Origin of the sequence: Streptomyces sp. NPDC059582, assembly GCF_042735715.1 — a bacterium.
In the GTDB taxonomy this organism is placed as follows: Bacteria; Actinomycetota; Actinomycetes; order Streptomycetales; family Streptomycetaceae; genus Streptomyces.
The window spans coordinates 53,862-97,935 of the sequence record NZ_JBHWCC010000038.1 but is presented as its reverse complement, the minus strand read 5'-3'; the positions used below and the strand labels follow the sequence as shown (position 1 = coordinate 97,935).

Below are 44,074 nucleotides of genomic sequence, written 5' to 3'. Positions count from 1 at the left end.
CTGCAGCGGCAAGCCGCTGCAGAGCGAACGGTGGGGGCTGTGCCCCCACCGAATTCCCGCGCAAGCGCGGGAATTGAATTCCGTAAACGGAATTCCAAAACGCGGCAATTCGCGCAAGCGCGAATTAGGATATTCGCTGCGCGAATATCGGGGCGTCCGCTGCGCTCCCGCCCTTCCGGCTTCGCCGGAGCGGCGAGGTATGAGGGTGCATCACTCGTGGGCCTGTGTACGCTCTGGGGTTCCTGAGCATCACCCCTCGTGGGATGGTGACGGATCGTCATGGCGGACCGGTGCCGGCCTCCATCGCAGTGACGGGCTCCGCTGCGCTCCACCCGAACCCCGAGTCGCACCAGATGTGTGCGAGGATCTCGTGCAGTCAAACACGACAACGCGTCGGCATCGGACGGATTTGATCGCCTGCCAATCCCAGGGCGAGTAACGGATCGAAGCGTGATGCATCACTAGTGTGTAGTGTGTAGAGTCTGGTATTAGACGGCACCACACCAGCCGGGTCGGACTCCCCCACCAATATTGCGTGTCACATTCCGCGAAAAGGAGAGCACCGGGAATGGCCGTGAAGCTGCGTGACCATCAGGTTGAGGCTGTTGCTGCCATTGTGCGCGGTCTCGATGTCCCGCCGGGTGGTATTCCTGTGAGTGGCTTGCGCGGGCAGGTGCACGCTGCGTGCGGCACGGGGAAGACCGTTATGGCGGCTGCGGCGGCGAAGCGGCTCGCGCCGAGGGGGCGTGTGCTTGTTCTGGTGCCGACGCTGGATCTGCTGAGCCAGACCGTGCAGGCGTGGCACGAGGTCGGGCACACCGGGCCGGCTGTCGCGGTGTGTTCGCTGCAGGATGATCCGGAGTTGTGGAACCTGCGGGTGCGCTCCACCACGAACCCGATCCAGCTGGCGCTGTGGCACGGCTCAGGACCGGTGACCATCTACGCCACGTACGCGAGCCTGGGGGTCCTCGCGCAGGCCTTCGAGGGTGCCTACGGGCAGCAGCTCGCGCCGTTGGACCTGGTGGTGGTGGATGAGGCGCACCGCACGTCGGGGTCGATGGGTAAGGCGTGGGCCGCCGTGCACAACCAGGACGTCATCCCGGCAGCGCGGCGGTTGTATCTGACGGCGACGCCGCGGATCTGGCAGGAGCGGCCGGCACAGTGGGAAGTCGCGGAGGGTGTGCGGGATGCGTTGCCGCGGGAGATGGCCGCGTCCATGGACGACGAGACGGTGTTCGGGCCGGTGCTGTACAAGCTGAGCTTGGCTTCTGCTGTCTCCCGGGGTCTGCTCGCCCGCTACCAGATCATCGTCCTGGAGCTCCAGGACCCCCTCGTCACCCCCGAACGGCTGATGAGCGAGGAGCGCCAGGGCGAGGAGGTACGGGGGCAGCGGCTGGGAGCGTTGCAGGCTGCGTTGCTGCACACGATGGCGCAGCACGGTCTGCAGACGTGCATCACGTTCCATCACCGGACGATGGAGGCGCAGGCGTACGCGGAGGGGTTGGAGCGGGTGGCGGCGAAGCTGCACGCGGACCAGCCCGAGAGGTATCCGCGGGCGGTGTGGGCGGACTGGCTGTGCGGGGAGCATGTCCCGCAGCGGCGGCGGGAAGTCCTTGGTTCCTTCGGGTCCACGGCGCAGCGGGCTGTGCTGTCCAACTGTCGTGTCCTGGGTGAAGGCGTCGACATCAGGAGCGTGGACAGTGTCGCTCTGCTCGATCCGAAGGGTGCGCCGCACGACATCGTCCAGGCTATTGGGCGTGCTCTGCGGCAGAAGCCCGGGCAGGGGAAACTGGCGTCGCTGATCGTGCCGGTATTTCTTCAGCCCGGTGAGCAGCCGGAAGACATGTTCACCTCGGGGTCGTATCGGCCTTTGGTGAAAGTATTGGAAGGCCTGCGGGCTCACGATGAAGAGGCCGTCGAGCTGCTCGCTATCCCGCAGGAACCGCAGAAAGACGTTGCGCAGCCGTCCGTCTCCATCGGTGCGGCGCCTGAGGAAGGCGAGGCAGAATCCCGGCTATTGCTGCGGTTTGCGGCACCGCGGGATCCGGTGATGGTCGCGGAGTGGGTGTCGTTCAACGTGATCGACACCGAACGCCAGGACTGGGCCCGCGGCTGGGCCGCCCTACGCCGCTACACCGAACGCGAGGGGCACGCGAGGGTGCCGTACGAGCACAAGGAGGGGGCGACTCCGCTCGGGCAGTGGGTGGCGGAGCAGCGGCGGGCGTACGGGGCGGGGCAGATGAACGGTCAGCGCGCGCTCCGGCTGGAGAAACTCGGCATGGTGTGGAACGCGGCGGACGAACGGTTCCAGGAGAACCTTGCCGCCGCACGCGTGTACTTCGCAGAGCACTGGACGTTGTGCGCGCCGCGGACCGCGACCGCACTGGACCGGCCGCTGGGGCAGTGGCTGTCCAACCTGCGCCGCCCCGGAGCGCTGAACGGACACCCGGACTGGGCTGCCGCGCTCGAGGCGATCGACCCGGACTGGAACCCGGACTGGCCGGCCGACTGGCAACGCCACTACGCCGCCGTACACGAACTGCTGGGCGAGGAGGCCGGGGCGACCAAGCTTCAGCCGGGGGTCACGGTGCATGGGATGGACGTCGGGAAGTGGGTACAGAAAAACCGGCAGCCGGGTGTCTGGCAGGGGCTGGCGGACGGCCAGCGCGAACGCCTGCAGACGCTCGGCATCGTCCCCCTGCCGCTGCAGAAGGCACCCTCGAAGGCGTTCAAAGACGCTTCAGGGGCCTTCGAGCGCGGTATGGCGGCACTGGCCCAGTACGAGGCCCGTACCGGCACCGTGACCGTCCCCAGAACGCACGTAGAACGGCTCAGCGACGGCACCGAAGTCAAACTCGGAATCTGGCTGTCGAACACCAAAAGCAGGCGCGCCAAGCTGACCGCTGCCAGGCTCTCCGCGCTCGCCGCGCTCGGGCTGGAGTGGGCGGCGTAAGTCAAAAGTGCAGGAGCCCCTGGCACCAACAGGCAACATAGAAGATTCGCTGGGGCGCTAGGCGGATTTGTTGCTCGGTGTAGAGCTTGACTTCCTTTTCTGCCTGCGTCGGCTCACTAGGACGGCAGCCACGGCGATGAGCAAGGCAATTGTCGCCGATAGCACGATCCTGAAGATTACGTGAGACCAACTCCTCTCATGGTTCAGACCCTCGAGCACTCGAAGGAAAGTATGAGCCAGGAACAGTGCCACCAAGAGCGGGAGAAGATCCTTCAGGGGCTTCTTCATTCTGACATCCTTGATCGGATTTTCGGATTGCTGACGAAGGATCGGCGGGGCCATGAAGCGCCCACCGATCCTCTTGCGGAGGCTCTCTACATCACAGGAGTGACGATGTGATCTCCGGTGGCGTTTCCTCAGCTTGTGAGGGATTCCAAGTTGGCGGCCATATGTGTCAGGACCACGACGACCATCCGCCTCTGCCGCGCATTCTCCTTGCGCCTGCCTCCGGAGTGCGCCGGAAGGCCCGGCGCACAGCGTGGCGGCAGCCGCCGACACGCAACGAAGACCGGGACGCCCCATCCCCCGGCGGCGCGCCCACCCCACCCCGCCCGTCCCCTTCACCTTCTCTCTCTTCCTGGTCCTGGGGCGCGGGGGGGAGAGGGGGATGTCCGGCCTCCCGACCACACGGTTTCGGGCCGGTGACCTGGGCTGACGTGGCGGCCAGCCTCAGGGGGCGCAACCGTTGGCGCAACCCCTAGGCGCAAGGCTTGTCGCAACGCCGGGCCGGTCTGGACCTCCTGCGCAAGCGCCTCCTCCTGGCCGCGTGACCTCGGACCGCCGCCGACACAACAGTGACCCTCCGTCAAGCCAGCACCAAAAGTGGGCCAGATCCAAATGCAGCCGTTGCCGACATCCCCGCCAGGTGACTACTCACCCCAGGTCACACCCCCGCTCTGTGTGCCCTTGTAGTTCGTGTTCCACAGGGAGGGCGTTTGGGGAGTGCCAGGCTCCACGACCATCGATGCGATCCATTTTCCTGGCTGGGGTGGCGTGATGCCGCTCTTCTTACAGGGCGTTGTCTGGTGCTGGCCCACGTGTGTGAAGGTGACTGGACAGCGGGTGTAGATGCTGGTCACAGGGTCGGCGTTGGCGGCGTCCGCCAGCCAGATGAACACGGTGAATGTTCCGGTCTCCTCCGCCGTGTAGTCGCTCCAGATGATCACCTGGTTGTTGCTGTCAATCGAGATACAAGGGTTGATCTTGGCGTGCTGCGTACCGCTCTTGTCTACCGGGATCTGCTGACGGCAGTGCGGAGCCCCGGCGAAGTAGGACGCGGAGGCACTGACTGCGGCCGAAGCCCCTCCGTTTGCAGGTTGACCTGCGGCCGGGGACTGTCGAGTGGGCGCACTCGGGGATCCTCCGCTCGTCGATTGGTGGGCGGCAGGAGACGAGGGAATCGTGCTTGGGGTCGTTGCAACAGCCGACGGCGTGGATGAAGACGTGGTGGATCCGGCGGAGGCACCCGGAGTGCCGTGGTCGTCCTCACGCTGGGTCCACCACCAGCCTGCGGAGGCCAGCAGTGTGAGGGCAAGGGCGGCGGGGAGACCGGGAAGGAGCCAGCGGCGGTGCGTGCGCTTCGTCCGGTGCCCGCGAGGGGATACGGAGGGTGAGGAAGCAGCGGGTGCGGTGTCGGCTTGGTGGACGGCGGGGTTGGCGCCGTCACCATTCATTGAGGCTCCGGCCCGGCCCAGTTCGGGGGTGTCGTCCCGAACAGTGGCGACGGCGGTTGGCGCGAGGGCGGGCGTGACCTGCTCGATGGCCGGTGCGGTGGCATGCCGAGTGGTGGCCCGTGGGGTGGCACTGGTGTGTTCGGCGCCGCGCAGGGCGGCCAACTCGGCCACTGGGCCCGGCAGCCAGGCATCGGTGCCGAGCACAGTGACCATGTCGTCGGTCGGATCGACCAGTCGCTGCAGCAGTGCGGCCGGGGTCGGCCTGGCGGCCGGGTCCTTTGCCAGGCAGGGCGCAATGACGGCGTGAAGGTCGGCCAGCAGGCCGTCGAGGGTCGGCGGCTCGTGCATGGTGCGATAAAAGATGACGCTGGGGTCGGTGGTGTGCCGGCCGAAGGGGTTGTGCCCAGTGGCAGTGTGGGCGAGCAGCACTCCGAGCGAGAAGATGTCGGAGGCGGGCCCGATGGGCTGGTCCTGAATCTGCTCCGGTGACGCGAAGCCCGGGGTGCCGACGAATGCGCCGGGGGCGGTCATCGTGGTGGCGCCGGCCACTGCGGAGATGCCGAAGTCGATGACGCGCGGGCCGTTCGAGGTCAGGATGACGTTCGACGGCTTGAGGTCGCGGTGGACGACACCGGCCGCGTGGATTGCGGAGAGTGCCTCCACCAGTCCGGCGCCGAGGGCTCGTACCGACGACGCGGGCCACGGCCCATGCTGCCTCAGGGCCTGGTCGAGGGAGACTCCGGCCACATGGACGGTGGCAAGCCACGGCTCGTCGGCCTCGGCGTCGGCGTTCACGACGGCTGCGGTGTAGGCGCTGTTGACCTGGCGGGCGGCCTGCACCTCGCGGGCGAAACGGCGGCGGAACTCGGCATCGTCGGCGCGCTGCGGCCGGATCACCTTCACTGCGACCTTCATGCCGCCGGGGCTGCGGGCGATGTAGACCTCGCCCATGCCGCCCCGGCCGAGCCGTCCGACAATGCGGTACGGGCCTATCCGATGCGGCAACGGGGTGTTGTCCCAGTTCACGGCTGATCCTTCGTCAGTTTTGGCGGCCTGCACGCCAATTGAGCGCGGCGCGGAGTCGGGAGTCTGCCAACAGGGGGAATAGCCTGTCCATTCCGCTTCTGAAACCGTTCCGTTCCAGGTCTGCCGCGGTCCAGGAATCACGGCGAGACGCTCCGTGGGTCCTCGATGAAGCCGTCCCGGAGACTCTGACTGTGCGGACCCCGAGCGGCGGGTTGCGCGTGTACTTCGGGGTGGCTGATATACGCACCAAAGGGACAATCGGTGGATCTTGAAACTGGAAACTCCCTGGTCACAGCCGTGACCCTTGTGCCGATTTCCGGGCCGGGAACGGAGCCAGAACCACGTTGTTCCTACTCAACGCGCCCTCCGCAATCAAGTGTGGGCATGTGACCGAGATACGGGAGATCGGGGCCATGGCCCCGATGACACCGCCGAACGCGCCGTCATCCATCTGTCCGCCCTGCCCGACCGAGTCCAGCGTGTCGTCGTCGCCATCAACATGGACGTCGACACCGGCTTGACCTGCGGATCACTCACCCACGCCGCCCTGGCCATGGAATGCGTGACCGGCACCGGCTGGACCTTCAGCCCACCCGCAAACCCGGACATCCGCGCCGTGGTCATCGCGAGCTGTATCGGCACAATGTCAGCGGTGAACTCGTGTGGAAACTCCGCGCCTTCGGCCAGGGCTGGGCAGACGGACTCGACGGACTCGCCCGAGCCCACGGCGTAAACGTCGAATAGCGGGTACGGCGGGTGGGGCACCGCGTGCGGTGCCCCACCCTTCTCCTGTGCGCACTTAGTAGCCGGCGTCGTCCGGAGGGGCGAGCTTGGCCGCACCAGGGGCCGCCAGCAGAGTGGCCGCGACTACGGGCGTGGTGCTGGAAACAACGACGGCGACAGCGGACCCCCGGATTACGATGGTGCGTCAACGTGATCGGAGGGCGCCGAACCGGTATTCGCCTGGGTTCAACCGGGCGGCTGACCACAGCGGCAGTCATCGTCCGGGAGCCCGGCCTCCGGGCTCCCGGAACTGCGGCCAAAGCCGGTGTCAGAACCCCGTTAGCACATTGAATCGTCACTTTCGCGTACAGGGCCTGTCATGCACTGCCAAAGTGTTGCGATGCAAATGAGCGAGACATACGCCGAATCCATCGCCGTAGTGCTGCCTGTGATCCTGCTGGCGGCTGTCGTGGAGATGCGGGCCTTCGAGCAGCAGACGCGCACATGGTGGGCGGAAGTCCTTGCGCCCTTCATTGCCGCCGCGAGAACTGTTCCTGGCGGCGGCCACGAATGGACCGATGACGCCCGCAAGGAAGCCAGAAGCCACATCGAACGCTTAGCCAGGGACGACGTGCGCTTCGCCAATGCCCGAGTGCTGTCCGGCTTCATGGGCAGCAAGTTCATCGCGACGATGCTGGTCGCAGGCTGGTGGTGCATAACCACGGGGCTAATGGTCGTCACCGAGATCCGCATGCTGTGGTGGCTCGGTCAGCAAGAACCGACAGCCGATCCCGATCTTGCTGTCTTCGGTATGGCAGCCACGGGCGCGGGGCTAGCAATGCTGGTCGTAGCCCCCGTCGTCAGGGTCTTGGTCCTTCAAGTGGTGCCGCTTCGGGTGTCCACAATGTGGCAGCTGTGGCAAGAGTCCCGCAGGCTGGTGGCTGAGATTGACAAGGCCGACCGTGAAGCCGCCTCCCCCGCCACCACCCCCCATCCCATTGAAGGCAAGGACGACGCCATGCCCCAGAAGACCCTTCCCGCAGACTGAGGGTCCCGTTCGGCTATTTCCGGGCATCTGGGGGCATTCATGAATGGCGGTGAACCGGCCGAACGGATCGGCGCCAGCGCACCGCCCTGTACGGGACGGGTAACACCCTGCGGTGACCACCATCCAGGCTCGCCACGGCAGGACGCACCGCCGAAGTCCGCCGCCAGGACGGAGCAAAACGGTACTGACAGGCACTAACGGTAGCCGGCTTCGCGACATGAGCGGCGCATCCCTCAGAAGTCCAGGTCGAGGTAGTCGATGTCGGTGAGGGCGACGTCGGAGAGGCCCATGGCGCGGGTGCCGCCGTCCTGGAAGTACACGTCCTTCAGCCCTTCGGCGACGATCTCGCGCAGCTGCTGGTCGCCGGCTCCGGCGTCGCGTGCGTCGAAGAGGCGTTGTGCGTAGGCCGGGGGGAGGTGGACGGTGAGGCGGCGGAAGCGGCCGTCGTCGGTCGTGCCGACCGGTGCGGTGTAGCCGAAGCGGGCCCGGGTCTCCACCGTGATCCCGCCCGTCGTGGCCGCTTGCCGGCGGCGGCGCTTGCGGACCTGGGGCTGCCAGCGGGCCCGTACTGCGTTCTCGATTTTGGCGGCGACGTCGGGGCGTGCGTGTTTGCGGGCGCCGCGGCGGTAGCGGTTGACGGAGTCGGCGGTGACTCCGATTTCCTGGGCGACGGCTTTCGCGCTGCCCAGCTGTTTGATCAGGTAGCCGATGCGGCCCTTGAGGGTCTTGGGTGGCTCGCGGGTGAACGCCTCGCGGTCGGCGCGTTCGATCGCGTCGTCGATCTCCCCCACCGGTTACTCCCCTTCGTCCAGGACGGCGTCGCCGCCCTTGATGTGCCGGGCCGGGTTGAAGCCCTGCTCCATCAGGTCGACCGCCCACAGCATCGACTGCACACCCTCCAGCTTCGCCAGCCCCGGCGTCGCCCCGAGACGGAACCCGCCCGGCTGTGCCTTGCCCGACGCCGCGTACGGCAGGAAGTCGAGGGGGCTGTCGCCGGGGCTCGGGTAGACCACGCAGTCGGACAGCACGGCCAGCGGGAACAGGCCGGTCAGCTTCGCCATGTTGGTGAGTTTGCGGTGCATGTTGACCCGGGCTTTGGAGATGACGGCGGCGCGGATGTCGGGGCGCCAGGTCGGCCGCTCCAGGGCCGGCCACCGCTCCCCCTGCCGGTAGTTCTTGCCCTGCGGGCGCTCACGCAGCTTGCCCACGCCGCCCTTCACCGTGGCTTTGATGGCGACCAGGACGGCGGCCAGGGCCGGGTCGGCCTGCTTGTGCTGTTCCATCGCCGCCAGGAACTCCGTGTCGTCCAGGTCTTTGGTGACGCCGAGGTCGGCGAGGGTGTCGACGTAGGCGGTCCTGAGCCGGTCGTGCCACGGATCCAGATACGCGCCGGTCTCGCGGCGCAGGTACGCCTCCAACGGGGCGACGTTGTGGCCGAGTTCCTGGGCGTAGGCGACGGTGTGTGTCTGATACCAGGCCGGGCCCGTCGGACGCTCGCCCGTCGGGGTGAACGGGCTGGGCAGGCGCGGGTCCAGGTCGATGTGGGAGAGGTCGACCAGCCACGAGCCGGGGATCTTCGGGTTGAACTGCGGGGCGCGGAAGTAGTCCGGGGCGGAGAGGCCGACGGTCAGGCGGGATGCGGCCGCGAGGAACGCCGTGTTCAGGTCCAATCCCACCGCGAAGGGCAGCGTGCACTCCTCATCCGTGAGCGTCTCTACCGACCGCACCCACTGATACGCCTCCTCGTTCAGGAAACCGCCGCTCCAGCCGCTGTTCACGACCACGGGGTGCTCGAGGGTGGCCTCCGGCGGCGCCGGGTCCATCGGCTGCGTCCCCAGCGAGCCCGGATTGTGGCCGGAGATCCAGTTGCCGCTCGCCCGGTCCTGCACGGCCTTCGTGGGCGGGCGCAGCGCCGTCATCAGCTCCAGGCCCGACACGGCCGTGGAGCCGCGCGGGGTGATGACCCGGGTCGCGTAGACGCCCAGGACGCGGGCAATGTCGGCCGGCTCCATCTCCGCAACGCCCGGCCAGGACCGTTCATCGAGGGCGTCCCAGGACAAAAGCGCGAGCTGTACGCACTGGCGTTGGCTGCCCTCGGCCTTGCGGTAGATGCGTGCCCACGGGCCGAAACCGCGCTGGGTGAGCTGCCACTTCGCCTTCTTCACCTGCCGGACCACCGGATGATCCTCCGGCAGACGCAGGGAACGGCGCTGCTCGTGGCCCTCCAGCCGCTCCGGCAGCCCCAGCTTCACCGCGGCCGCCGCGGTGAGCACGATCAGCGGGTCACCGTCCTTGCCGTTACGGTGCAGCCGCGCCGCGCCCAGACCCGACTCGGCCAGCGTCCACTCCACCAACTCCGGCACCGAGGTGGCCGGGCAGTCCAGCACGATGCCACCGGTGGCGTAGGCGGAACCATCGCCGTCCAACACCGCCAGCGGACCGTGCGGGAACCGCGAGTCCAGCACGGGCTTCGCCGCCGTAGCTGACGCCGGACGGCGCGACGTCACGACCGGACGGGCCACGCGCACCTGAGCGACCGGGGCCTCGACCGGCACGGCGCTCTCCGCCTCGGCGGACTTGGGGGCGGCCGGACTCGGGGCGGCGGGACCGAGGAACGTCTCCGGCACCTGCGGGTGGGGAGCGACGGCCGGAGCGGGCGTGGCAACGGGCGTGCCGTGTGCGGGGTACTTGGCCGCCCAGCCGTTCAACAGCCGCTGGTACGCCTCCAGACGCGGCGTCCTCGGCTCGGACCGGCCGTTCTCCCAGTTCTTCACCGTCTGCGTGGTGGTCCGCAACGCACTCGCCAGACGCGCCTGGGTGATACCGGCAGCCTCACGCAGCCGGGCACGCTCCGCCGGAGACGGCAGCTGCGGCTCCTCCTCCAGCAGCGCGTCCACCGACGCGAACAACTCTTCCTCGCTGGCTGGCATAGGTGACTACCTCCACCCGAACACTAGCAGTACTTACCCTGTTATTTAGCCCGATTCTTTACCCTGATCGGATTCTGTTTCGGGGTGGCGTGTGGACGTTGTCAGGCGGCAGCAGCCGGGCCTCGATCGGCGCCGGCGTGTCGTTCGGGACGCTGCTGTTGAACGTGAGCAGAGCCGGACAAGAGCCGACGGGCAAGAGGCTCTCCAGGCGCCTGCGCGATGAGCTAGCCCCCTGGTCGGGGCAACACCCCCGGCCCACGGCTCCCCGGCCGCCCACGATCTGTGTGACAGGGCCGAACGAACCGCCCACCAGGCGGCAGTTCAGGTGCAGCGCGGTTTGCGAGCCGCCGTCGGCTTCGCCGGCGGGGCCGCGACCGTCTTCTTCGTCCCGGCTTTCTTGCCCGGCTGCTTCTCGCTGCGGTCTTCAAGGCGGGCGGCCACCGACAACGCACGGGTGCTGCCGCGCGGGTCGCGCAGGGGCTTCCGCGTCCCCGATCTAGGATCCCGCCGTGGACATCCCCGATGAGCTGATCAGACTGGAACGCACCGCCGAAGAGGAACGGGCCCGGATGGCCGGTCTGGCCGGCCCTGAGTACGAGGAGCAGTGGCAGGTGTGGCGGGCAGCCTCCGTCGCGGTCCAGGCCGCGATCACTGAGCACGCGGCCGAAACCAAGGCCGACCGCAACGAGTTGGAGCAGGCGGTCAAGAAGGCGGTACGGGATGCGGACGAGGACCCGGCCGAGTAGGCGTTGGCGGGAGCCTCCGCGCTCGGCGCTGGCGCGCGTGGCTTGTGGACCTCCGAAGTCGCCAGGACGACGGCTGTCCGCGCCGGGCACGGTCCTGGTAGACGGCCGGGCGTCCGCGTCGATGGACGTCTGCAGGCTTCACTGTGCGCTCTTCCTGGCTTTGTCGGTATCGGCCGGCAGACGTAGCTGGACACGGAGGCGTTCCTTGGCTCTGCGCACGTGGTGGTCAACGGTGCGTACGTCCAATCCCGTGTGGTGGGCGATCTGCTGGGTCGTGTAGCTGAGCAGGTAACGCATGACAATGACGGTGAACTGCCGCTCGGGCAGCTCCAGGATTGCGTCGTACAGTCCGTGGTCGCTGCTGCTGATCTCCAGCTGGCTGCGGATCGCCTGGAGATCCCGGGTGAGTGCCCTGCCGTTGACGCAGCGTCGAAGGACCTCCAGGGCTTGCTGCTCGATGCCGTCCTGTGTCAGCAGCTGGTCCCATGCTCCAAGGATTTCCAGGAAGGCGTGGTGAACCACTTGTGCGGCGAGTTGGCGGCTTCCGAGCTGGATTTCGGCGAAGTCGTGGAAGAACTCCTGGTGTCCCAGGTAGAAGATCTCGAAGGAGAGCGGGAGCTTGGGAGGTGGCTGGACGGCCTCCCGATCACCGTCAGGGTGCAGGTGATGACGCAGCTCGATGATTTTTCCGACGGAGCGGGCCTGGCTGGGCGGTGTCCTCTCGCGTAGCTGTCGGGCGCCTGATCCGCCCAGGGACGACTTTGCAAGGAGCGCGTCGAAGTCATCGTCGTCATGGCCGGCCATGCGGGTCACCTGCTTCCCTGTCGCGCTTCTGTCTTTTCCGCCACCGGTAGAGCACGGCCTCGACGGCTCGGACCGACTCCGTTCCCAGGAGCTCGTAGATCTCTTCTTGGGAGTGTCCGTCGATGGTCAGGGCCACGACCGCCTGTGTGCGCGGGTCGCCGATCTCGTTGAGGTGCTCGAGTACCTCCAATTTGCTCAGCACTTCGCCGGCCACGCTCAGCTGGGTGACGGGGTCTTCGTACATCTGCTTCTGCTGCCTGAGGGCTTGGTGCTCTCGTTCCTCGGCGGTGCGACAGCGGCGGAATTCGTTGGGAAAGTCGTACAGGCAGGCGCCCATGAAGTAGGTGGTGATGCTCGCGCCCCCCTCGTAGGTCCAGCCGCCCTCGACAAGTGCGCGCTGCGTGAATCGGGGCAGGGCAAGGGCCACGACCATGATCGCCAGCTGTTCACGCAGGTCGCTGTCCGAGGCCAGTCTCTCCAGGTCGCGCTCGTGGGGGTTGAGGCCGAAGCCGCGCTCGGCGACCAGGTGGAAGATGAACCCGGAGTGCATCCATCCCCGCAGCACCGAGATCCCGTAGCGGACCAGCTCGTTCACGAACTGGTCGTACCGCGGCCCCCGAAAGCCGTCCCGGGCCAGCACCTCCAGGACCTGCTGATCACTCATCCTGCGGTCGATGCTCTCCTGCAGCCGTCGGGCCTCGCGACTGTGACGGCCGCGCAGCCGGTGCAAGTCCTCTTCGGACACGGGCGCGCCCGGATCCTGTGTTGAGCGCCGGCCGGAAGGTTGTAGGTCCCGGGCGCGCGCGGCTGCGGACTGCCTGCCCGCACCGTCGCCCTGCATCCCCTTCTCCCTTTCGGTCGTCGTCCGGTCTACCCTCACCTTCGTCGAGTGGGGGTCGCCTACGCCGCCCCCTTGTAAGTCGCTCTCCGCGGGGTACCCCACGGACTTCTCCAAGAATTTTTTGAGTGCGGCCGGGACGCGGGCAAGCCGTGGGGTATTGACCGCGACGTGACGTAAGAGCGGGCGTCCCACGCGTCAACATCCCTGGAGCAGTAAGTGAGTTCCGCACCCGCGCCTACGCCGCCGGATCCGCCCGAGCCGAGGCAGCAGCCTCGTACGTTCGTGACACAGCACACCGCCATCGTCCTCTTGGCGGGGTTCGTCATCGGCCTGGTCGTCGGCTGCCTCACGTTCCTGAGCGGGGCGTCAGCCGCCGGTGCGGCTCTCGCCGGGGTGCTCAGCACCGGGAGCAGTGTGCCCGTCCTGCGCACCCTCATCGACTGAAGTCCGGACCGTGGACGGCACCGGGCAGGGCACGTCACCGGCCGGCACGCCCGCGTGGCGTCATACGGCATCGACGTGCAGAAGGGGGTCGAAGGTGAGACCCTGGCCGGGCCGACACGCCGCAGTTGTGTGAGCGGACGTCAGGCGCTCATCTCCCCTCGTCCGGTGCCGACTTCACACAGAGCGCCGGTTTCGGAGCGCGCTCCGGGCTCCGTCGAGATCCCCAGGTCGATTTCACCGACGATTGTCCCGTCCACGCAGGCGACGAAGAGCGCGGGCTCCGAGTCGCCGTCCGGCGTAACGCTGATCCGTCCCAGGAGAGCGGTTGGGGGATTGTGCGGGTTTCCTGATATGCCGTCATCTGGTGCGACGGTTGGCAACTCGACTGCAAGACGGTCTCGTTGACGGAGGCCGGCGTCTGCATCTGGCACGGCTGTGGGGTGTGTCGGATCGCAGCGGGCTACATGCCGGCCTTCTGATCCGTAGGGTCGGGCAGGCTGCTGTGGGCGATGCTGACAGCTTTTACCACGCAACCGATTAGGTGGGCGCACCACGGTCGTTCGCTTCTGGCACCTGACTGCGGCCGCCATGGGCAGCGATCTGCAATGGATGATAATCTTGCAGTGCCGCTTCATCAGGGATCAGGGGGCCAACTCTGCTCAGACAGAGAGTCCCGGGGAGAGGCAGCGGTCCGCGCAGTGCGGAAAGAGACGGGCTGGCGGCCTGGAATGAACAGGGAAGTTCCCACCGCGGCTCATGACGGTTTCGAGACCGTCCAGCATGCATATTCCAAACCGCAACCCCCGAACCGCTCTTCTCTCGAATTCACCTACTCATCAAGCGGTTTTCTGACCAGAGGATGCCACAGAGCATTCTGAGGTCTCCATGCCATCGTCACGCGGGGGTAATGGGCTCCGTGCGACGGTGCAGAACCAGGGCTGCAGAGCAGAGTTCAGCCCGCTCATACGAGGGTGGATCAATGAACCGCAGACGTCGTCTCGCTCTCCTGGCAACACCACTCGTACTGCCGCTCGCGCTCGCCTCGGCTGTAGGTGCGCAAGCGATGAGCGACAAGGCACCCGCGAGTAGCAGCGCCGCCGCCCCTTCGAAAGCGGTTTGCGCTGTCGTGCGTAACACCGATGCCCAAGGCGAGGCCACCTTCGCGCTCAGGGGTGAGGGATTCACGGAGGGGTCGAGGGTGGGATTCATCGGACCGAGTCACATCGGGAACTTCACCGTGGACGCCGACGGCGCCTTCGCCGTGGACGCCGCGAAGAACGGTCAATACCACGTCCTGGTAGATGGCGGCGAGGACACCATCAAGTGCGCCAAGGCGAAGGGCGAACAGTCGCAGAAGGACGAGGAGCGCGCAGCAGGATTCACCGCTGGCTTCAAAGCGGTCAAGGCGAACTGTCAGGCCAAGGAACCGCAAGGCATCGCCCCCCACACCGCAACCTGGGAGAAGGGCTGGAACGCGGGAGCCGCGGAAGCGGCTGACAAGTTCTGCTGAGGAACCGACCAGCCCCTGTGGGCCTGGGGCGATGCCAGGGAAGTGGACCATGCTGTCCCCCTGTCCACCGAGCGCGTCGAACTCTCAACGACCGCTCGCCCCGTCGCCGCCCCTGCGGTCCGGCCGCCCGAGGAGGGAGTGCGCTCCTGCGGGCGGCCGTGGTGTGCATGCGGCGACCCAGCACCCGTCACGTGTGTCAGCTGTCTGACGTCGGCGGACAACAGGAAGCGAGCGCCCCGACGCCTGGTCAGGCGGTGGCGAAAGCCTCCTCGGGGACATCGTCGAGGACGAATCCGTTGTCGAGCCGGACACGGACCGTGACGCGGAGCATCCGTCGCTGGTAGGCGACCCACTGCTCTTCCAAGGCCCCTACCTGTTCACCTAGTTGCTTTCTGCTCGCCGACGGCATCTGGTGGCCGAAGTCGTCGAGGAGCGACTTGAGGCGCAGGTACTCACGGACCTCGTGGCTCTGCTGCCGGTGATGCTCGTCCACACGCTCCACGGTGCCCGCGATGCCTGCTGCCAGGGCCAGAGAGGCGGCGAAGGCACCCGTCTCCTCAGGAGGCTCCCCGGCCGGGGTCACCGACCCGGCCAACCGGAGATCCGCCGCCAGCCGCACCCGTTGGCCCACGTTCAGCGTCATCGATCCTTCGTCTTCCTCGTCGGTCACCGGCGATCCGGTACACGTGGCGTCGCCAGGTGTACCGGAGGGGACAGGATCATCCCATCCTCACCCGGGTCCCGACACGATCGAAGCCCTCGCCGGCCTTCGCCTGTGCAACAGCCCCACGACCGGCGAGTCCCCTGTAGACGAGTTCCTGGCCGTGGTTGACCGGCAGTTCGATCAGCAGACCGGTTCACCACCGGTCATGTCCATCGCCCAGGTCGCCTGGTCGCCGTCGGCGGTCTCCAGGACGTCGGCGATCAGCCGGAGGAGTTCCGGCTCGTCGTGGGCGACCGCCGCGACAGCAGCGTGTCGCCTTCGGCATCCAGGATCAGCGTGTGGTGGTGGGTCTTCCCGCAGGTCGGTCCCCGCCCGTATCCGGCTCATCGCGCTCCAGTCGTTCGTACGTGCCTCGCGTACCACGGACGACCTCGCCGGCATTGCCCTACTCGGCGACAGGTTCACACTTCCCCGTCGGCGGCCGGGTCGTCGTGGGGAACCGGGCGGTCAAGCCTTGGAAGCCATGGACGGCAGCGGTATGAAAGCCACATCCGGTTCCCCTGGGTGCCACAACCCTGCGAATGGCTGGGGCGAGCCCAGAAGGAAGGCAGGGCGGCATGATCCCGCAGTGTCACGCCGCCCTGCGCCCGGCCTCCAGGCTGCGCCTCTCCGTGACGAGCCTGGCGGGGTGGCCCGTAGTACGGTGAACGAAGGTGTTGTGAAGCACTGGGGCGAGTGACATGCGGACTCCGGCATCCTCTTCTCGGTCGTGGCCCCGCGCCGGCAACACGACGGACGCGGAGGGCCTCGACAGCATCTGCGTGTCAGCGGCTCGCCGCTGTATGCGCGACCTGCGCGCGTCAGCCGTCGCGGTCTATCTGGCCGTACCCGGTGAACCGATGCTGGCGGCTGTGGCCGTCGCCACCTCACCCTTGGGCTTGGTCGTACCCGAGCGTCTGCCGACCGAGGACCTGGCCCTTCCCTCCGTCCGGGCCTACCGAACGCGGCGGGTCTGCACGGCCCACTCCTACGACGTAGCGGCACGGCATCTCGATTTCGGGGTTTACGCGGCTGCTCCGCACATCGTGACCGCCGCACCGCTGGCAGCCGGAGAGCAGAGGTTCGGCGCTTTGATGGCGTTCTTGCCGCACCACGTCCAAGAGGTGCGCGCGGACGATACGGATTACCTGCGTGAAGCGGCGGAGCATCTCTCGGTCGAGTTGGACCGCCTTTCCGGCCGCGGTGTCTCTCTGTCTCCTCCGAAGCTTCCGCTGGTGGTCTCCCTGGAGACCGGTGCCGCTGCGGAGACCGGCGGGGCCTCCTCCCGGGAAGGGGACGGATCGCCGATCGAATGGAGCGCACCCTTCATTTTTCACCTGCACAAACTGGCCGTCTCCCTGATGCCTGTCGTGCATACGAGGGACGCGATCGCGCTGACGATCGAGCGACTGGTCTTCGGATTCGGGGCCCAGGCGGTGGCCATCAGCCTGATCGAGGGCGACCGGCTCCATGTGGTGGGCGCATCGGGCTGCTCGAAGGAGTACCTGAAATCCGTCAACGGAAGCTCCGTCAACCCGAAGTCCCCTGAGACCGAAGCCATCACGCACCGGAAGCAGCTCATCTACGAGGCAGGAGAGCAAGGCCAGTTGCCCGGGCAAGGCCACATGACAGCGGACGGCCGTGACGAGTACGTGTGGGTTGTTCTCCCGCTGCTTGCGGGAGACCACGTACTGGGCACATGCTCGGTCGGACTCGCACCCAAGCACCGCCTGATCACCACGCGACTGTCGCCCCTGTCCACCCTGTCGACGTTGCTCGGCCAGACACTCGAACGCACCCAGCTCTACGACGCCAGCCACGCGTTGGCACAGAAGCTGCAGGAAGCCCTGCTGCCCCGGATGCTTCCCCAGCTCGCGGGTGTGCTGACCACGAGCCGGTACGAGCCGCCCACCGGCGCGATCGAGCTCGGAGGCGACTGGTACGACATGTTCACGCTCCCCAGCGGCGAAGTGGCCGCGGTGATCGGCGACGTCGAGGGCCACAACACGGCAGCAGCCGTGGTGATGGGGCAGCTCGGCAGTGCGGTGCGCAGCTATGCGATGGAAGGCCACGACCCGAGCACGGTGCTGTACCGCGCGAATCGCCTGATGATCGACTTGGAGACAGATCACTTCGCGACCTGCTGCTGCGTCTGGCTCGACCCCGAGACAGGCACGGCCCAGGTCGTCAGCGCCGGTCATCCGCGCCCGCTGATACGAACCGCTGGCGGTGCTTACCTGGCGGCAGCGACCGATGTAGGTGTCCCGCTGGGAGTCGAGCCGAGTCCGTCGTATCAGGCCGACATCCTCACCATGGAACCGGGAACGCTGCTGGTTCTCTACACGGATGGCGTGTCCGGCAGGGGTGGCGAGCTGGCCCGGGAAACGCTGGAAGCCGCCGTCGCGGACTCCGGTGATGAACTGGAACGGCTCGGCGACGGACTGATGGGCTCAGGTGTCGGACAGGCCCGGCGGGTGGACGACGCCGCTCTTCTGCTGCTGCGGTACGAAGGACCCGCGAGGGAGGTCCAGGAATCCATCAGACGACTCCACCTGCACCGCCACGACTACCAGGGCGTGCGGAGCGCCCGGCGTTTCCTCACCACGTCCCTGGACAGCTGGCATCTGGCTTCGCTGTCCGATTCCGCCGAGGTGCTCGCATCGGAGGTCGTCACCAACGCGATCGTCCACGGGGACAGCGACGTCGACGTATGTCTGCGCAAGTACCCCGACCACCTCCGGATGGAAGTACGGGACAGTGACTCCCACCCTGCCATGCTCGTGGACCTCGGTCCGGACGAGGACAAGGCCGAAGGGGGTCGGGGGCTGGTGATCGTGTCTGCCCTGGCTTCCTCCTGGGGGAACTCACCCAGCGGCAGGGGGAAGACCGTGTGGTTCGAGATGGATACCCAAGAGGAGTCGTAGCCGGATCCGTCTCATGGCCATCGGGGAGGATCAGCGCCCGAACGACCTACCAAGCGGCAAGGCAGCAGGCCATCCGTACATCGTCCATGCGGATGCCCCGGGGTTTCCGCTGCGAGGGAGCAGTCCGGGGTGGCGGGAGCGCCACGCTGATCACCAGGAGCAGGTCACAGGACGCCTGCCAGCGGTTCGATCGTCTCGCGGTGCCGCAGGTACTCGGTCGCGGCGTGCGGATCGGTATTGGAGTTCTTCACCAGCACGGTGGGCTCCAGTACGTCGTCCGTCTCGGGGAGGAGGTTCCTCAGTTTGAGGGTGGACACGACGAAGTCGTCGCGGTCGGCGACGTTCACCCAGCGTTTCACCTGGGCCGGGCTGTGCATCGGCAGGGGGCGCAGGCGTTTGTGGACGATCGAGCGCATCCCCAGCGGTGAGCCGAACGTAAGGAGCAGCGGCAGCGGCTGGTCGAGCCGGTGGAGGGCTTCGTAGGCGACGACCGTGCCCAGCGAGTGGGCGACCACGGCTCTGGTGTGGGGTGTCACCTGGGACAGGACGGACTCGATCGCCCGTTCGCGTACCGTCTCGTCGTCGAGGTAGGCGGCCACCTGGCCGAGGTGGAAGATGCCGTACCGGCTGAGGGTGGCGAAGCCGGAGCGGGCGACCGGGCCGAGCCGGCCCAGCATGGAGACGACGAGGCGCACCGGTTCGAACGGGCCCTGTTCGGGGCCGACTTCCGCGCGCAGCCAGTCCAGTTCGCGCGCGGCCTCGTCGCGCTCGGCCGGATCGGAGGCGTTGCGGCGGATGTTGTCCATGATGTCCTCGCCCGTCATCTCGGCGGCGAGGGCCATGTCCTCGGGGAAGGGGACGTCCAGGTCGTCTTTGGGTGCGTAGCGTGAGAAGAGATCGCGGTAGTACGCCATCGCCACGGATGTGGCGCCGGTGTCCATGCGGTCGGCGTGCCGGGCATAGCCGTGCTCGCGCAGGGTGTGGGCGAGCGTGGTGGTCCAGGCGGTTGTCAGTTCCTCTTCGGTCTGTCCCTCGGGGCCGATTCCGTGCACCAGTACGACCTCGGCCACCGTGATGTCTCCTCCGTGTTGTGGGTGTTCGTCAAATTGTCCGTGCGCTGCCCGAGTTGGGGAAGTCGGGTTGTTGATAATGAGACGCATGGGTGACGAGCGCAGGGCGTTGGTGGTGGCATCGCACTGGGATGCCAGGGAGGAGACGGCCCGGCAGCGGCTGGATCTGCTGGGGCCCTGTGCCGTGGAGCTGAGGGATCTGCTCCTGGATCCCCGCCGGGGCAGCTGCGCCCCGGCCTGCGGGGACGGGCTGCTCGACGGGCCCCGGGCGCCCGGCGATGTGGCCGCCGCCCTCGCCGAGGCGTTCGCCGGGGCGTCGGCCGCGGGGGCGTCGCTCCTGATCGGCTTTGTCGGCCATGGGTATGCCGCGCGGGAGGGCGAGTTCCTCTTTCCGGTGACCTCCACTCCGGCCGTCCCGGATCCCGGTACGGCGCTGGCGGTGCCCGAGGTGCTGCGTGAACTGCTGCTGCGGCACGGAGGTATCAGGGAGCTGACCGTTGTGATCGACGCCTGTATGGCGGGTTACGGTGCTCTGGCGGCGGCGCGGGAGTGGTTCCCGTACGCGATGCAGACGGGCCGGAATATCGACGTCCTGGCCTCTTCGGACGGGCGTCCGGCTTATGGGCTGCAGTTCTCGCTCGCGCTGAACAAGGTGATGCGGCAGGGGCACGTGCGGCTGCTGGACAAGCTGCACACCGTGCCGTTGCGCCGGCTGATCGGCCCCGCTCTGGTGCGTCAGGACCCGCAGTCCGTCTCGTACGACGGAGGCCGCAGCGACTCCGGCGACGTGTACGGGCCGTGGCTGGCGAAGAACGTGGCGCGGGACGCCTCTTTGAGTGTGCTCGCCGCCAGCGAGGACAATCAGCAGTTGCTGGGCCGGCTGCGGCTCTTCCAGGCGCCGGGCGGGCTGGACGAGCTGGCCGCGTCGGTCGGCCGGCACCGTTTCGTGGCCGTGGTCGGCGCGATGGGGACCGGGAAGACGACGCTGGCGGCCGCGCTGTGCCGGCCGGAGCTGCTGCCGCGGGAGGGGGATGCGGCACCCGTACGCGCGCTCGTCAGGCTGACCGACCGGAGCACGAACGGCCGTGGTGTGATGCGGAAGGTGGCCCGGCAGCTCGCGCTGTATCTGCCCGGCTTCGCCGATGCGGCGCAGACGTACGGGGCACGGCTGACGCGCGAGGACAAGGCGAAGCCGAGCGCGGAGATCGATGTGGCGGGGCCTCTGGGCCTGGTGGAGGCGCCGGGTCCGGTACGGGTCGTCATCGACGGTCTCGACCAGCTCGACACTGTGGGCCGCTTGGACGTCTCGGCGGCCCTGGGGATCCTGGACGATCTGGCACCGGCCTGGTTCGGTGTGGTGGTCACGACCCGGGAGGGGGTGCCGCTGCCGCGGGGGTGGCACCGGGCGCAGGTCGCTGCGAAGGCGCAGGAGAGTCTGCTGAGCGGATATCTGGAGGAGCGCGGCCACACCGCGCTGCAGGGGCGGATCCTGGCGCAGGCGGCGGGGAACTGGGAGATCGTGCGGCTGCTGGCGGACTACGGACCGCTGGAGGGCGACCGGCCCGTCCGGTACGACGAGGTGTACGAGAACGTGCTCGAGCGGGCCCGTTCCTTCGTGCCGGGCGGCGACGGCGCGTGGATCGACAGTGTCGTCGTCGTGCTGGCCGCGTCCGGCCTGGGTGCCGGTCTGCCGCGTGCGCTGCTCGCCGAGGCGGCCGGTCGGCTGGGCGGTCCGGGCGGTGAGGCGGAGCTGGACCAGGCGCTCGAGCAGTTGCCCGGTCTGCTGGAGCGGGCGGAGCATGCCACGGCCGGTGAGCTCTTGGGTGTGCATCATCAGACGCTTGTGGAGTACGTCCGGGAGGAGCTCGACCTGCCGTCGGGCCATGAGGCGCTGGCGGGGGCGCTGGCCACAATGGCTCCTATGGACCAGCACGCGGCGGACGACCCCCTGCACGCCTACGCCGAGGAGGCGGAGCCGTTCCACCTGTGGCACGCGGCGCAGGCGGCGGACGGTGAGGAGGCCGCGCAGGTGTTCTACGGGCGGCTGCTGCAGAGTCTGGACAGCCGTGCCTCCGCCGTGGCCGCCGTCAACCGGGACCGGTGGGCGGCCTGGTCGGGGCGGCTGGCAGAGCACCCGGGGGCGCAGACCCCCGCCGGGCTGAGGGCGCGTGAGCGGGCGGCGTACTGGACGGGCAAGGCCGGTGCGTACGGGGCTTCGCGGGATCTGTACGAGCAGTTGCTGGAGGTGCAGCGGCGGGTGCTTCCCGAGGACCACCCGGACCTTCTGCAGAGCAGGCACCGCATCGCCTACGCCACCGGCGAGCTGGCCGAGTTCCACAGCGCGGTCGCGTTGCACCGGGCCGTGCTGGCGGACCAGCTGCGGCTGCTGGGCCCGCAGGACCGGCGCACTCTCGCCACCCGTCACCACATCGCCTACTGGACCGGCCGGGGCGGTGACATGGCCGAGGGCCTGCGTCTGCACAGGGAGCTGCTGGAGGACCAGCGGCGCGCGCTGGGTGAACGGGACCGCGACGTGCTGGAGAGCCGCCACTACATTGCGTACTGGTACGGCCGTCTCGGCCGGCCGCTGGAGGCGCTCGCGATGCACGACGAGCTGCTGCGCGACCGGATCGCGGTGTTCGGGCAGGACGATGTGCAGGTCGTCTTCAGCAGAATGAACATCTGCCGCTTCCTGGGCGATGCCGGGCGGCTGAGGGAGTCCCTCGACCGCTATCGGGAACTGCTGCCGGACGTGGAGCGCCACCGGGGTCCCGACCACCCGAACACGCTGATCGTGAGGCTGAACATCGCCCGTCTCAGCTGGGAGCTCGGCGATGCCGAGGCGTCGCTCGCGTTGCACGATGAGCTGATCCGCGACCAGCGGCGGATCAACGGCACGGACCATCCCACGGTGCTGATCTCGCGCTACAACATGGCCATGCTGAAGGCCGAGCTCGGTGACACGAAGACCGCTCTGGCCGAGTTGGACGCACTGTACGAGGAGCGGCTGGCCGGCTACGGGACCGCTGACCATCCCGAGGTCATCACCACCCGCTACGGCCGTGCCTGGGTCCTGGGGCAGGAGGGCGCGTACGCGAAGGCCGTGGAGCTGATGCGCGGTGTGCGGGACGACAGGGGGCGGCTGCTCGGTGAGCGGCATCCGGACACCTTCGCCGCGGCCTCCGCGCTGGGCGAGCTGCTGGCACAGTCCGGCGGTGGGGGCGAGCGGGACGAGGCGGAGGCCCTGCTGCGCGGGATCCTGGCGGCGGGTGAGGAGGCGGGGCTCGGCGAGCGGCATCCGCAGACGATGACCACGCGGGCGCGGCTCGCGGACCTGCTGCGGCGTTCCGGACGGATGGCGCAGGCCGAGGAGCTGCTGCGTGCGCTGCTGCCGTTGCAGGCTGATGTGCTGGGCGCGGAGCATCCGTTGACCGGGCGGACCCGTCGGGCCCTGGGTGATCTGCGGGGCTGAGGGCGGGGGCCTGGCGATGCCGGCCTGGATGCCGCTGGAAGCGAGCTGCGCCGGTTTTCCCGTTCTGCCGTCGCCGGGTCGGCCGAAGGGGCATTCATGTGCCCTCCGTCGTCCGTCGGCCCGGGTGGTCCGGTGCCGGTGTCCTTTCGTCGGGTGGGGTGATGCGGGTGCGCCGCCCCGGCCGCCGTACGGCGTTCACTCCGCCCCCGTCCGCCGGCCGTGGGCCAGGCGGATCGCGGTGTCCCGGGGAACGATGGAATCATGGATATTTCGTCTGGAAACGCTCCGGAAGCCGCTGTTCGGGACACCGCGGAGGACACCTATGACGTGATCGTGCTCGGGGCGGGCCCGGTCGGCCAGAACGTCGCCGACCACGCGCGTGCGGCCGGGCTGAGCGTCGCCGTGATCGAGCGGGAACTGGTCGGCGGGGAGTGCTCGTACTGGGCCTGTGTTCCCAGCAAGGCGCTGCTGCGGCCGGTCATCGCGGTCTCGGACGCGCGCCGGGTCGACGGTGCCCGCCAGGCGGTCACCGGACGGCTCGACACGGCCAGGGTCTTCGCCCGGCGCGATCACTACGTCACTGACTGGGACGACTCCGGGCAGGCCGATTGGGTCAAGTCGATCGGCGCCGATCTGTTGCGCGGTGAGGGCCGGATCGACGGTCCGCGCCGGGTGAGCGTCGCCTCGCCCGACGGCCGGCGCCGGACCCTCACCGCCCGGCACGCGGTCGCCATCGCCACCGGCAGCCGGCCCGTGCTGCCCGATGTGGCGGGTATCGAGGAGGCCCGTCCCTGGACCAACCGCGAGGGCACCGACTCCAGCCAGGTGCCGGGCCGGCTCGTCATCGTCGGCGGCGGCGGGGTGGGCGTCGAGATGGCCACTCTGTGGCAGGGGCTCGGTGCCCAGGTCACCTTGCTGGCCCGCCGCCCCGGATGGAGCCCTTCATCGGCGACATGGTCGCCCAGGGGCTCACCGAGGCGGGCGCGGACGTACGCATCGGCGTCTCGGTGTCCGCGCTGCGCCGCCCGGCCCCCGCGGGCCCGGTCACCGTGACCCTCGATGACGGAACACGCCTGGAAGCCGACGAGGTCATGTTCGCCACCGGGCGGGCGCCGCGCACCGACGACATCGGGCTGGAGTCCGTGGGTCTGGCTCCCGGATCCTGGCTCGATGTCGATGAGACCTGTCTGGTCCGAGGAGTGGAGGGCACCTGGCTGTACGCCCTCGGCGACGTCAACCACCGGGCGCTGCTCACGCACCAGGGCAAGTACCAGGCGCGGACCGCGGGTGACGCGATCGGTGCCCGGGCCAGGGGGCTGCCGCTCGACAACGGCCCCTGGGGCGCGCACGCCACCACCGCCGACCAGCACGCCGTGCCGCAGGTCTTCTTCACCGACCCCGAAGCCGCTTCGGTGGGCCTGTCCGCCGACGAGGCCACCAGGGCCGGCCATCGCATCACCGTGGTCGACGTGGACTTCGCCCAGGCCCAGGGGGCGAACCTGTACGCCGACGGCTACCGGGGCCAGGCCCGCATGGTCGTCGACGGCGAGCGCGGCATCCTCCTCGGGGTGAGCTTCGTCGGCCCCGGCGTCAGTGAACTGCTGCACTCCGCGACCGTCGCCGTCGCGGGTGAGGTCCCTCTCAAGCGGCTGCGGCACGCCGTCGCCTGTTTCCCCACCGTCAGCGAGATCTGGCTGTTCATGCTCAAGGCGTACAAGGGGTAGCACGCGTCCGCACGGCGGCGGTACCGGGTGAGGTGCTGGTCGGCCGAGCGGGTTGGTGGTGTCGCGGAGGAGGCAGGGCCGGGGCGTACCTGAGGTTCGATCTGAGCCGAGCCGGGCTCTTTTACGGCAGGAGTCTGCGCAGCCGTCCCGCGCCCAGGCCCACCACCGCGCCTGTTCCCAGTGCCGTGCCTCCCAGGAGCAGGAAGTAGAGCGGCAGTGGCAGCACCGCGGTGAGCCGGAACAGCTGACCGCCGATCACGATGCCGGCCGCGCCGAAGAGGCCGTTCACGGCGAGGAAGCGGCTGGTGTGGCCGGGCGGCGCGACGGAAGCGGCCAGGGCGAGGCCGGCGGGGGCGAGGGAGATCTCACCGCAGGCGTAGAGGAGATGGACCGGCAGCAGCCAGCCCGGGCCGACCGGGCCGCGCTCCGCGAGCAGCGCGGCGGCGGCCATGAGCAGGAAGCTGAGCCCTGCGGCGACCAGTGCGCCGGAGAACTTGACGGGCGCGTCGGCCCGTTGTCCGGCGCGTCTGCACAGGCGGGTGAAGAGCGGGGCGGCCGGCAGGACGAACAGGGGGTGCAGGGACTGGAACCAGCCGGCAGGGATCTCGAAGCCGAACACGTGCCGGTCCGTGTGGCGTTGGGCGAAGAGGCCGAGCACCGAACCGCTCTGGGCGAAGATCATCCAGAAGACCGAGGAGGCCGCCATCAGTGCGGTGAACCCGGCGAGCCCGCTGTGCCGCCCGGCGCCCTCCCCCGTGTCCTGGTCCCGGGGCCGCAAGGGCCGCAGGGATCGCAGATACGCGAACGGGAGCACGACCGTGCCCAGGCCGAGGCAGGCCAGCACCCCGTTGACACCGAGCACCCCGGCAGCGGCGGCGAGGCCCAGCAGCACGGCCGCCGCCGTGACGATGAGACCGGCGCGCCGCAGGACCCGTACGGCCTCGTCGTGGGTGAGGGGGCACACGGGGCGCCGTCCCACCTGCCCGAACCGGCGCAGCCCGAGGGCGAACACGACGAGCCCAACCGTCATGCCGGCCGCCGCGGCGGCGAAGCCCAGATGCCACGCGATCTTCTCCGCGAGCAGGCCGGTGACGACGGGTGCGACCAGCGCGCTGACCTGGATGCACAGGTAGAAGAGGGAGAACGCCGCCTCGCGCCTGCCCTCGCCTTCGCCGCTGAGCGCGGCCACCATGGCCGCCATGGCCGGTTTGACCAGGCCGGTGCCGGCGACGATCAGCAGCAGCCCGCCGTACAGGGCGGTAGGCGAGCGGGCCGCCAGCGCGGCGTGGCCGCAGGCGATGAGCGTGCCGCCGAGGAGCACGGCGCGGTGTGCCCCCAGCACCCGGTCGGCCAGCCAGCCTCCGGGCATCCCGGCCAGGAAGCTCAGCGCCATGTAGCCGGCGAAGAGCGCGGTGGCGGTCTGCGGGGCCATGCCCATGCCGCCGCGGGCCTCGGAGGCGGTCAGGTACAGCACGAGGATCGCGGCCATCCCGTAGAAACTGAACCGCTCCCACAGGTCGACCGCGAGCAGAGTGGCGAACCCTCGGCGCCGGCCGTCCCCGATGCGTACGGGCTCGGAGGCGGCCGGTGCCGTGAGTTGTCCGCTCATGACGGGTGGACCGGCAGTTCTTGCAGTCCGCGCATCATCAGGCTGCTGCGCCAGCGCAGTTCACCGGGTGGCACCGCGAGTCGCAGCCCCGGGAACCGCTCGAAGAGCCGGCCGATCACGATCCGGCCCTCGAGCCGGGCGAGCGGGGCGCCCAGGCAGTGGTGGATGCCGTGGCCGAAGGCCAGGCCCGCGGTGTTGGCGCGGGTGATGTCCAGCCGGTCGGGCTCCTCGTAGCGCTGCGGGTCGCGGCCCGCCGCACCCAGCGAGATGGTCACGAACTCGCCCTCGGGGATGAGTACCGGGCCGACCTGTACCGGTTCGGTGGTGAAGCGCCAGGTGGCGTTGGTGACCGGGCCGTCGTAGCGCAGGAACTCCTCGACGGCGGCGGGCCACAGCGAGTCGTCGGCGGCGAGTTGCTGTCGTACCCGGGGGTGGTCGAGCAGCGCGAGGGTGCCGTTGCCGATGAGGTTGACCGTGGTCTCGTGGCCTGCGACCAGCAGCAGGAACGCCATGGAGATCAGCTCGGCCGGTGTCAGCTGGTCGCCGCCGTCAAAGGCATGGACCAGGTCGGTGAGCATGTCGTCGTCCGGGTCGGCGCGCTTGGTGTCGATCAGCGCCCGCAGGTAGGTGATCATGCTGGCGCTGGCGTCCCGTACCTCCTCGGTGCCGGCGCCGGAGACGAGCAGGTTGGACCAGCGGCGGAACTCGGTGCGGTCGTGCGGGGGGACGCCGAGCAGCCAGCAGATCACTGTGAACGGCACCGGGAAGGCGAGTGCCTCCATGAGGTCGCTCTTGTCGTGGCGGGCCATGGCGTCGAGCAGTTCGTCGGTGAGTCGCGTGATCCTGGGCCGCAGCGATTCCACGCGGCGGGCGGTGAACGCCTTGCCGACCAGTTTGCGCAGCCGGGTGTGGTCGGGCGGGTCGCTGTCCAGCATGTGCACGCTCAGTTCGTGCGCGAACTGGCTGTGCTCGCCTGCCTCTTCGAGGAACTCTGCCTGCTTCACCGGGTCGGCGAAGTTGCGCGGGATGAGGTCCTTGCCGACCCGCATGTCCTTGCTGAGGCGCGGGTCGGCGAGCAGTGCCCGGGCGTCCTCGTAGCGGGTGACCAGCCAGGTGCGCAGTCCGTTCGGGGTGATCACGGGCAGGGCGGGCGCGGTCTGGCGCAACTCGGCCAGCGTGGCGTGCGGCTGCTGGTGGAAGCCGGGTGTGAACAGGTCGATCGGTGGGGGCGAGGTGTCGGTGTCCGGCATGGTCATGCTCCTCTCGTGAGCGGCTCGGCGTGGCCGGCGGTGTAGCCGGCGAGTTCCCGGTAGATCTCGAAGGGCCGCTCACGCCCGGTGTCGCGGAAGGGCCGCAGCGGGGCTGTCTGCTCCTTGTGCCCGGCGCCTGCCTCCCATGCCGCGAAGGCCTCCCAGTGCGACCAGCGGCTGACGACGACGAAGCTCTGCGGTTCGCCGACGCCTGTCATGAGCTGGTTGGCGAGCAGCCCGGGGGTGCCCGCCATCCGCCGGCTGGCCTCGTGGTATGCCGCCAGCACCGCATCCGGGTCGTCGCTGAGGTGGTAGAGCACCACTTCGATGGCGCCCGCGGTCACGGCGTGCTGCCGAGGGCTCCGGACAGGGCGGCGACCACGTGCATGGTGGTCATGGAGCCGCCGCTGCGGTACGGGTGCAGTTTCTGGCGGTGTTCCAGGTGCCGGTCGCTGGTCTCGAATTCACGAAAGAGCGGCTCGTTGGCCCAGTCGCTGACGATGTAGTAGATGCCGTGCTCCTCGGCGCTGCGGGACAGCCACTGGCCGAGGTTGGCGGGGTGGGAGGTGACCGAGTCGCCGACCTCCTGCCACACCCGCTCGAAGTCGCCTTCCATACCGGGTTTGATCTGCATCCGCAGCATCACCCGGAACACCTGGCCGGCCATGTCAGATCCCTCCGTCGACGTTGACGGTCTCGCCGGTGACATAGCCGGACAGGTCGCTGAGCAGGAAGAGGACGGGGCCGGCCAGTTCGTCGACGGTGCCCAGCCGGGCGAGTGCGGTCTTCTGCGCGTAGGTGGCCCGCAGTCCCTCGGCGCGCTGTGCGGGCATGGCGTCGAACGCCTCGGTCTCGATGACGCCGGGGGCGACGACGTTGACCCGGATGCCGCGCGGTCCGAGCTCCTTGGCGAGCGAGCGGGTCAGTCCGATCATGGCTGCCTTGGCGGCGGTGTAGTGGGCGCGCAGCGGGATGCCGGCGGCGGCGCCGCGCGAACCGATGTTGATCACCGAGGAGCCGTTGCCGAGCAGCGGCAGGGCCTGCTGGATGATGCGGTAGGAGGCGGTGAGGTTGGTGTCGATGATCCTCGACCACTCCTCGGCGGGCAGGTCCGCGAACGGGATGTGGCTGATGACACCGGCGTTGTTGACGACGCCGTCCAGGTGGCCGAAGCGTTCCCTGGCCTCGCCGACGAGCCCGTCGATCTCACTGATCCTGCCGACGTCGGCCCGTATCACGTGGTGGTCGCCGCCGGTCTCCTTGAGGGCGTGGACCAGGCTGTCGACCGCCTCGCCGTCCTGCCGGTAGCAGGTGAGCACGTGGGCGCCGGCCTGCGCCGCGGCGAGCACGATGCCGCGGCCGATGCCGCGGGTGCCGCCGGTGACCAGGATCTTCTTGCCGTGCAGTGCGATGTCCACGGGGTGTTTCCCTCCTGTGGGACGGCGGTGGTTCACACGCAGCCGTCGACGTGGATGTTCTGGCCGGTGATGTAGGCGGCGTGGTCGCTGGTGAGGAAGAGCACGACCTGCGCGATCTCGTCCACGGACCCGAGCCGGCCGAGCGCGGTGAACGAGGAGAAGGTCCGGCGCTGCTGCTCGGCCGCCTCCTGGGGCAGTGCGTCGAGGGCCTCGGTCGCGATCCGGCCGGGCGAGACGGTGTTGACGCGGATGGCCCGCGGGCCGAGTTCGCGGGCCAGTGAGCGGGTCATGCCGACGAGTGCCGATTTGACGGCCGTGTAGTGGACGCCGCCGTCCATGCCGATGAAGGCCACGGTGGAGCCGATGTTGACGATGGAGGCACCGGGGCCGAGCAGCGGCAGGGTGCGCCGGGTCACCAGGTGGGCGGCGGTGAGGTTGCCCTGCAGGGTGGCCGCCCAGTCGGCCGGGTCCAGTTCCTGGTACGGCTTCGGCCGGAAGGCGCCCGCGTTGTTGATGACCGCGTCGAGGCCGCCGAGGCTCGTGTCGCAGGCTGCGGCCAGCAGCTCGACATCGTTCTCGTCGGCCACGTCGGCGCGCAGCACCTGGTGCTTGCCGGCGGTCTGGGCGAGCTCGTGCTCCAGTGTGGCGACGGCGTCGCCCGGTGTGCGGTAGCAGGTGACGACGTCGGCACCGGCCCGGGCGGCGGCGAGCGCGATGCCGCGGCCGATGCCCCGGGTGCCGCCGGTCACCAGGATGCGGCGGCCCGCCAGTTGCCGGTCGGCGCGGGCGGCGGTCTCCACCTTGTCCTTGATCAGCTGCATCTGGACCGCGGTGTTGCGGTTGAGCCGGTCGGTCATGCCGGCGTCGTCCAGCGGGGCGTCCGGCTTCATCTCGAAGTCCTGGATCCAGCGCATCCGTACGCCGCCGGGGTGCTGTGTGTACTCCCAGCGGATGTTCATGTGGGCGAAGGGGCCGGTCTCCACGCGGTGTGCGGTGACCGTCCGGGTGGTGGCGTCGGCGGTGCGCCGGGAGACCCAGCTCCACACGGTGCCCGAGGTGTCGGGGTGCAGGGCGAGCCGGAAGGTGACGGTGTTCCCGTCGCGTTCGAGGATCTCGGCGTGGGAGTACTCGCTGAACAGCCGCGGCCAGGAGGCCACGTCGTTGGTCATCGACCAGACCAGGTCCATGGGTGCGTCGATGACGATCGCGTTGTCGGTGCGTCCCGCCATCAGACCTGGACCTCCGCGAGCCGTGAGGTGACGTAGGCGACGGCCTCGCGCAGGGTCTTGGTGTGCTCCAGGTCGCCGTCGGGGATCTGTATCGCGTACTCCCGCTCGATCCTGTTGACGAGTTCGAGCAGCGCGAGCGAGTCGTAGCCCAGGTCGGCGAACCGCCGGTCGACGATGTCCTCGCCGTCCATGTCGATCTGTTCGTCGGCCCCTGCGCCCGCGCGTAGGATCCGTTTCAGGTCGTCCACGGTGAAGTCGGCCATGGCCAGCAGCCTTTCGTCGGTTTCGGTCACTTCTTGAGGTCCTTGCGGTTGCCCGCGCCCACCACCAGCGCGGACGTGAATCCGCCGTGGCCGCGGGCGAGGACGAGGGCGGTTTGCGGGTCGGTCTGCCGCGGCCGGTCCAGGACCAGGTCGATCTCGCAGCCGGTGGCGGTCCGGCCGGGGCCGGCGGTGTGCGGCACCACTCCGGCGCTCAGGGCGAGCAGGGCGGTCGCGGTGTCCAGGGCGGCGCCGCCGCCGTAGAGCCGGCCGGTGAGGGTCTTGGGCGCGGTCACCGGGACGCCGCCGGGGCCGAACACGTCGGTGATCGCGTGGGCTTCGGCGAGGTCGCGCTCCGGTACGCCGGAGGCGTCGGCGAAGACCACGTCCACGTCGTGCGGCGCGATCAGGGCGTCGGCGAGGGCGCGGCGGATGACGGAGGTGAGCACCGGGGGCCGCTGCGAGCCCGGTGGGGGGTCGAACCCGGCGGCGTAGCCGAGCAGTTCGCCGTAGTGGTCGGCGTTTCGCTGGTGCGCCGACTCGGCGCTCTCCACCACGAGGATCGCGCCGCCCTCGCCGGGGACGGATCCGGACGCGGCGGCGTCGAAGGGAAGGTACGCGCGGGCCGGGTCGTCCTCGCGGGACAGCCCGCCGGCCGATATCTGCGCCACGAGGCCGTAGGGGCACAGGGAGGCGTCGGTGCCGCCGCTGAGCACCAGCCGGGAGCCGGTGTTCAGCAGGCGGCGGGACTGGCCGAGCGCGTCCAGGCCGCCGGCCTGCTCGCAGCACAGCACCCCGCAGGGGCCGCGCATGCCGTGCCGGATGGAGACCTGTCCGGTGCTCGCCGCATAGAACCAGGCGATCGACTGGTAGGCGCCGACCCAGGACGGGCCCTGCTGGTAGAGCTGTTCCATCTCGTGCTGGCCGAACTCGGTGCCGCCGGAGGAACTGGCGGTGACCACCGCCATCTCGTACTCGGGCAGCGTGTCCGGATGCGCGGCCGCGTCGGCGAGGGCCGCTTCGGAGGCCGCCAGCGCGAAGTGCGTGTACCGGTCGGTCTGCGGGACGAGCCGGTTCGGCACCTGTTTTTCGGCCTCGAAGCCCGGTACTTCGCCCGCCACTTGAACCGGGTAGCCGGCCGGGTCGAACCGGGTGATGCGGCCGAGACCGCTTTTCCCGGCGAGCACCGACTCCCAGTGCTGGCGCGCTCCGATCCCGGTCGGGGCGATGACGCCGAGCCCGGTGACCACGGCCCGGGAGCGGTGTGCTGTGCGGATTCCCGAGGCGCTCATGCGGCCTGCCTTCCGTCTACGTCCGGGCGGCCGAGCACCATCGCGCTCTGGAAGCCGCCGAATCCGCTGCCGACGCTGAGGACGTGGTCCATCGGGTGCTCGCGTGCGGTGAGGGGGACGTAGTCCAGGTCGCACTCGGGGTCGGGGGTGCAGAGGTTGGCGGTCGGCGGGACGATCTGGTGGCGCAGGGCGAGGGCGCAGGCGGCGATCTCCAGCGAGCCGATGGCGCCGAGCGAGTGCCCGATCATCGACTTGATGGAGCTGACCGGGATCTCGTACGCGCGCGGGCCGAGGCTGCGTTTGAACGCGGCGGTCTCGTGCCGGTCGTTCTGTCGGGTGCCGGAGCCGTGGGCGTTGATGTAGTCGATGTCGTCCGCGTCGAGCCGGGCCCGGTCCATGGCGACGCGGATGGCCTCGGCCATTTCCCGGCCGTCCGGCTTGAGTCCGGTCATGTGGAAGGCGTTGCTGCGGCCGGCGAAGCCGAGGATCTCGGCGTAGGTCACGGCGCCGCGGCGCCTGGCCGCCTGCGCCTCCTCGATGACGAGCACCGCCGAGCCCTCGCCGAGCACGAAGCCGTCGCGGTGTCCGTCGAAGGGCCGGGAGGCGTGCCAGGGGTCGTCGTTGTTGGGGGTGGTGGCCTTGATCGCGTCGAAGCAGGCGGAGGTGATGGGAGACAGCGGGGCGTCTGTCGCCCCGGCGAGGACGATGTCGGCGGTGCCTTCCTCGATCAGCTGGACGCCGTGCCCGATCGCGTCGAGCCCGGAGGTGCAGCCGGTGGAGATCAGCGCGACCGGGCCTTCGGCTGCGGCCTGCCAGGCCACCTCGGCGGCGAGCGTGCTGGGCACCATGTAGCCGTACAGGTGCGGGACTCCGTAGCTGTGGTCGACCAGCCAGTTGCGGCCGCCGTCGGAGAGCACGGCGTACTCCTCCTCCAGGCCCATCGTGCAGCCGACCGCGCTGCCGATGCTGACCGCGACCCGGCCGGGGTCGGCGGCCGGCAGTTCGATGCCGCTGTCCTCGATCGCCTCGCGGGCCGCGGCGACGGCGAACTGCGCGGCGCGGTCCATGCGCCGCACCTCCTGGGGGGAGAGCCCGGCGGTGTTCGGGTCGAAGTCGCACTCGGCCGCGACCCGGGAGCGGAAACCGGTCGCGTCGAAGAGGCTGATCGGGCGGGTGGCGGTGCGCCCGGCGGACAGCAGGTCCCAGAAGGCGTCGCGGCCGTTCGCGCCCGGGGCGATGACGCCGACTCCGGTGACGACCGCGCGGCGGGTCATCGGGCGCCGCCGATGTCCGGGTTGCGCGCGCCGGCGTTCAGCGGCTGTTCGGTGTCGACATGGCCGAGTTCGGGGCGGGGCGCGAGCGGGGACAGGTGGAAGACGGCCTCGGCGGGCACGCTCCCGGTGTTGACCAGGCGGTGGCGTACGCCGATGGGGACCAGCAGCGAGTGGCCGGGCCCGAGCTTCGTCGCTACGCCGTCCAGGCTCATCTCCAGTTCTCCCTGGACGATGTGCAGGAATTCCTCGGAGTGCGGGTGGTAGTGCTCGGTGACGAACTCGCCGGGCGCCAGGCGCAGGATCCCGCCGAAGCCGGAGGTGCAGCCGACGGTCTTCGGGCTCAGCGTGACGCGGATGTCGCCGCCGCGCTTGGTGTTGGCCTCCACCTCGTGCGCGGCGACCCTGGTGGTCGCGGGGGCGGTCACCGGGCGCCGCCCAGGTTCGCCGCGGCCGGCTTGGTGATCTGGGGGCCTTCGCCGGGTGTCCAGGAGTAGAAGGGGACGGCCATGGCGTCCTTGGGTTCGCGCCAGTTGGGGTCGAACGGGGAGATGAACTGGCCGAGCCGGGTGTTGATGTCGTTGTAGAGCGGGTGGCTGCGCGCCTTGTAGAGGTTCGGTGCGATGTTCTGGTCCGCCTCCACGAGGTGGAAGTACAGGTTGTGGAAGGCGAACAGGGTGCGCCTTGAGACACCCACCATGTGCGGCAGCTCGGTGCTGTCGGAATCGGCGAAGACCTTCGCCACGCCCTCGGCGTCGCCAAGCTCCATCCTCGCGACGATCAGCGTTCGGTGCACGATGCCCTCCCGGCTTGTCGGTTCTGCGTTCACCCTGGTGGGCGGGGGTCGAGGGACTCTCGAAGCAGCCTGGAGAACCGCTGGCGGCCGGAGCTGCGCAGCACAGCGGGCCGCCGCACCGGATGGCGCGACGGGCCGCTGGGGCGATGGCGTGCGGGCAGGGGCCCGCGGACGGTGCCGGTGGGGGTCGGTGTCCTGGCCGGCGGGTGCTACTGGGCGATGCCGGTGTGGGGCTGCAGGCTGGGGCCGCCCACCTTCTGCAGTCTGACCGCGGCGGACGTCCTCGTGCTGTCACGCAGCAGCAGAAGCGCCTTGCGGGTGAGCCTGGGCACGGCGTAGAGCGGTTCGGCGGGAACCCGTCCGGCGCGCAGCGGCCCCGGGTGGACCCGCCCGGTGTCCGCCGCCGGGCCGGGTTCGGCGACCCGGGCCGGCAGTTCCTGCACCAGGTGGACGTCCACCAGGTACTCCATGAGTGTCTCGGTGTCCTCCGTGCACCGAGGCACCAGCGCGCTGACCTCGTCGATGCGCCAGTAGGGGCGCCTGCGTTCGATCAGCAGATGCAGCAACTGGCGGTGCGGCTGCGGCAGATGGCTGTAGCTGGAAGCCACTGTGCCCATCAGGGACTGTGTGCCTGCCGGGATCTCCAGCAGCAGGTCCGGGTTGCCGCGCAGCCGCTCCGTCAGCCGGGCCGCGGACCAGCCGGGCCTGGCCGCGAGCCGTCCGGCCACCGCGCGTACGGCCAGGGGCAGGCCCTCGCACATCCGCAGCAGCTCGTCCACGGCTTCGGGTTCGTCCTGCCAGCGCCGTTCGTTGGCGACCCGGTTGTAGAGGGTCAGGGCGTCGTTCTCGGAGAACGCGCCGAGCACGATCTTCCTGCCGGTGGAGAGGCTGTGGGCGCGGTAGCGGTTGGTGGCGATCACCGCGCATCCCGAGCCGCCCGGCATGAGCGCGCGCAGCTGGGAGGCGGTGAGCACGTCGTCGACGACCACCAGTACTCTCCGGTCCGCCGTCCAGCTGCGGAAGAGCTGGCTGAGCTCGTCGAGTCCGCCGGGCAGTTTCTCGCGCCGGATGCCGCAGGCGCTGAGGCTGGTGGTGAGCGCCTTGGCGAGCTGGGCGGAGCCGGTGCCCGCCTCGGACAGGTCGATGAAGAGCTGTCCGTCGGGGAAGTGCGGGCGCAGCCGGTGGGCGGCGTGGACGGCGAAGGCGGTCTTGCCGACGCCCGGCGGCCCGTGGACTTCGACCACCCGCATGCCGGTGCCGGGCCGGCTGCCGAGATAGGCCTCCAGTTGGGAGAGCGCGCCGGCCCGTCCGACGAAATCGCCTACGTCGGCGGGGAGTTGGGCGGGTCCCAGGACGGGGGTGCGGGCGGCGGGGACGGTCCCCGTCTTGGCCTTGGCCGGCCCCGCGAGCTGGCTGCCGTCCGCGAGTACCTCCTGGTGCAGACGCTGAAGCAGCGCAGAGGGTTCGAGCCCCAGCTCGTCGACGAGTCGGGCGCGCAGGGTGCGGAACACGTCGAGGGCCTCGGGGCGCCGGCCGCTGCGGTGCAGCGCCCGCATGAGCTGGTCGGCGAAGGCCTCGTGGGTGGGGTGGGTACGGAAGACGGCAGACAGGTCGTCCAGCACCGCCTGATGGCGGCCGAGTTCGAGCTCTATGGCGAAGCGCTGTTCCAGAGCGTTCTTGCGCCGCTCCTCGAGCTGCGTGGACCACGCGGACAGCCGCCGTCCGGCCGCGACGTCCACCAGTGCCTCGCCCTGCCAGGTGGCGAGCGCTTCCTGGAGGGTGCGGGCGGCCTGGTCGCGGGCCCCGCTGCGGTACTCCGCCTGGCCGCGCTCGACGAGCTGTTCGAAGCGGTACGCGTCGACCGACCGCTTTTCTTCCAGCCGCAGTTCGTATCCGCCCACTCTGGTCAGAAGTGCGGGCAGTCCCCGGGGCGGGCAGGAGCCGAAGGGAGCCCCGCTCTGCCCGGTGGCGAGCCGGAGTCTGCGGCGGAGCTGGTAGATGTAGGTCTGGAGTGTGGTCAGGGCGCTGAGTGGCGGGCGGTCCTCCCAAAGTTCCTCGCACAGCTGGTCGACGCTGACCAGCGAGTTGGCGTTGAGCACCAGGAGGGTCAGCACCTGGCGGAGTTTGGGGGCCGACGGGGTGGTGTCCACTCCGTCGCGTCGCACTCGTAACGAACCCAGCAGGCTGATCTCTATCACTGCACTCCCTCTCGGCATACGGCATTTCTGGCCGATTGCCAATTGGTTCCGGCGCGGTCTTCAGAGCCTGTCGGCTGCTACCTTCCTACATCGTTCGCACAGCACTTCACACCATGCCTTTCGACCTTTCTCCTACGCCCCGGACCTGCACTTTCGGCGCCGCACAAGGGGGCGTTCCATTTCGACGGCCGGACACCATGGGCAACATTTTATTTTCTCTTTGCGGGGCCTTGAACCCGGAAGTAGAATTCAAGAATTCAACAAGTCGAGTGGGTGTTCTGTCCTGCATTCCGCGAAATGCAGGACAGAACACCCACTCGCCCCGACAGGTGCATAAAGCATGCTATTGCGTCATGCATAATCATGATCAGGGGCACTCGTCCGTGCCGTGCTCCCGGTCACAGCCGCAGCCGGACCTTGTACTCGGCCAGCCAGGTGTCGAGTTGGAGCACCATCTCCATGCTCGCCCGCTCCACCCACGCGAAGGCGCCCTTCGGCGCGCCTGCCGCGGCCAGCGCCGCGCTCGTCGCCTCCGCGTCCAGCAGCGCGGCGACCGGCGATCCGCGGTCCGCGGCCAGCTGCGCGAAGCGGCCCCGTACGAACTCCCCGTACGCCGCGTCCTGGGTGGTCGGGTAGGCACTCTTGCGCCGGTTCAGCACCGGCTGCGGCAGCAGGTCGGCGACCGCGGCCCGCAGCAGACTCTTCTCCTGGCCCTCCACCCGCTTCAGCGCGGCAGGCACGTTGTAGACGTACTCGACGAGAGCCCGGTCGCAGAACGGCGGACGCAGCTGCACACCGTGCGCCATGCTCATCCGGTCCGCCCGGTCCAGATGGGTCGGTGCCCAGCGGGTCAGCGCGAGATAGGTGACCTCACGCGCCCTGCGCTCCTGCGGGCTCTCGCCGCCGGCGTGCGGCACTTCCGCGAGCGCGTCCCGGTAGTGCTGGTCCGCATAGTCCATGAAGTCCAGTTCCTTGCGCAGCCCGCGGTCCACCAGGGAGCAGCCCAGCCCCCCGGCAGCGGCGTCGTGCCCGCGCTCGAAGGAGACCCAGGGAAACGTCCGGGAGTTGCTGTGCTGCGCGTCGTACGCCCAGAAGTAGCCGTTGAACACCTCGTCGGCCGTCTCGCCGGAGAGCACGGCGGTGACGCCCGCACTGCGCAGCGCCTCGAAGAAGAGCAGCAGCGACACGTCCATGTCGCCCAGCGGGGAGGGCGCGTCCTGGCTGCGCAGGGCGGCAGCGTGCGTCTTCGGGTCGGCGAGGGCCGCGGTGTCCAGCAGGATCTCGGTGTGGTCGGTCCCGATGTGCCGGGCCGCGAGCTCCGCGTACGGGGCGTCGGGGGTGGCGCGCATCGTCGGGTGCGGTTCGAAGTTCTCCGCGTAGCCGGCGAAGTTGACCGAGAACGTCCGCAGCCGGCCGGCCCCCGACTCCCGCAGCGTGCCCGCAGCGAGCGCGGTGAGCGCGCTGGAGTCGATTCCGCCGGAGAGCATCGCGTCGACGGGAACGTCCGCGCGCAGATGCGAGGCCACCGCGTCCGCCAGCAGCCGGCGCACCGTGGCCACCGTGTCCTCGAGGGTGTCGGTGTGCGGACGCGCGGGCAGCGACCAGTAGCGCCGGTGGCCGCGGCCGGAGCGGCGCACGACCATCGAATGGCCCGGCAGCACCTCGCGCATGCCCTGGAACACGCCGGTGCCCGGCTTGCGGCTGTGGGCGAACAGCTCGCGCAGTCCGTCGGCGTCGACGACCGGCTCGACCGCGGGATGGGCCAACAGCGCCTTGGGCTCGGATCCGAACAGCACACCCGAGGACGTCAGGTAGTAGCACAGAGGCTTGACGCCGAGCCGGTCGCGGGCGAGCAGCAGCTCCTGGCGCCTCACGTCCCACACCGCCAGCGCGAACAGGCCCTCCAGACGGCTCACGAAGTCCGAGCCCCACTCCAGATAGGCGTGCAGCGCCACGTCGGCGTCGCCGTGCCCGGTCAACCGGTGCCCCCTGGCAGCCAGTTCCCGGCGCAGCTCGACATGGTTGGTGATCGCGCCGTCGAGGCTCAGCACGGCCACCGGCCCGCTGCCGGTGGCGTGGACGGCGGGCTGGCGCCCGTGGTCGGGGTCGAGCAGCGCGAGCCGTCGGTGCGCCAGCGCGGCGTGCCCCTCGATCCAGTCGCTCTCCCCGTCGGGGCCGCGGTGCGCCAGTGCGGCCGCCATCGCCCGCACCGTTGAAGCCTCGGGGACCAGATCACGCTCGAAGTCCACCCAGCCGGCGATCGCGCTCATCGCGAAGTCCTCTCGTTCGCAGTGTCGGATGTACCCGGGGCAAGAGCGCCGCCGCCCGGCCGCTGCGCGAGCAGGACCTCCACCAGCGACAGACCGTGCGTGTCGACCGCGTCGCGGAACTCCTCAAGTCCCGGTGCCTGTTCACCGGACACCGAGATCCCCAGCCGGCGCGCCGCCGCAGCGCCGTAGCGCTCGTACAGCTCCAGATAGCCGCGCGCGGTCCGCTCCGCGTCGGTCACCAGCGTGCAGCGCACGGGCCGGCGCTCACCGCGCCAGGTCAGCTCGCCGTCCGCGCCGCCCGCGAAGTTGTGCCGCCAGCGGCTCGCGGAGGCTACGGCCAGCCCCCCGCCAAGCTGGTGCACGCCCACGGGGACCGTGTACGGGCGGCCGGTACGGCGGCCGGTGAAGTGCAGCAGTGCGAGGCGATCGGCCACCGGGCCCGGGTTCGGCCGGGAGAGCATCTCGCGCATCCGGGCGTCGTCGCGCGCGCCCTCCGGCCCGTCGGGCAGGGCGCGTTGGACGACGGACCTCATGACAGCACCACCGCGGCGGCGGTCAGCGTGCAGCCCGCGACGGCGCAGCAGGTGCGCACCAGATGCCAGTCGCGCCACTGGATCCGCGGGTCCTGCCAGCCGGGACCGAGGTCGGCGGGCCCGGTGCGCTTGACCCGGTTGTTGATCGGTACGTTCCTCGTCTGCGACACGACGGCGACCCCGGCCATGCACAGCGCCGCCGCCGCGAACAGCACGCGGCCCGGTCCGGACGCCCGCAGCGCGAAGGCCACATCGATCACCGTGGAGCCGGCGACGATGAACGGCATGATCCGGTCGTAGTGCCGGCCGAGCAGTTTGTGCGTGGCCACATACCGGTCGGGGGTCATCGCGATCAGCGCGGGCATCACGCTGACCGCGACCGCGAACAGCACCCCCGCCACCAGGCCGGTGCCCAGCAGCACCAGCACACTCAGCGTCTCCACCACGGTCTACGCCCTCCCGTCGTCCTTCCGGTTCACGGTGCGAGCAGGCGGCACGCGGCAGCCGCTCGCAACAGCGGCTCGAACATCGCAGCCATGACTCGCACGCCGCTCGAATCCGTCTGGGGATGGCGGCCCGGTGCCCGGCCCGCTCTCCGCCCCGGCCCGAGCCCGGTTCGAGCGGCCGGGTGTCTGCTCGGTCCGGCACGGTCCGAACTGACCCGAGGAGGAGCCGGTATGGCGGACGAAACGGCCGAGGTGCTGATCGCGGGCGGCAGCATGGTGGGCCTGGCCCAGGCCCTGTTCCTCGCCCAGCGGGGCATCCGCCCGCTGCTGGTGGAGCGGCACGCGGAGATCTCCGCCCACCCCCGCGCGCAGGCCGCCAGTCCCCGCACGATGGAGCTGATGCGCGCGCTCGGCCTCGAGGACGCCGTACGCGCGAACGAGAACCCGCACGCGCAGTACGGCGACATCCTGCAGGCCGAGTCGCTCTGCGGGGCCGAACTCGGCCGGTTCGACGGCCCGTTCCCGCACGACCCCCATGACGTCGGGACCACCGGCTGGACCCTGATCGGGCAGGACCGGTTCGAGCCGGTGCTGCGCGACCGGGCGCAGGAGCTCGGTGCGGACCTGCGGTTCGCCACCGAACTGGTGGGCTTCGAGCAGGACGCCGACGGGGTCACCGCCGAACTGCGTGACCTGGGTGACGGCTCGCGCCGCACGGTCCGCGCCCGCTACCTGGTCGCAGCCGACGGATTCCGGGCCCCGGTCCGCGAGAGCCTGGGCATCGGTGTGCACGGACAGGGCGTCTTCGGCCGCCAGATGAACGTGGTCTTCCACGCGGACCTCGACCCCTATGTCGCGGGCCGCGCCTTCTTCCTCTGCTTCGTCAGCAATCCGCAGGTCAAGGGCGTTCTCGGCAAACTCGGCGGCGACGGCTCAGACCGCTGGGTGCTGGCCCCCAGCCTGCGGCCCGAGGACAGCCACCGGGAGTACGGCAGCGAGGAATGCGTCGCGCTGGTGCGCGCCGCGGTGGGAGTACCGGACCTGCCGGTCGAGGTGGAGTCCTCGACGAGCTGGGAGATCGCCGCGTGGGTGGCCGACCGCTTCCGCTCGGGCCGGGTGCTGCTGGCCGGCGACTGCGCCCATGTGATGCCCCCCACCGGCGGGTTCGGCGGCAACATGGGCATCCAGGACGCGCACAACCTGGCCTGGAAGCTTGCCCTGGTGCTGCGCGGCCAGGCCGGTCCCGGGCTGCTGGACAGCTACGAGCAGGAGCGTGCTCCCGTGGCCGAGTTCACCGTCGACCAGGGGGTCATCCGCTATCTGCAGCGCAGCGGCCTGGACGAGGAGGCAGCCGCCCGCCACCGCCCCGAGACGACCGTGCTGTTCGGCCACGTCCACCGTTCCGACGCGGTGCTGCGCGAGGACGGACCGGACGACGGATCCCCGGTGGAGGACCCCACCGTCCCCTCCGGCCGCCCCGGCACCCGTGCCGCGCACCTGCTGCTGCGCAGGGACGGAACGGACGTGCCGCTGCACGACCTGCTGGACGGCGGCTTCTGGCTGCTGGCCGGCCCCGGTGGCGGCGGCTGGGAGGCCGCCGCCGCGACGGTCCGCTCCGCCACCGGCCTCGACCTCGCCTTCCACCGCGTCGGCGACGAGGAGCCGCCCGAGGTCGCCGAGCGGTTCCTGAAGGCCTACGGCGTCGGCTACAGCGGCGCGGCCCTGATCCGCCCGGACGGCGTGCTGGCCTGGCGCTCGCCGACCCTGCCGGCGGCCCCCGCCGACGAGCTGTCGTCCGCACTGGCCCGCCTCCTGCAGCGCGTGGCGTAACACCCCTCCCCCACGGCTTCGGCGCGCTTCCCGGGGAAGCGCGCCGAAGGCGTCGGTGCCTTCCGGTCAGTCGCGCGCCAGCACCTGCGCGAGCGTCTGGGCCAGGGCCTGCTCCGGGCCCCCGCTCCGGCCCGCGGTGGTGCGCCAGCAGACGAACCCGTCGGGGCGCACCAGCACGGCGCCGCCCGCCGGCAGCCCGTAGCGCTGCCTGAACGCGCCGTCCCGGTCGCCGAGTTCCTCGCCGGGGCCGATGCGGCGCACCGTCAGGGTGACGCCGAGCCGCTGCGCTTGCGCGGCCGCCGCCTCGGTCCACCGTCCGGCGGCGGTGTCGGCGAGCAGGGTGAAGCCCCCGCCGAACAGATCGATGCTGGACAGCGGACCGTGCCGGCCGTCCAGGACGACGTGCGGGGCGCGGGCGCCCGGCCTGCCGGTGGGGTGCTCCGGGTCCTCGATCACCGCACCGGGCACGCCCTCCTCGACGGCGAAGGCGCCGCGGGGATAGCAGTAGCCGAAGGTCATGGTGGTCTCGTCCACCAACTCCTTCGCCACGTCCTGGAACTGCTTGCCCTCGCGCACCGCGAAGCGCAGCATCGCCTGCTTCACGGTCTCCTCGGCGACCGGGCGCCGCTCGGCGTCGTAGCTCTCCAGCAGCCGCGGCCCGGCGGTGGCGGACAGGACGAGAGCGAGCTTCCAGGCAAGGTTGTACGCGTCCTGGATGCCGGTGCTCGCGCCGAAGGCGCCGGTGGGCGGCATGACGTGGGCGGCGTCCCCGGCGACGAAGACCCGCCGGGTGGCGAAGGTGTCCGCCACCCGGGAGGAGATGTCCCACGCCGGCATGTCGACCGACTCGATCTTCAGCGGCAGTTCCGGGTCGCCGACCGCGGCCCGGACCAGGGCGACGCAGCGCTCCTCGGTGAAGTCGGCGGCGCTCTGCCCCTGTTCGGGGAAGAAGGAGACATTGATGACCCAGCGCCGGTCGTTGTCGATGGGGATGATCGTGCCGCGCACCCCGGGGTTGTTGACATACGCGGCAATGATCTTCCGCCCGCGCAGCGCCTCCTCCAGGTCGGCCTCGAAGAAGAAGCTGACGAGGTTGGTGATGGTGCCGCGGCCGTGCGCACCGATGGAGAGCATGTCGCGCACCGGACTGCGGCTGCCGTCCGCGGCGATCACGTACTCGGCGCGGATCTCCGTCTCCTCGCCCGTGGCCAGGTCGGTGGTCCGCACGAGTACGCCGTCCGCGTCCTCCTCGACCGCGTCCACGCGGGTGTGGAAGCGGACGTCGGCGCCGACGTCGACGGCGCGTTCGCGCAGGATGGGCTCCAGCTGGTTCTGGTCGATGAGCGTCCACTGGGTGGGGCTGATCCGGCCGATGTCCTGCGGCGAGGCGTGGGGCATCCGCACCCGCTCCTCGCCGGCGAGCGTCTCGACGTGCACCAGGTCGGTGTTGCCCGAGATGGGCGAGCGCCCGGCCCGTACCCGCTCCTCCATGCCCACCGCACGGTAGAGCTCCATCGTCCGGGGGTTGATGGCCCGCGCCTTGGGGTGCGTGGAGGTGTCCGGATGGCGCTCCACCAGCGTCGCCCGCACGCCGTACTGCGCGAGGAACACGGCCGCCGACAGTCCGGTGAGCCCGCCGCCGACGATGAGCACGGGCACGGTGTGCTGCTTCATACTGCCTCCTTGGGAAGGGACGCCGGGGCGCGTCACCGGTGTGCCGTCACCAGCGTGTGGGTGGCGAGCAGCGGCTGTGCCGCGCCGTTGGTGAAGCCGGCCTCCCGCAGCCAGTCCTGGCAGTCCGCCACCCGGTACTCGGATCCGTCCGGGCTGACCAGCCGCATGTGCAGGCTGCTGAGCAGCCGCTCGGGATCGCTGCGGTCGTCGTCGATCATCCGGTCGTAGACGAGCACCGTGCCGCCCGGCCGGACCGCGTCGAACACCCGGCCGAGCAGGGCGCGCCTCCGGTCGGTGTCGAAGCCGTGCAGGATGTGGCCCAGGACGATCACGTCGGCCTGCGGGATGGGGTCGGTGAAGAAGTCGCCGCCGGCGAAGGCGACCCGGTCGCCGAGGCCGAGCCCGCCGATGTGTTCGGTGAACAGCGGCCGGGTGCGCTCCAGGTCGAAGCAGGTCGCCTTGAGATGACCGTGCGCCCGGACGAGTACGGCGGCGAGATTGCCGCGGGCGCCGCCCAGGTCGGTGAACGACCCGTAGCGCCCCCAGTCGATGCGGCGGGCCAGCTCGGACCCCATCCGGTCGCTGTAGGCGTCGAGGCCGGCGAGGAACCGCTTCATCTTGCCGGGGTCCTGGTGCTTGTCGCCGACGAACCCGCCCTTGTCCGGGTCGAGATGCTGGGGTTCACCGGAGCGCAGCGCCTCCGTGAGCCGGCCCCAGGTCCCGTACAGGGTCTCGTTGGTGAGTTCGACGAAGCCGCCGAGGTACGAGGTGGAGTCCGGTACCAGATAGGACTGCGCCAGCGGGGAGTTCCGGTAGCGGCCGCCGGTGCGCTCCAGCAGGCCGAGGCCGGCGAGCGCGTCCAGGAAGTCGCCCGCCATGCGGTGGTGCAGCCCCGTGCTCCCGGCCACCTGCCCGGCGTCGGCCGGACCGTCGGCGAGCGCCCCGAACACGCCGAGCGTCACGGCGCTGTGCAGCACCTTGGCGGCGCAGTCCGCGATGGTCAGCCTGATCAGCGGGCCCGGGTCGGGGGCCGCGGCAGTCGTCGGGTCTTCGGTCGTCGTCACACGAGCCTCCTGGCAGCATCGGGATGTCCGCTCGGTTGTGTTCCGACGATGGCCGCGTGGTGTCGAGTCAGGCTCGAAGAGTGCTGAAGGGGACTGAAGAGGGCTGAAGAGGACTGGGGGCGCTCCGCTTCCGGGCACAGGGCATCCGCGGGCCGGCAGGCGCGGGACGCGGGGAAACGGGGGCGCGAGGGCGCGAGGGCGCGAGGGCGCGAGGGCGCGAGGGCGCGAGGGCGCGAGGGCGCGAGGGCGCGAGGGCGCGAGGGCGCGAGGGCGCGAGGGCGCG

At 69.9% G+C, this 44,074-nt stretch carries 32 protein-coding genes and 4 pseudogenes; 10 read left to right on the top strand and 26 right to left on the bottom strand.

Translation table 11 applies throughout. From position 1 onward, the window contains the following. Positions 1-568: 568 nt before the first annotated feature. A complete protein-coding gene (locus ACFV0T_RS28425; RefSeq protein ID WP_385784950.1) occupies positions 569-2,953 on the top strand; it encodes a Helicase associated domain protein in 2,385 nt (794 codons plus the stop codon). A gap of 231 nt (positions 2,954-3,184) precedes the next feature. After that, the gene (locus tag ACFV0T_RS28420) at positions 3,185-3,352 is read left to right on the top strand and encodes a hypothetical protein (protein ID WP_385784948.1); all 168 of its coding nucleotides are present in this window, start codon (positions 3,185-3,187) and stop codon (positions 3,350-3,352) included. 530 nt (positions 3,353-3,882) lie between these two features. Here the strand turns inward: ACFV0T_RS28420 and ACFV0T_RS28415 are convergent. Continuing rightward, positions 3,883-5,712, bottom strand: coding sequence for a serine/threonine-protein kinase (locus tag ACFV0T_RS28415; RefSeq protein ID WP_385784945.1), 1,830 nt, complete (start codon positions 5,710-5,712; stop codon positions 3,883-3,885). A 1,129-nt stretch (positions 5,713-6,841) separates the two neighbouring features. On the opposite strand from ACFV0T_RS28415, the gene ACFV0T_RS28410 reads away from it, so the two are divergent. Further along, positions 6,842-7,483, top strand: a complete 642-nt coding sequence (locus ACFV0T_RS28410) for a hypothetical protein (RefSeq protein WP_385784942.1) — start codon at positions 6,842-6,844, stop codon at positions 7,481-7,483. Positions 7,484-7,716: 233 nt separating this feature from the next. Here the strand turns inward: ACFV0T_RS28410 and tpg are convergent, their stop codons facing one another. Together tpg and tap are read right to left on the bottom strand one after the other, a co-directional pair. Continuing rightward, positions 7,717-8,274, bottom strand: a complete 558-nt coding sequence (gene tpg / locus ACFV0T_RS28405; RefSeq protein WP_385784940.1) for a telomere-protecting terminal protein Tpg — start codon at positions 8,272-8,274, stop codon at positions 7,717-7,719. Between the two features lie 3 nt (positions 8,275-8,277). Then, positions 8,278-10,413: a telomere-associated protein Tap gene (gene tap / locus ACFV0T_RS28400; protein ID WP_385784938.1), complete on the bottom strand. Its 2,136-nt coding sequence runs from the start codon at positions 10,411-10,413 to the stop codon at positions 8,278-8,280. A gap of 509 nt (positions 10,414-10,922) precedes the next feature. On the opposite strand from tap, the gene ACFV0T_RS28395 reads away from it, so the two are divergent. Further along, a complete protein-coding gene (locus ACFV0T_RS28395) occupies positions 10,923-11,159 on the top strand; it encodes a hypothetical protein (protein ID WP_385784935.1) in 237 nt (78 codons plus the stop codon). 138 nt (positions 11,160-11,297) lie between these two features. On the opposite strand, the gene ACFV0T_RS28390 is transcribed toward ACFV0T_RS28395, so the two are convergent. Together ACFV0T_RS28390 and ACFV0T_RS28385 are read right to left on the bottom strand one after the other, a co-directional pair. Beyond that, positions 11,298-11,963: a sigma-70 family RNA polymerase sigma factor gene (locus ACFV0T_RS28390; protein WP_385784932.1), complete on the bottom strand. Its 666-nt coding sequence runs from the start codon at positions 11,961-11,963 to the stop codon at positions 11,298-11,300. Then, positions 11,950-12,708 carry a hypothetical protein gene (locus ACFV0T_RS28385; protein ID WP_385784930.1) on the bottom strand — a complete coding sequence of 253 codons (759 nt, stop codon included), beginning with the start codon at positions 12,706-12,708 and terminating at the stop codon, positions 11,950-11,952. Before ACFV0T_RS28385 ends, ACFV0T_RS28390 begins: the two co-directional genes overlap by 14 nt. A 378-nt stretch (positions 12,709-13,086) precedes the next feature. On the opposite strand from ACFV0T_RS28385, the gene ACFV0T_RS28380 reads away from it, so the two are divergent. Together ACFV0T_RS28380 and ACFV0T_RS28375 are read left to right on the top strand one after the other, a co-directional pair. Beyond that, positions 13,087-13,248 carry a hypothetical protein gene (locus tag ACFV0T_RS28380; protein WP_385784928.1) on the top strand — a complete coding sequence of 54 codons (162 nt, stop codon included), beginning with the start codon at positions 13,087-13,089 and terminating at the stop codon, positions 13,246-13,248. Between the two features lie 1,063 nt (positions 13,249-14,311). After that, entirely contained in the window at positions 14,312-14,758 is a 447-nt protein-coding gene (locus ACFV0T_RS28375) for a hypothetical protein (RefSeq protein ID WP_385784925.1), read from the top strand. 247 nt (positions 14,759-15,005) lie between these two features. Here the strand turns inward: ACFV0T_RS28375 and ACFV0T_RS28370 are convergent, their stop codons facing one another. Beyond that, positions 15,006-15,428: a hypothetical protein gene (locus ACFV0T_RS28370; RefSeq protein ID WP_385784923.1), complete on the bottom strand. Its 423-nt coding sequence runs from the start codon at positions 15,426-15,428 to the stop codon at positions 15,006-15,008. Between the two features lie 136 nt (positions 15,429-15,564). Beyond that, positions 15,565-15,809 (bottom strand): annotated as a pseudogene (locus ACFV0T_RS28365) (transposase); the annotation flags it as partial. Positions 15,810-16,264: 455 nt separating this feature from the next. On the opposite strand from ACFV0T_RS28365, the gene ACFV0T_RS28360 reads away from it, so the two are divergent. Beyond that, positions 16,265-18,385, top strand: coding sequence for a SpoIIE family protein phosphatase (locus tag ACFV0T_RS28360; protein ID WP_385784921.1), 2,121 nt, complete (start codon positions 16,265-16,267; stop codon positions 18,383-18,385). Positions 18,386-18,549: 164 nt separating this feature from the next. Here ACFV0T_RS28360 and ACFV0T_RS28355 read toward each other — a convergent pair whose 3' ends face one another. Then, on the bottom strand, positions 18,550-19,455 hold the full coding sequence (locus tag ACFV0T_RS28355; protein ID WP_385784918.1) for a hypothetical protein: 906 nt from the start codon (positions 19,453-19,455) through the stop codon (positions 18,550-18,552). 88 nt (positions 19,456-19,543) lie between these two features. Between ACFV0T_RS28355 and ACFV0T_RS28350 the strand changes: the two genes are divergently transcribed. Both ACFV0T_RS28350 and ACFV0T_RS28345 read left to right on the top strand, forming a co-directional pair. After that, positions 19,544-22,927, top strand: a complete 3,384-nt coding sequence (locus tag ACFV0T_RS28350) for a tetratricopeptide repeat protein (protein WP_385784915.1) — start codon at positions 19,544-19,546, stop codon at positions 22,925-22,927. 261 nt (positions 22,928-23,188) lie between these two features. Beyond that, positions 23,189-24,651: pseudogene (locus ACFV0T_RS28345) on the top strand (dihydrolipoyl dehydrogenase family protein). A 121-nt stretch (positions 24,652-24,772) separates the two neighbouring features. On the opposite strand, the gene ACFV0T_RS28340 reads toward ACFV0T_RS28345, so the two are convergent. From ACFV0T_RS28340 to ACFV0T_RS28265, 16 genes and pseudogenes are all read right to left on the bottom strand, one after another. After that, the gene (locus ACFV0T_RS28340) at positions 24,773-26,260 is read right to left on the bottom strand and encodes a peptide MFS transporter (protein WP_385784912.1); all 1,488 of its coding nucleotides are present in this window, start codon (positions 26,258-26,260) and stop codon (positions 24,773-24,775) included. After that, entirely contained in the window at positions 26,257-27,510 is a 1,254-nt protein-coding gene (locus tag ACFV0T_RS28335; RefSeq protein ID WP_385784909.1) for a cytochrome P450, read from the bottom strand. Before ACFV0T_RS28335 ends, ACFV0T_RS28340 begins: the two co-directional genes overlap by 4 nt. Positions 27,511-27,512: 2 nt before the next feature. Beyond that, entirely contained in the window at positions 27,513-27,854 is a 342-nt protein-coding gene (locus ACFV0T_RS28330; protein WP_385784906.1) for an antibiotic biosynthesis monooxygenase family protein, read from the bottom strand. Further along, positions 27,851-28,177 (bottom strand): antibiotic biosynthesis monooxygenase family protein, encoded by a 327-nt coding sequence (locus tag ACFV0T_RS28325; RefSeq protein ID WP_385784903.1) that lies wholly within the window; start codon positions 28,175-28,177, stop codon positions 27,851-27,853. The genes ACFV0T_RS28330 and ACFV0T_RS28325 overlap by 4 nt, the downstream gene beginning before the upstream one ends. A gap of 1 nt (position 28,178) precedes the next feature. Further along, positions 28,179-28,928 carry an SDR family NAD(P)-dependent oxidoreductase gene (locus ACFV0T_RS28320; protein ID WP_385784900.1) on the bottom strand — a complete coding sequence of 250 codons (750 nt, stop codon included), beginning with the start codon at positions 28,926-28,928 and terminating at the stop codon, positions 28,179-28,181. Between the two features lie 32 nt (positions 28,929-28,960). Further along, positions 28,961-29,671 (bottom strand): annotated as a pseudogene (locus ACFV0T_RS28315) (SDR family NAD(P)-dependent oxidoreductase); the annotation flags it as partial. Positions 29,672-29,707: 36 nt separating this feature from the next. Then, positions 29,708-30,157: pseudogene (locus ACFV0T_RS28310) on the bottom strand (SRPBCC family protein); the annotation flags it as partial. Next, a complete protein-coding gene (locus ACFV0T_RS28305) occupies positions 30,157-30,450 on the bottom strand; it encodes an acyl carrier protein (protein ID WP_385784897.1) in 294 nt (97 codons plus the stop codon). The pseudogene ACFV0T_RS28310 and the gene ACFV0T_RS28305, both read right to left, overlap by 1 nt. Further along, positions 30,447-31,709 (bottom strand): ketosynthase chain-length factor, encoded by a 1,263-nt coding sequence (locus ACFV0T_RS28300; RefSeq protein WP_385784894.1) that lies wholly within the window; start codon positions 31,707-31,709, stop codon positions 30,447-30,449. The genes ACFV0T_RS28305 and ACFV0T_RS28300 overlap by 4 nt, the downstream gene beginning before the upstream one ends. After that, positions 31,706-32,983, bottom strand: coding sequence for a beta-ketoacyl-[acyl-carrier-protein] synthase family protein (locus ACFV0T_RS28295; RefSeq protein WP_385784891.1), 1,278 nt, complete (start codon positions 32,981-32,983; stop codon positions 31,706-31,708). Before ACFV0T_RS28295 ends, ACFV0T_RS28300 begins: the two co-directional genes overlap by 4 nt. Beyond that, entirely contained in the window at positions 32,980-33,408 is a 429-nt protein-coding gene (locus ACFV0T_RS28290; RefSeq protein ID WP_385784889.1) for a cupin domain-containing protein, read from the bottom strand. The genes ACFV0T_RS28295 and ACFV0T_RS28290 overlap by 4 nt, the downstream gene beginning before the upstream one ends. Beyond that, on the bottom strand, positions 33,405-33,776 hold the full coding sequence (locus ACFV0T_RS28285) for a TcmI family type II polyketide cyclase (RefSeq protein ID WP_385784887.1): 372 nt from the start codon (positions 33,774-33,776) through the stop codon (positions 33,405-33,407). Before ACFV0T_RS28285 ends, ACFV0T_RS28290 begins: the two co-directional genes overlap by 4 nt. Positions 33,777-33,985: 209 nt before the next feature. Then, the gene (locus ACFV0T_RS28280) at positions 33,986-35,974 is read right to left on the bottom strand and encodes a BTAD domain-containing putative transcriptional regulator (RefSeq protein ID WP_385784884.1); all 1,989 of its coding nucleotides are present in this window, start codon (positions 35,972-35,974) and stop codon (positions 33,986-33,988) included. Positions 35,975-36,372: 398 nt separating this feature from the next. Beyond that, on the bottom strand, positions 36,373-38,244 hold the full coding sequence (asnB, locus tag ACFV0T_RS28275) for an asparagine synthase (glutamine-hydrolyzing) (RefSeq protein WP_385784882.1): 1,872 nt from the start codon (positions 38,242-38,244) through the stop codon (positions 36,373-36,375). Further along, positions 38,241-38,777 carry a hypothetical protein gene (locus tag ACFV0T_RS28270; RefSeq protein ID WP_385784879.1) on the bottom strand — a complete coding sequence of 179 codons (537 nt, stop codon included), beginning with the start codon at positions 38,775-38,777 and terminating at the stop codon, positions 38,241-38,243. The genes asnB and ACFV0T_RS28270 overlap by 4 nt, the downstream gene beginning before the upstream one ends. After that, positions 38,774-39,223 (bottom strand): DUF1772 domain-containing protein, encoded by a 450-nt coding sequence (locus ACFV0T_RS28265; RefSeq protein WP_385784876.1) that lies wholly within the window; start codon positions 39,221-39,223, stop codon positions 38,774-38,776. The genes ACFV0T_RS28270 and ACFV0T_RS28265 overlap by 4 nt, the downstream gene beginning before the upstream one ends. A gap of 231 nt (positions 39,224-39,454) precedes the next feature. On the opposite strand from ACFV0T_RS28265, the gene ACFV0T_RS28260 reads away from it, so the two are divergent. Further along, positions 39,455-41,053, top strand: a complete 1,599-nt coding sequence (locus ACFV0T_RS28260; RefSeq protein ID WP_385784874.1) for an FAD-dependent monooxygenase — start codon at positions 39,455-39,457, stop codon at positions 41,051-41,053. A gap of 66 nt (positions 41,054-41,119) precedes the next feature. On the opposite strand, the gene ACFV0T_RS28255 is transcribed toward ACFV0T_RS28260, so the two are convergent. Both ACFV0T_RS28255 and ACFV0T_RS28250 read right to left on the bottom strand, forming a co-directional pair. After that, a complete protein-coding gene (locus tag ACFV0T_RS28255) occupies positions 41,120-42,727 on the bottom strand; it encodes an FAD-dependent oxidoreductase (RefSeq protein ID WP_385784871.1) in 1,608 nt (535 codons plus the stop codon). A gap of 32 nt (positions 42,728-42,759) precedes the next feature. Next, positions 42,760-43,791, bottom strand: coding sequence for a methyltransferase (locus ACFV0T_RS28250; RefSeq protein WP_385784868.1), 1,032 nt, complete (start codon positions 43,789-43,791; stop codon positions 42,760-42,762). Positions 43,792-44,074 lie beyond the last annotated feature (283 nt).

Bases quoted from the DNA above. Each gene is read 5' to 3' on its own strand.
- ACFV0T_RS28425 (WP_385784950.1), top strand. From the start codon at position 569: ATGGCCGTGAAGCTGCGTGACCATCAGGTTGAGGCTGTTGCTGCCATT.
- ACFV0T_RS28420 (WP_385784948.1), top strand. From the start codon at position 3,185: ATGAGCCAGGAACAGTGCCACCAAGAGCGGGAGAAGATCCTTCAGGGG.
- ACFV0T_RS28410 (WP_385784942.1), top strand. From the start codon at position 6,842: ATGAGCGAGACATACGCCGAATCCATCGCCGTAGTGCTGCCTGTGATC.
- tap (WP_385784938.1), bottom strand. From the start codon at position 10,413: ATGCCAGCCAGCGAGGAAGAGTTGTTCGCGTCGGTGGACGCGCTGCTG.
- ACFV0T_RS28390 (WP_385784932.1), bottom strand. From the start codon at position 11,963: ATGGCCGGCCATGACGACGATGACTTCGACGCGCTCCTTGCAAAGTCG.
- ACFV0T_RS28375 (WP_385784925.1), top strand. From the start codon at position 14,312: ATGAGCGACAAGGCACCCGCGAGTAGCAGCGCCGCCGCCCCTTCGAAA.
- ACFV0T_RS28360 (WP_385784921.1), top strand. From the start codon at position 16,265: ATGCGCGACCTGCGCGCGTCAGCCGTCGCGGTCTATCTGGCCGTACCC.
- ACFV0T_RS28350 (WP_385784915.1), top strand. From the start codon at position 19,544: ATGGGTGACGAGCGCAGGGCGTTGGTGGTGGCATCGCACTGGGATGCC.
- ACFV0T_RS28340 (WP_385784912.1), bottom strand. From the start codon at position 26,260: ATGAGCGGACAACTCACGGCACCGGCCGCCTCCGAGCCCGTACGCATC.
- ACFV0T_RS28335 (WP_385784909.1), bottom strand. From the start codon at position 27,510: ATGCCGGACACCGACACCTCGCCCCCACCGATCGACCTGTTCACACCC.
- ACFV0T_RS28325 (WP_385784903.1), bottom strand. From the start codon at position 28,177: ATGGCCGGCCAGGTGTTCCGGGTGATGCTGCGGATGCAGATCAAACCC.
- ACFV0T_RS28300 (WP_385784894.1), bottom strand. From the start codon at position 31,709: ATGAGCGCCTCGGGAATCCGCACAGCACACCGCTCCCGGGCCGTGGTC.
- ACFV0T_RS28295 (WP_385784891.1), bottom strand. From the start codon at position 32,983: ATGACCCGCCGCGCGGTCGTCACCGGAGTCGGCGTCATCGCCCCGGGC.
- asnB (WP_385784882.1), bottom strand. From the start codon at position 38,244: ATGAGCGCGATCGCCGGCTGGGTGGACTTCGAGCGTGATCTGGTCCCC.
- ACFV0T_RS28270 (WP_385784879.1), bottom strand. From the start codon at position 38,777: ATGAGGTCCGTCGTCCAACGCGCCCTGCCCGACGGGCCGGAGGGCGCG.
- ACFV0T_RS28260 (WP_385784874.1), top strand. From the start codon at position 39,455: ATGGCGGACGAAACGGCCGAGGTGCTGATCGCGGGCGGCAGCATGGTG.
- ACFV0T_RS28255 (WP_385784871.1), bottom strand. From the start codon at position 42,727: ATGAAGCAGCACACCGTGCCCGTGCTCATCGTCGGCGGCGGGCTCACC.